Origin of the sequence: Streptomyces poriticola, assembly GCF_036689765.1 — a bacterium.
GTDB lineage: Bacteria > Actinomycetota > Actinomycetes > Streptomycetales > Streptomycetaceae > Streptomyces > Streptomyces poriticola.
In genome coordinates this window covers 1-57,671 of record NZ_JBAGKH010000034.1, presented here as the reverse complement: position 1 = coordinate 57,671, position 57,671 = coordinate 1, and the positions used below count along the sequence as shown (strand labels likewise).

General features: G+C 73.1%; 45 protein-coding genes and 2 tRNA genes (1 of these 47 running past the window's edge). 37 read left to right on the top strand and 10 right to left on the bottom strand.

All coding sequences use genetic code 11. The annotated features are described in order from the left end of the window. Positions 1-594, bottom strand: partial view of a bifunctional glycosyltransferase/CDP-glycerol:glycerophosphate glycerophosphotransferase gene (locus V5O46_RS27905; protein ID WP_332887483.1) — the 5' end (the start) only. 1,638 nt of this gene lie to the left of the window's left edge; only the first 594 of its 2,232 coding nucleotides appear in the window; it begins with the start codon at positions 592-594; its stop codon lies beyond the left edge, outside the window. Positions 595-859: 265 nt separating this feature from the next. Here V5O46_RS27905 and galE point away from each other — a divergent pair, with 265 nt between their 5' ends. Then, positions 860-1,831 carry a UDP-glucose 4-epimerase GalE gene (galE, locus tag V5O46_RS27900; protein ID WP_332887482.1) on the top strand — a complete coding sequence of 324 codons (972 nt, stop codon included), beginning with the start codon at positions 860-862 and terminating at the stop codon, positions 1,829-1,831. Between the two features lie 232 nt (positions 1,832-2,063). On the opposite strand, the gene V5O46_RS27895 is transcribed toward galE, so the two are convergent. Next, positions 2,064-4,097 (bottom strand): hypothetical protein, encoded by a 2,034-nt coding sequence (locus tag V5O46_RS27895; RefSeq protein WP_332887481.1) that lies wholly within the window; start codon positions 4,095-4,097, stop codon positions 2,064-2,066. A gap of 445 nt (positions 4,098-4,542) precedes the next feature. Here V5O46_RS27895 and proB point away from each other — a divergent pair, with 445 nt between their 5' ends. The 5 genes from proB (at position 4,543) to V5O46_RS27870 (ending at position 9,730) form a co-directional block, all read left to right on the top strand. Further along, on the top strand, positions 4,543-5,670 hold the full coding sequence (gene proB / locus V5O46_RS27890; protein WP_332887480.1) for a glutamate 5-kinase: 1,128 nt from the start codon (positions 4,543-4,545) through the stop codon (positions 5,668-5,670). Positions 5,671-5,806: 136 nt separating this feature from the next. Then, a complete protein-coding gene (locus tag V5O46_RS27885) occupies positions 5,807-6,388 on the top strand; it encodes a hypothetical protein (RefSeq protein WP_408649073.1) in 582 nt (193 codons plus the stop codon). A gap of 267 nt (positions 6,389-6,655) precedes the next feature. Next, positions 6,656-7,942 carry a glutamate-5-semialdehyde dehydrogenase gene (locus tag V5O46_RS27880; RefSeq protein WP_332887478.1) on the top strand — a complete coding sequence of 429 codons (1,287 nt, stop codon included), beginning with the start codon at positions 6,656-6,658 and terminating at the stop codon, positions 7,940-7,942. Between the two features lie 75 nt (positions 7,943-8,017). Beyond that, positions 8,018-8,587: an SCO2584 family spore wall biosynthesis protein gene (locus tag V5O46_RS27875; protein ID WP_456300728.1), complete on the top strand. Its 570-nt coding sequence runs from the start codon at positions 8,018-8,020 to the stop codon at positions 8,585-8,587. Positions 8,588-8,662: 75 nt separating this feature from the next. Further along, entirely contained in the window at positions 8,663-9,730 is a 1,068-nt protein-coding gene (locus V5O46_RS27870; protein ID WP_332887476.1) for an SCO2583 family membrane protein, read from the top strand. 40 nt (positions 9,731-9,770) lie between these two features. Here the strand turns inward: V5O46_RS27870 and V5O46_RS27865 are convergent, their stop codons facing one another. Next, positions 9,771-10,925, bottom strand: coding sequence for a M48 family metallopeptidase (locus V5O46_RS27865; protein ID WP_332887475.1), 1,155 nt, complete (start codon positions 10,923-10,925; stop codon positions 9,771-9,773). A gap of 357 nt (positions 10,926-11,282) precedes the next feature. Between V5O46_RS27865 and V5O46_RS27860 the strand changes: the two genes are divergently transcribed. The 9 genes from V5O46_RS27860 to V5O46_RS27820 all read left to right on the top strand — a co-directional run bounded on the left by V5O46_RS27860 (position 11,283) and on the right by V5O46_RS27820 (position 16,188). Further along, a complete protein-coding gene (locus V5O46_RS27860) occupies positions 11,283-11,450 on the top strand; it encodes a hypothetical protein (RefSeq protein ID WP_332887474.1) in 168 nt (55 codons plus the stop codon). A 70-nt stretch (positions 11,451-11,520) separates the two neighbouring features. Beyond that, a complete protein-coding gene (nadD, locus tag V5O46_RS27855; protein WP_332887473.1) occupies positions 11,521-12,159 on the top strand; it encodes a nicotinate-nucleotide adenylyltransferase in 639 nt (212 codons plus the stop codon). Between the two features lie 16 nt (positions 12,160-12,175). Continuing rightward, complete coding sequence (locus V5O46_RS27850; RefSeq protein ID WP_332887472.1) at positions 12,176-14,014, top strand: LytR C-terminal domain-containing protein; 1,839 nt, start codon at positions 12,176-12,178, stop codon at positions 14,012-14,014. A gap of 78 nt (positions 14,015-14,092) precedes the next feature. Beyond that, positions 14,093-14,539: a ribosome silencing factor gene (rsfS, locus tag V5O46_RS27845; protein ID WP_332887471.1), complete on the top strand. Its 447-nt coding sequence runs from the start codon at positions 14,093-14,095 to the stop codon at positions 14,537-14,539. Then, a complete protein-coding gene (locus tag V5O46_RS27840; protein ID WP_332887470.1) occupies positions 14,536-15,207 on the top strand; it encodes a histidine phosphatase family protein in 672 nt (223 codons plus the stop codon). Before rsfS ends, V5O46_RS27840 begins: the two co-directional genes overlap by 4 nt. 98 nt (positions 15,208-15,305) lie before the next feature. Continuing rightward, positions 15,306-15,378: transfer RNA gene (locus tag V5O46_RS27835), tRNA-Ala, on the top strand. Between the two features lie 203 nt (positions 15,379-15,581). Next, a complete protein-coding gene (locus V5O46_RS27830) occupies positions 15,582-15,755 on the top strand; it encodes a hypothetical protein (RefSeq protein ID WP_332887469.1) in 174 nt (57 codons plus the stop codon). Positions 15,756-15,758: 3 nt separating this feature from the next. Beyond that, a complete protein-coding gene (locus tag V5O46_RS27825; RefSeq protein WP_004988233.1) occupies positions 15,759-15,992 on the top strand; it encodes a hypothetical protein in 234 nt (77 codons plus the stop codon). A gap of 123 nt (positions 15,993-16,115) precedes the next feature. After that, positions 16,116-16,188: transfer RNA gene (locus V5O46_RS27820), tRNA-Ala, on the top strand. A gap of 172 nt (positions 16,189-16,360) precedes the next feature. Here V5O46_RS27820 and V5O46_RS27815 read toward each other — a convergent pair. Both V5O46_RS27815 and V5O46_RS27810 read right to left on the bottom strand, forming a co-directional pair. Then, the gene (locus tag V5O46_RS27815; protein ID WP_332887468.1) at positions 16,361-17,974 is read right to left on the bottom strand and encodes an NADH-ubiquinone oxidoreductase-F iron-sulfur binding region domain-containing protein; all 1,614 of its coding nucleotides are present in this window, start codon (positions 17,972-17,974) and stop codon (positions 16,361-16,363) included. Then, positions 17,971-19,326 carry a ferric reductase-like transmembrane domain-containing protein gene (locus V5O46_RS27810; RefSeq protein WP_332887467.1) on the bottom strand — a complete coding sequence of 452 codons (1,356 nt, stop codon included), beginning with the start codon at positions 19,324-19,326 and terminating at the stop codon, positions 17,971-17,973. The genes V5O46_RS27815 and V5O46_RS27810 overlap by 4 nt, the downstream gene beginning before the upstream one ends. 485 nt (positions 19,327-19,811) lie before the next feature. Here V5O46_RS27810 and leuS point away from each other — a divergent pair, with 485 nt between their 5' ends. The 9 genes from leuS (at position 19,812) to V5O46_RS27765 (ending at position 32,673) form a co-directional block, all read left to right on the top strand. After that, entirely contained in the window at positions 19,812-22,691 is a 2,880-nt protein-coding gene (gene leuS, locus V5O46_RS27805; RefSeq protein ID WP_332887466.1) for a leucine--tRNA ligase, read from the top strand. A 172-nt stretch (positions 22,692-22,863) separates the two neighbouring features. Then, on the top strand, positions 22,864-23,598 hold the full coding sequence (locus V5O46_RS27800) for a hypothetical protein (protein ID WP_332887465.1): 735 nt from the start codon (positions 22,864-22,866) through the stop codon (positions 23,596-23,598). A 70-nt stretch (positions 23,599-23,668) separates the two neighbouring features. After that, entirely contained in the window at positions 23,669-24,514 is an 846-nt protein-coding gene (locus V5O46_RS27795; RefSeq protein ID WP_332887464.1) for a DegV family protein, read from the top strand. Between the two features lie 859 nt (positions 24,515-25,373). After that, positions 25,374-26,489, top strand: a complete 1,116-nt coding sequence (locus V5O46_RS27790) for a helix-hairpin-helix domain-containing protein (protein WP_408649072.1) — start codon at positions 25,374-25,376, stop codon at positions 26,487-26,489. A gap of 491 nt (positions 26,490-26,980) precedes the next feature. Continuing rightward, positions 26,981-29,647 carry a ComEC/Rec2 family competence protein gene (locus V5O46_RS27785; RefSeq protein WP_332887463.1) on the top strand — a complete coding sequence of 889 codons (2,667 nt, stop codon included), beginning with the start codon at positions 26,981-26,983 and terminating at the stop codon, positions 29,645-29,647. A 110-nt stretch (positions 29,648-29,757) separates the two neighbouring features. Then, positions 29,758-30,597, top strand: a complete 840-nt coding sequence (locus V5O46_RS27780) for an arylamine N-acetyltransferase family protein (RefSeq protein WP_332887462.1) — start codon at positions 29,758-29,760, stop codon at positions 30,595-30,597. A 48-nt stretch (positions 30,598-30,645) separates the two neighbouring features. Next, on the top strand, positions 30,646-30,891 hold the full coding sequence (locus V5O46_RS27775) for a hypothetical protein (protein WP_332887461.1): 246 nt from the start codon (positions 30,646-30,648) through the stop codon (positions 30,889-30,891). A gap of 93 nt (positions 30,892-30,984) precedes the next feature. After that, complete coding sequence (holA, locus tag V5O46_RS27770; RefSeq protein WP_332887460.1) at positions 30,985-31,974, top strand: DNA polymerase III subunit delta; 990 nt, start codon at positions 30,985-30,987, stop codon at positions 31,972-31,974. A gap of 300 nt (positions 31,975-32,274) precedes the next feature. Then, entirely contained in the window at positions 32,275-32,673 is a 399-nt protein-coding gene (locus tag V5O46_RS27765; RefSeq protein WP_332887459.1) for a nuclear transport factor 2 family protein, read from the top strand. 213 nt (positions 32,674-32,886) lie between these two features. Here the strand turns inward: V5O46_RS27765 and rpsT are convergent, their stop codons facing one another. Beyond that, positions 32,887-33,153 (bottom strand): 30S ribosomal protein S20, encoded by a 267-nt coding sequence (rpsT, locus tag V5O46_RS27760; RefSeq protein ID WP_332887458.1) that lies wholly within the window; start codon positions 33,151-33,153, stop codon positions 32,887-32,889. 262 nt (positions 33,154-33,415) lie between these two features. Here rpsT and lepA point away from each other — a divergent pair, with 262 nt between their 5' ends. From lepA to hemW, 4 genes are all read left to right on the top strand, one after another. Next, positions 33,416-35,284 carry a translation elongation factor 4 gene (lepA, locus tag V5O46_RS27755; protein ID WP_332887457.1) on the top strand — a complete coding sequence of 623 codons (1,869 nt, stop codon included), beginning with the start codon at positions 33,416-33,418 and terminating at the stop codon, positions 35,282-35,284. A 320-nt stretch (positions 35,285-35,604) separates the two neighbouring features. Continuing rightward, positions 35,605-37,482 (top strand): AMP-dependent synthetase/ligase, encoded by a 1,878-nt coding sequence (locus V5O46_RS27750; RefSeq protein ID WP_332887456.1) that lies wholly within the window; start codon positions 35,605-35,607, stop codon positions 37,480-37,482. 258 nt (positions 37,483-37,740) lie between these two features. Continuing rightward, entirely contained in the window at positions 37,741-39,885 is a 2,145-nt protein-coding gene (locus V5O46_RS27745; protein WP_332887455.1) for a SpoIIE family protein phosphatase, read from the top strand. A gap of 27 nt (positions 39,886-39,912) precedes the next feature. Then, the gene (gene hemW / locus V5O46_RS27740; RefSeq protein ID WP_332887454.1) at positions 39,913-41,145 is read left to right on the top strand and encodes a radical SAM family heme chaperone HemW; all 1,233 of its coding nucleotides are present in this window, start codon (positions 39,913-39,915) and stop codon (positions 41,143-41,145) included. Positions 41,146-41,271: 126 nt separating this feature from the next. Here the strand turns inward: hemW and V5O46_RS27735 are convergent, their stop codons facing one another. Together V5O46_RS27735 and V5O46_RS27730 are read right to left on the bottom strand one after the other, a co-directional pair. Continuing rightward, positions 41,272-42,075, bottom strand: a complete 804-nt coding sequence (locus V5O46_RS27735; RefSeq protein ID WP_332887453.1) for a DUF3097 domain-containing protein — start codon at positions 42,073-42,075, stop codon at positions 41,272-41,274. 34 nt (positions 42,076-42,109) lie between these two features. Then, positions 42,110-42,841, bottom strand: coding sequence for an MBL fold metallo-hydrolase (locus V5O46_RS27730; protein ID WP_332887452.1), 732 nt, complete (start codon positions 42,839-42,841; stop codon positions 42,110-42,112). Positions 42,842-43,003: 162 nt separating this feature from the next. Here V5O46_RS27730 and hrcA point away from each other — a divergent pair, with 162 nt between their 5' ends. The 8 genes from hrcA to V5O46_RS27690 all read left to right on the top strand — a co-directional run bounded on the left by hrcA (position 43,004) and on the right by V5O46_RS27690 (position 53,601). Further along, a complete protein-coding gene (gene hrcA / locus V5O46_RS27725; protein WP_332887451.1) occupies positions 43,004-44,020 on the top strand; it encodes a heat-inducible transcriptional repressor HrcA in 1,017 nt (338 codons plus the stop codon). After that, positions 44,021-45,160: a molecular chaperone DnaJ gene (gene dnaJ / locus V5O46_RS27720; RefSeq protein ID WP_332887450.1), complete on the top strand. Its 1,140-nt coding sequence runs from the start codon at positions 44,021-44,023 to the stop codon at positions 45,158-45,160. 451 nt (positions 45,161-45,611) lie between these two features. Further along, positions 45,612-46,697, top strand: coding sequence for a nitronate monooxygenase (locus tag V5O46_RS27715; RefSeq protein WP_332887449.1), 1,086 nt, complete (start codon positions 45,612-45,614; stop codon positions 46,695-46,697). After that, positions 46,694-47,443 carry a 16S rRNA (uracil(1498)-N(3))-methyltransferase gene (locus tag V5O46_RS27710; RefSeq protein ID WP_332887448.1) on the top strand — a complete coding sequence of 250 codons (750 nt, stop codon included), beginning with the start codon at positions 46,694-46,696 and terminating at the stop codon, positions 47,441-47,443. The genes V5O46_RS27715 and V5O46_RS27710 overlap by 4 nt, the downstream gene beginning before the upstream one ends. A gap of 537 nt (positions 47,444-47,980) precedes the next feature. Beyond that, positions 47,981-51,175 (top strand): S41 family peptidase, encoded by a 3,195-nt coding sequence (locus tag V5O46_RS27705; protein ID WP_332887447.1) that lies wholly within the window; start codon positions 47,981-47,983, stop codon positions 51,173-51,175. 147 nt (positions 51,176-51,322) lie between these two features. Further along, positions 51,323-51,676 carry a histidine triad nucleotide-binding protein gene (locus V5O46_RS27700; protein ID WP_332887446.1) on the top strand — a complete coding sequence of 118 codons (354 nt, stop codon included), beginning with the start codon at positions 51,323-51,325 and terminating at the stop codon, positions 51,674-51,676. A gap of 6 nt (positions 51,677-51,682) precedes the next feature. Beyond that, the gene (locus V5O46_RS27695) at positions 51,683-52,588 is read left to right on the top strand and encodes a ribonuclease Z (protein WP_332887445.1); all 906 of its coding nucleotides are present in this window, start codon (positions 51,683-51,685) and stop codon (positions 52,586-52,588) included. Positions 52,589-52,608: 20 nt separating this feature from the next. After that, a complete protein-coding gene (locus V5O46_RS27690; protein WP_332887444.1) occupies positions 52,609-53,601 on the top strand; it encodes an adenosine deaminase in 993 nt (330 codons plus the stop codon). Positions 53,602-53,641: 40 nt separating this feature from the next. On the opposite strand, the gene V5O46_RS27685 is transcribed toward V5O46_RS27690, so the two are convergent. Then, entirely contained in the window at positions 53,642-55,009 is a 1,368-nt protein-coding gene (locus V5O46_RS27685) for an MFS transporter (protein ID WP_332887443.1), read from the bottom strand. 303 nt (positions 55,010-55,312) lie between these two features. Here V5O46_RS27685 and V5O46_RS27680 point away from each other — a divergent pair, with 303 nt between their 5' ends. Next, a complete protein-coding gene (locus V5O46_RS27680) occupies positions 55,313-56,500 on the top strand; it encodes a carbohydrate kinase family protein (protein WP_408649071.1) in 1,188 nt (395 codons plus the stop codon). 101 nt (positions 56,501-56,601) lie between these two features. Here the strand turns inward: V5O46_RS27680 and era are convergent, their stop codons facing one another. Further along, positions 56,602-57,555 (bottom strand): GTPase Era, encoded by a 954-nt coding sequence (gene era, locus V5O46_RS27675; protein ID WP_332887441.1) that lies wholly within the window; start codon positions 57,553-57,555, stop codon positions 56,602-56,604. Positions 57,556-57,671 lie beyond the last annotated feature (116 nt).

Here is a 57,671-nt window from a genome sequence, read left to right as displayed (position 1 = left end):
CCGCTCCGCGCTGATCAGCGAGCAGTACGTCCAGGGGGCGTCCTCGTAGTACCCGGGCGGGAAAGTGAGCCCGGTGCGGGTGATGAAGTCCCGCCGGTAGGCCTTGTTCCAGACGATCTGCAGCAGGTCGAGCAGCTCGGGGCGCTCGGCGAGGGAGAAGGACCGCGTCCCCGCGTCCCTGAGCAGATCGGCGCGGAGGTTGGGACGGACGCTGCCGTCCCAGTAGGTGCGGGCGTAGTCGTAGACGAGTATCTCGGGGTCGGAGGCAGCTGCCAGCTGCTCGGATATGGCTGCCAGCGCCCCGTCGGACAGTGTGTCGTCGCTGTCCAGGAACAGCACGTACTCGCCCCGGGCTTTCTCCAGTCCGGCGTTCCGTGCACGGCCCAGACCCACGTTCTCCGTGAGGTGAATCACATGCATGCGGGCGTCGCGTGCCGCATAGTCGTCGAGAATGGCCCCTGATCCGTCCGGTGAGCAGTCGTCGACCGCGACGATCTCGAAGTCCGTGTAGTCCTGCCCGAGTATGGAGTCAAGGCACTCGTGCAGATAGCCCTGCACCTTGTACACAGGGACTACGAGAGAGAGTTTGGGCATCCTTGCAACCTGTTCCGAGACTGGGCCACGGGAGTCGAGCGGTGGGCCGGAGCGGGCTCCGGGCGCGGTGGGCCGGGAGCGCGCCGCCGCATCAGCGTAAAGGATTCACGTGAAGTTTCCGTGGGCAAGGTAGCGGGACTCCCTATGTCCGGCCACTGCCCGAATTTGCCGCTCATTCCGGCGATGCGCCCTCTTTGCCCGATTCGATTTTCCGGGATCCGCGGGCAAGTCTGCGCACAGAGACATCGACTTGGGAGGCACAACGATGACGTGGCTGGTCACGGGCGGAGCCGGGTACATCGGCGCACACGTGGTGCGCGCCATGACCGACGGCGGCGAGCGCGTGGTCGTGTACGACGACCTGTCCACCGGCAGCCGGGACCGGCTGCCCGCCGAGGTGCCGCTGGTGGTCGGCAGTGTGCTGGATCCGGCCCTGCTCGCGCGGACGATTCGTGACGAGGCTGTGACAGGTGTGGTGCACATCGCAGCCAAGAAGCAGGTGGGGGAGTCCGTGGAGCGCCCGCTCCACTACTACCGGGAGAACGTGACCGGGCTGCAGACCCTGCTGGAGGCCATGACGGACACCGGCGTCGACCGGCTGGTCTTCTCCTCGTCCGCCGCCGTCTACGGCATGCCGGACGTGGACCTGGTCACGGAGGAGACGTCCTGTGCGCCCATGAGCCCGTACGGCGAGACCAAGCTGATCGGGGAATGGCTGATCAACGCCGCCGCCCGGGCGCACGGCATCCGCGCCGCCTCCCTGCGCTACTTCAACGTGGCGGGGGCGGCCGCGCCGGAACTGTCGGACGCCGGTGTCTTCAATCTCATCCCCATGGTGTTCGAACGCCTGGAGGCCGGCGATGCCCCGCGGATCTTCGGCGACGACTACGCCACCCCCGACGGCACCTGCGTTCGCGACTACATCCATGTCGAGGACATCGCCACCGCCCACCTCGCGGCGGCGCGGCGGCTGCAGGACGCCCCCCGGGGAACCGCGCTCACGGTCAACGTCGGGCGCGGGGAAGGCAGTTCGGTCCGGGAGATGGTCGAGCGCATCCTCAAAGTCACCGGCCGGCAGGACCTGGCCCCTGCGGTGACCGCACGCAGGCCCGGCGACCCGGCGCGCGTCGTCGCCTCCGCCGACCGCGCCCGGGACGAGCTCGGCTGGACCGCCAGGTACGGGCTGGACGACATGGTCGACTCGGCCTGGCGGGGGTGGCGGCACCGGCACGGCTGAGCCGGCTGGGCCCTGCCGCCCCGATCCGCCGGGGGCCGTGGGTGACTCTGCGGCTGCGCCTCCGTCCGGGGCGGCGGGAGGCCTGCTGCCCCGGCCCCGCCCCGGGCTGCCAGTGGCCCTGCCGCCCAGGGCCGGTGCACTGCGTCGGCCCCCGGGCCGGTGCCGTGCCGGCGCCCTCGGAGTCCTGGCGGCGGCCCCTGCGGACCCGCGCCCTGCGGGGACGGCCGCCTCCTCAGGCGCCGGACGGGCCGGACCGGCCGGACGGCTCCGCTGCCGGGGCGATCGGCCGGCGCGGGGCCGGGACGTCCGCCGCCGCGCCGCGTTCCCTCCGGGCCCGGTGTTCCCGTGCGGCGGCCGACAGCGCCCGTACTGCCCCGGCGAACCGCTCCTGGGACGGCGGCTCCGCAGGCCCCAGCAGCTGCCGCGCCAGCGCCGCGCGGGCCTCGGCGAACTCGTCCCGCTCCGGCCTCCGCACCGCCTCCAGCAGCGCCGGCACCCCGGCCGCGTCCGGCGTCAGCACGGTCGCCGCCGTCACGGTGGGGCAGGCCGCGCGGAACGCCTGCTCCGTCAGCCCGCCGGTGTTCGCCACCGCATAGGGCTTGCCGCTCGCCAGGAAGTCACTGATCACGCTGGAGACATCACTGATCAGCAGGTCGGCGCGATTGAAGCAGGAGTACAGCGCGGGCCGGGCATCCGAGACGACCCGGTGCTCCCCGGCCGGCCGGGCCGCCCAGTACGCCTCCTCCCAGGCCGCCGTGGCCCGCGCCACCTGCGCCGCCCGCCCCGGCGGCGGCGCCTGCTGCCGCAGCATCCGCTCCGTCTGGTCGGCCGCGGCCCTGAAGCCCGACGCAGTGAGCCGGTCCAGCTCCGCCGCCCGCCGCTGCAGCTCGGCTGCCGCAGAGGCGTCCGGCCGGGGTCCGCCCCGCTCCCGGGCCGCCGCCCCGATCAGCTCCCGGATGCGAAGATCGGCCGCCCCGGCCCGCGGGTCCACCGACCCCGTCAGCGGATGCGGCTTGTACAGCAGCCGCACCCCCGGGTCCGCCAGCAGCGCCCGGACGAGGTTCTCCCCGGCAGCGACCACCGACGTGTTGCCCGGGTTGCCGTCCCAGCCCTCCCAGGTGGGCGCGTACAGGACGGTGGTGTACTGCCCTGTCGGCGGGCCCGAGTACGGGGCCACCGCCCGCAGTTGCGGTCGGCCGACCTCCACCACCTCCCCGTCCGCCACCCCGACCTCGGCCAGCGCATACCGCTCGCGCGCCGCCGGACCGGCCACCCACACCTCGTCGTACGCCTTCGCATACGGGTTGCAGGAGGACAGCTTGTCGCTCTCCCCGTGGTTGACGAAGGCGTGCTTGATCGTGGGAATGCGCAGCACCTGCGAGGTCTTGCCGGAGTTCGAGGGGTGGAGCAGCACCCGGAGCGTGGAGTGCTCAAGCCGCATCAGCGTCGACACCTTGGGCAGGCACACGATCGGGAGATCGGTCGCCCCGATCTTCTGCACCATGAAGCGCTCGCGCAGCACGATCACCGGTCTGCCGCCGAGCCGGGCCAGCGGCTCCAGCCACATGTTCGCCTGGTACGCCGAGGAGGCGCCGCCGGAGAAGTACAGCCCCACCGTCGGCCGGTACTCCGCCAGCCAGTCCTCGAACCAGGCCAGCGTCTCCTGCTCGCCCGCCGGCCGCCGTCCGGGCAGCAGCCGCAGCAGCAGGGCGGCCAGCCCGGCCAGCGAGAGCAGGAGGGACAGGGCCAGCCCCGCCGCGCCGTACACCGGCGCGTCAAGTGCCGCCGTGGCCAGCAGCCCGGCCGTCGCCGGCAGCCCGAAGAGCGGCAGCCGGTGCCCGGGGCGGCGCAGCAGCACCGGAGGGGCCGGGGACAGCCGCAGTGCCGAGACGTCGATGTTCCGGGTCACCACCGGGAGCGTCCGGGTACGCCGGACCAGCACCGAGACCGCCTGGATCGCGCTGTGCAGCGCATAGAGCGCGAGCAGTCCGGCGACCAGCGGTGCGTACACCGTCTCGCGGTGCTGCTCGCCGATCCGCAGCAGTCCCACCACCAGCAGCAGATCCCGCAGCACATGCCGCACGGTCACGTCCGCGTGCGACTTGGCGAACACCGACACCATGCCGCGCTGCCAGCGGTACAGCACCGCCTCGGCGGCCAGTGACGCGGCGGTCCCCGTCAGCAGCAGCGGCACGTGCGGCAGCAGTGCGCCGGCGGCCTGCGCCGGGTACGCGGCGCCCAGCACGCCCAGAACGGACAGCTTCACGGCGGTCTCGAGGCGCGGCAGCCGGGCCGCGAGCCGCCGACGGGAGGAAGGGGGGCGTCGGCGAAGGGAGGGTAGGGGCACTGCGGTCACTCCAGGGTTGTCGCAGAGGGTGCGTCCGGGTTAACGGATAGTGGCCTGAAGACGACACGTCCCCTGCATGAGCCCTGCGCGCGCCGGCACGACCCGGCAGGTTGTCGGCGTGTCTGCGGTGCGTCTGCGGCGTGTCTGCGGTGCGTCCGCGGCCGGGGTGCGGACGGGCGGCGGTCCGGGGCGTGGCCCGGGGAGGACGGCGGAAGCCCGGGGTGCGGTCCCGGGCGGGCGGCAGCGGACCGCGGTGTGCTCCGGAGGCCACCTGTCCGGGAAGCGAAACCGAAGCGCGCCGAGCCGCTTCCTTCGCGTAGATTGCCGACCGGGGGACCGGACGGACACGAGGGGAACAACGCAGGTGACAGGGGCAAGGCAGGCCGTGGTCGAGGCCCGGAGGATCGTCGTCAAGGTCGGGTCCTCCTCGCTGACGACGGCGGCCGGCGGGCTGGACGCCGACCGGGTCGACGCCCTCGTCGACGTACTGGCCAAGAACCGCAGCGGAGGAGAGCGCGAGATCGTGCTCGTCTCCTCCGGCGCCATCGCCGCCGGACTCGCCCCGCTGGGGCTGCACCGCCGCCCCCGGGACCTGGCCCGCCAGCAGGCCGCCGCCAGCGTCGGACAGGGTCTGCTCGTCGCCCGCTACACCGCCTCCTTCGCCCGCTACGGCGTCCGCGTCGGCCAGGTGCTGCTGACCAGCGACGACATGAGCCGCCGCGCCCACCACCGCAACGCCTCGCGCACCCTGGACAAGCTGCTCGCCATGGGTGCCCTGCCGATCGTCAACGAGAACGACACCGTCGCCACGGACGAGATCCGCTTCGGCGACAACGACCGCCTCGCCGCCCTCGTCGCCCACCTGGTCCGGGCCGATCTGCTGGTGCTGCTCTCCGACGTGGACGGCGTCTACGACGGCGACCCCGCCAGGCCCGGCACCTCCCGGATCGCCGAGGTGCACACCCCGGCCGACCTCGCGGACGTCGAGATCGGCAGCGCGGGCAAGGCCGGCGTCGGCACCGGAGGCATGGTCACCAAGATCGAGGCCGCCCGGATCGCCGCCGCCGCCGGCGTTCCCGTGGTGCTGACCAGCGCGGTGCACTCCGCCGACGCGCTGACCGGGCAGGACACCGGCACCTACTTCCACCCCACCGGCAAGCGATCCGCCGACCGGCTGCTGTGGCTGCAGCACGCCTCCACCCCGCAGGGTGCGCTGACGCTCGACGACGGCGCGGTGCGTGCGGTGGTCGAGGGCCGCAAGTCGCTGCTGCCGGCCGGGATCGCCGCCGTGGAGGGCGAGTTCGGCGCGGGCGATCCGGTCGAGCTGCGGGACCGCACCGGGCGCGCGGTGGCGCGCGGGCTGGTCACCTTCGACGCCAAGGAGATCCCGCGGCTGCTCGGCCGCTCGACCCGGGAGCTGGCGCGCGAACTCGGACCCGCGTACGAACGCGAGGTCGTACACAGGGACGATCTGGTGATCCTGCACCCGTAATGGGTCGAAACGTCCCCGCACCGGTGGTAGACGTTCCGCAAAACCGCCACGGGACGGCGTGCGGCCTGCTCAACTTGGCCCCAGGGACATGCCCGGTGTACCGCCGGGGCGAAGAGCGCGTGTGAAGGAGGCCGTCGTGAGACGAGTGCGCCCGGGCAGGGCGGCCTCCCGCGATGCCGCCGCCCGCGGCGGCGCGTCCGCCGACGGCTCCGGGCCCCGGGGCGGTGCGGGGGCCGGGGGCTCCGGGTCCCGAGGCGGAGCCGGAACCCGCGGTGCCGGTTCCCGCGGCGCACCCGGCTCCCGTCCGGCGGGCGAGGAACGCGCCCTGACCAGTGTCGCGGCCGGCGACCGCTTCACCGGCGAGGAACCCGCGGACACCCCCCGCCTCTGGCACGTCACCCTCAGCGTCTCCGGCGAACGGGCTCCGCTGGGCGAGGTGCGGCGCGCACTGGAGCAGCTCGCCCACGACCATCCCTTCCTGCTGACCAGCCGGTACGCCGCCGACCACGCGGAGATCCGCTACTGGGAGGAGGCCCGCGACCTGCACGACGCCGCCGCCGTCGCACTGCGGCTGTGGGGCGAGCACCGCCGCAGCGCCGGCCTGCCGCCCTGGGAGATCGTCGGCCTCGAGGTCATCGACCGCGCCACGTACCACCAGCGGATCTCCGCGGGCCACGGTCCGGCCCCGGCGACCCCCGTCGGAGTCCACCCGTTCTGATGCCGCCGCGGTGTGGCCCCGGGGACGCGCGGCGGGGCCGGGGTGTTCCCGCGCCGTATTCACCCGGGGTGTCCCCGTGCTGTATTCCGGGTGTCCCGTGCTGTGCCGGGGCGCGTCCCGGGTGTCCCGAGCGCGTGGCGCGGAGCGTGGCGCGTCGCGAGGCGTGTCTCGTGGCGTGTCTCGTGGTGTGTCGAGCGCGTCTCGGGGCGTGTCTCGGGGTGTGGAACGACGGCCGACGGCCGCCGCGCGGCGCACTACCCTTCCCTCATGACCACGCTCTCGCCGTACGACTCGATGTCCCCGGTCACCCGGGCCGGATACCGCGCCAAGGCCGCCGCCGCCGACCTCGCGCCGCTGCCGCGGGCCGCCAAGGACGACGCGCTGCTCGCCGTCGCGGACGCCCTGGAGGTCCGGACGAGCGAGATCGTCGAGGCCAACGCCCAGGACGTGGCCAGGGCCCGCGAGGCCGGCACCTCGGAGGCGATCATCGACCGGCTGACGCTCACCCCGGAGCGGGTGCGGGCCATCGCCTCGGACGTACGGGACGTCGTCGCGCTGCCCGACCCGGTCGGCGAGGTGGTCCGCGGCTCGACCCTGCCCAACGGCATCGACCTGCGGCAGGTGCGTGTCCCGCTCGGGGTGGTCGGCATCATCTACGAGGGCCGGCCCAACGTCACCGTGGACGCCGCCGCCCTGTGTCTGAAGTCCGGCAACGCCGTGCTGCTGCGCGGCTCGTCCTCGGCGTACGGGTCGAACACCGCCCTCGTCCGGGTGATCCGGGACGCCGTGGGCGGGGCGGGGCTGCCCGCCGACGCCGTGCAGCTGGTGCCCGGCGAGAGCCGCGACAGCGTGCGCGAGCTGATGCGCGCCCGCGGTCTGGTCGACGTGCTCATCCCGCGTGGCGGCGCCTCGCTGATCAACACGGTGGTCCAGGAGTCCACCGTCCCGGTCATCGAGACCGGCACCGGCAACTGCCACGTCTACGTCGACGCACACGCCGACCTGGACACCGCCGTGGAGATCCTGATCAACTCCAAGGCCCAGCGGGTCGGCGTCTGCAACGCCGCCGAGACCCTGCTGGTCCACCAGGACATCGCCGCCGAGTTCCTGCCCCGCGCCCTGGACGCCCTCGCCGAGGCCGGGGTCACCGTGCATGCCGACGAGCGGGTCCTGGCCTGTGCCAAGGACTCCCGGGCGACGGTCGTCGAGGCCACTCCGGAGGACTGGGAGACCGAGTACCTGTCGTACGACATCGCCGCCGCCGTCGTCGACTCCCTCGACAAGGCCGTCGAGCACATCCGGCTGTGGACCTCCGGTCACACCGAGGCGATCGTCACCACGTCGCAGCAGGCCGCCCGCCGCTTCACCCAGCTGGTCGACTCCACCACGGTCGCGGTGAACGCCTCCACCCGCTTCACCGACGGCGGCCAGTTCGGCTTCGGCGCCGAGATCGGCATCTCCACGCAGAAGCTGCACGCCCGGGGCCCGATGGGCCTGCCCGAGCTGACCAGCACCAAGTACATCGTCACCGGCGACGGGCACGTGCGGCACTGAGCCCGGTCCCGAACGGCCACGGCAGGATTTCCATACCGTCTGCCCAAAATGACCCCCCAGGTCTACTCTGGATCCGTGCCGGAGGACGTGGGGGGCACGCCGTTCCCTGACGGCTGGGAGCCCGACGACGACCACGACCGCGGGGTGTCGGACGAAGAGTTCGCCTCCGTGGTCTTCGACGAGGCCTTCGTACGCGCGGCAGCGGTGCACGAGCCGACCGCAGTCGAACGCCTCCTGGCCGCAGCCGAGGCCAGAGCCGAGGCGGAGGCGCGCAGAGCCCGCTTCCGCGGCGAGCGGTACGACGACGGGTACGGCGACCGCGAACCCGGCGAGTCCGGCGATCCCGGCTTCGACGACCCCGACGACTGGACCGACCCCCTCGACCGGCCCTACGGCGCCCCCGGGACCTACGGCAGGCAGGTCCGCTGGCACCGCCCGGTGGCCTGGCTGCTCGCCCTGGTGATGGGGATCGGCATGGTCGCGCTGGCCTTCGCCGCGGTCTACCGGGGCGCGGCCTCCGGCCACGACCGGGACCAGGCCCCGCCGCCCGCCTCGACCGGCCCCGAGCAGGGCGGATCCACCACTCCTTCGGCCTCCGCCGACTACTCCCAGCCGGCCGTTCCGGTGCTCCCACCCGGCCCATGATCTTGGTGAGTACCTGTCAAAAATGGTCCTGGGGTGCGGCGTTTACGGGGGCCTTCGCCGACCCACCCATAAGGTATGGGAGGGCCTTCAGACCCGCCTGACGGGGTACCCGAGGGCGCCCCCGGCGGCGGCGAGGACGAGTACCGGTCCGTCGTCTTCGACGAATCGTTCGTCCGGGCTGCCCGGCTCCAGGAGTACTCCGCCCAGGAGCGCATCGGCGACCACACACCCGCCGTGCGCCGCCGACCGCCACTGCGCCACGGCCTGCCCCGGCAGGCGCTGATCCTGGTCCTGCTGGTCGCCCTGGCCTTCGGCACCGCGGTCTACATGGGTCTGCGCAACCCCTCCTCCGGCACCGTCGCCGAGCAGCCCGCCGAGCCGCTGCGCATGACCGTCGTCCCGCTCGCCCCCCAGGGCCCGGTGCCCGGTGCCCCCGACGCCGAGCAGCTGTACGCGAACAGCCCCGCGGCGCAGTTCCGCGTGGGGGCGGAGGGGGTGCCCCTGCCGGCCGCGAGCGACACCGAGCACTTCTCCGACGAGCAGGTCACCAACGCCCTCACCACCGCCCGGAACTACATCGTCCGCTCCGCGCTCGACCGGGACGTGCTCCGCGGCGACGCGGTCCGCTCGGTGCGGGTCCTGCTCGACCCGGACCAGCTGGAGCAGTTCGACGCGAGCTTCGACCGGCCCGCCTCCGACGGCCGGCACGCGCCCACCGGCTGGCTGGTCCGTTTCGACGGCACCCGGGCCGAGATCACCGACGACGACATCCGTGTGCGGGGATCCCTGCGGGCCACGGAGAACGACTCGGCCACCCTGCAGGTCGTCGCCGACCACACCGTCGTCTATCCGCTGCGACCCGCCGGCGACGACCGGGGCGAGGTGTCGCTGTTCACCGTCCGCCGCGAGCTGCACTTCCACTTCGACCAGGAGAACCTGCGGCTGCACCAGGCCCGGCTCGTGCTCTCCTACGTCCAGGCCGGGCCGCTGTCCTGCACGGAGGACTCGGCGTCCCAGCTGCGTCCGCTGCTCGCCGGGCAGACCGCCGGGGACGGTGCCCCCGCCGGTACCGACCCGTACTCCACGGACAGCGCCACCGGTCTGTGCGGCACCCTGGCGTCGAACGCGCAGCCGACGTCCTGACGTGGGCCACCGCCCGGCGGGCGGCTTTCCCGGAGGCTCCTCAGTCGTCGTCGCGGTCGCCGTCGCGCGGGGAGCGGCCGTCCTTCCCACCAGTCCCGCCGCCGGCGGTCCCGTCCGGGCCGTCCGAGCCGTCCGTGCGCGGTGGCCGCGGCTGCGTGCCGGTGAACCCGCCGAAGCCGCGCCGCACCCGCTCCCCGAGGTCCCCGGCGCCGCCTGCGATGTCGTTCACCAGCTTCATCAGCGGGTCCTTGGAACCGCGCACATGGGTGGCGTAACTGGAGGCGGACTCGCGGAACGAGTCCCGGACCGAGGTGTCCGGGTCCTCCTCGCGCCGGGGGTAGTGACCGTCCATGATCCGCTGGTAGTCGCGCGAGGCGGCCCACTTCTTCAGCTCGGCGGCCCGCACCGTGGTGAAGGGGTGGGAGCGGGGCAGCACATTGAGGATCTTCAGCACGGAGTCCCGCAGGTCGCCCCCGGCCTCGTACTCGTCGGCCTGCTCCAGGAACGCGTCCACGTTCATCTCGTGCAGGTGGTTACCGCCCGCGATCTTCATCAGCCCGCGCATGGAGGACTGGAGGTCCTGGCCCACCAGCAGCCCGGCCCGGTCGGCGGACAGCTCCGACTTGCGGAACCACTCGCGCAGCGCGGTCACGATCGCCATGATCGCGACATTGCCCAGCGGGATCCAGGCGACCCGGACGGCCAGCGACGTCAGGAAGAGCAGGATGGTGCGGTACACGGCGTGCCCGGACAGCGCGTGCCCGACCTCGTGCCCGACGACCGCGCGCATCTCCTCCTCGTCGAGCAGCTCGACGAGACCGGTGGTGACCACGATGATCGGCTCGTCCAGGCCGATGCACATCGCGTTCGGCGTCGGGTCCTGGTTGACGTACATCGGGGGGACCTTCTCCAGGTCCAGGATGTAGCAGGCGTCTCGCAGCATGTCGTTCAGGTGGGCGAACTGCCGGTCCGAGACCCGCACCGAGTCCGACAGGAACAGCAGCCGGAGACTGCGCTCGGGCAGCAGCCCGCTCAGCGCCTTGAACACCGTGTCGAAACCGCTCAGCTTGCGCAGGGCCACCAGGGCGCTGCGGTCTGCCGGATGCTCGTACGCACGCGAGGAGATCCCCGGGAAGCGCCTGCGCTGCCTGCTCGGCACGTGCTCGTGCCCGTTGTGCTGGTGGCCGTCGGACATGTCTTCCCCCAGGTGCGTCGGTGTGACAGGTGCGTCTGCGTGGCCCGCTGCGAACGCCTGTGCGGTTCTCTGTCTCTTCTTCGTGCCCCCGAAGCAGTGCCCAGCCTAGGCGGAAGACGCCGGGGACGGGCAGTGCACAGCCCCGTGCGGTCCCTGCGCCGGCCCGTTCGCCGAGGCCGCGGCCCGCGGCGCGCACCGGGGCACCTGCTGCACGGCTACAAGCGGAAGACGACCGAGCCCGTCGGAAGGTTCCCCGCGCCGTCCCCGACGGCGGAGTCGGCGTGATCGCCCGTACCGGGCCCGCATACGATGAGCCGACGTCCTTGTCCCGCCCACACCTGATAGGTCCTGCCGAAGATGATGCTGCACAGCGCCGCCGCCCAGCTGGTCACCGTTGCCTCCGAGAGCGGCGGGGAACACGGCGGCAACCACGAGAGCCTCAACCCCTACGTCACCGGCGTCGGCGCGTTCGTCGTCCTGATGCTCCTGCTGTGGATCACCACCCGCTTCAACCGCGACCGCTGAGCCGCGGACGGCCGGGGGGACGGGTCCTGGCGGCCGGAGCTCCGGGACCGGGCCGGTAGGGTCTGCACGCATGGGAGAGCAGGACATGCCTACCGGCCCCGGCACCGGCCCGTCGCGGCCGGGCAAGCGCCGCCTGGGCGTCATGGGCGGCACCTTCGACCCGATCCACCACGGGCACCTGGTGGCGGCCAGCGAGGTCGCCGCCCAGTTCCACCTGGACGAGGTGGTGTTCGTCCCCACCGGGCAGCCCTGGCAGAAGAGCCACCGCAGGGTCTCCGCGGCCGAGGACCGCTATCTGATGACGGTCATCGCCACCGCCGAGAACCCGCAGTTCTCCGTGAGCCGCATCGACATCGACCGCGGCGGCCCGACGTACACCGTGGACACGCTGCGCGACCTGCGCGCGCTTAACCCCGACACCGATCTCTTCTTCATCACCGGCGCCGACGCCCTCGGTCAGATCCTCACCTGGCGCGACAGCGAGGAGCTGTTCTCCCTCGCGCACTTCATCGGCGTCACCCGGCCCGGCCACCACCTCGACGACTCCGGTCTCCCGGAGGGCGGTGTCTCGCTCATCGAGGTTCCCGCCCTGGCCATCTCCTCCACGGACTGCCGTGCGAGAGTCGCCAAGGGCGACCCCATCTGGTATCTGGTGCCGGACGGAGTCGTGCGCTACATCGACAAGCGCCAGCTGTACCGCGGCGAGTGAGCCGAGAGGGGCACCGGTGAACGACCGATACGACGCGGGCTACGGGGACGGCGCCCCGTACGAGCTCGTCGGCTACGACGAGTACGGCCGGCCTGTGTACCGCCAGGTCCCGGCACAGCCCGCCCAGCAGCAGCCGTACGACCCCTACGCCCAGCAGCAGCCGTACGACCCCTACGCCCAGCAGCAGGGACACGGGTCGGTACCCGCCGCGTACGCACAGGAACCGGGCGCGCACGGTGCGGGCGGACACGGAGCGGGCGGCTACGCGCACGGACAGCAGGATTACGCCCACGACCCGTACGCCACGGGAGACGTCCGGCAGCCCGCGTCGCCGGCATCGCCCGCGTACGACCCCTACGGCTCACCGGACGCACCGGGCTCGTACACGTCCTACACCTCCCACGACACCTACACCTCCCACGGCACCTACGGCACCGCCCAGCAGCCGCAGACCGCCCACGTCCCCCAGCAGGCCGGCCCGCCCGAGGGCCGGGACACCCGTCCGGCCGGATCGGACCCGGCCGCCGACGAGCCCGACCACCACCAGCCCGACCACCACCAGCCCGACCACCACGAGCCCGACCACCGCACCGAGCAGTTCGCCTTCGTCGAGGAGCCGGACGGCGACTCCGAGGACGTCATCGACTGGCTGAAGTTCACCGAGAACCGCACCGAGCGCCGTGAGGAGGCCAAGCGGCGTGCACGCGCGCGGGTGATCGCGCTGGCCGTCGTACTGGCCCTGGTCGCGGCCGGTGGCGTCGGCTACCTCTGGTACGCGGGCAAGCTGCCCGGACTGTCGTCGTCGGACGGGAAGTCCCAGGGCACGACGGCCGCGGGCGCCCAGAAGCGGGACGTGCTCGTGGTCCACCTGCACGACACCAAGGGCGGCGGCACCACCACCGCGCTGCTCGTCGACAACACCACCACCCAGCGCGGCACCACCGTTCTGATTCCCAACTCACTCGCCGTGACCGCCGACGACGGGACCGCAGCCACGCTCGCCGAGTCGGTCGACGAGGCCGGACCGGACGCCACCCGCACCTCGCTGAACTCGGCGCTCGGCACCGACATCGAGGGCACCTGGCGGCTGGACACCCCCTTCCTGCAGATCCTGGTCGACCTGGTCGGCAACATCGAGGTCGACGCCGACGCCGACGTCCCCGACCCGGAGGCCGAGGGCAAGGGCGCCGCCCCGCTCGTCCGCAAGGGCGAGAACCAGACGCTCAGCGGCAAGGCGGCCGTCGCCTACGCCACCCACCGGGGCTCCGGCGAGGCACAGAACGCCCAGCTGGAGCGGTTCGGGCAGGTCCTGCACGGGGTGCTGCGCAAACTCTCGTCCGACCCGGACGCGGCCACGCTGACCGTCCAGACCCTCGGGCAGGTGCTCGACCCGCCGCTGACCGACAAGGACCTCGGCGCCTTCCTGGCCTCGCTCGCCGACCTGGCCAAGGGCGGCGACCACGACACCGCCCTGCTGCCCGTCCAGGACGACGGCACCCTGAGCGCCGAGGCCTCCGCGTCGGTCGTCAAGGACGTGCTCGGCGGCACCGCGAAGAGCCCCGACCCGGACGCCGCGGTCAGCGTCTCGGTGCGCAACGCCACCGGTGACGAGGACAGCACCGGCAAGGCACGGGTGGTCCTCCTCAACGGCGGGTTCACCGTCCTCCAGGGCGGCACCGCCGGCGCGGCCCAGGGCAGCTCCGAGGTCGTCTACGGCGACGAGGGCGCCAAGGAGGACGCGGTCCAGGTGGCCAAGACGCTGGGCCTGCCCGCCGAAGCCGTCGCCCAGGGCGAGGTCCCCGCGAACGCGGACGTCGCCGTGGTCCTCGGACAGGACTACGAGCCGTCGTCGTAGCCGACGGTAATCACGTGGGGCGCGGTCGGCGGTCGTGAGACCCTTGGGGGCAAACGCCCGTCGACCGAAAGCCTCGTAGTGACCGCGACCGACCGCTCTCTGCAACTCATCAACACCGCCGCCCAGGCCGCCGCCGACAAGCTGGCGCACGACGTCATCGCCTACGACGTCAGCGACGTGCTGTCGATCACGGACGCCTTCCTGCTGGCCTCCGCCCCCAACGACCGCCAGGTCAAGGCCATCGTCGACGAGATCGAGGAACGCCTCAGCAAGGAGCTCGGCGCCAAGCCGGTGCGCCGCGAGGGCGACCGCGAGGCCCGCTGGGTGCTGCTCGACTACGTCGACATCGTCGTCCACGTCCAGCACAGCGAGGAGCGGGTGTTCTACGCCCTGGAGCGGCTCTGGAAGGACTGCCCCGAGCTCGAGCTGCCCGCCGACGCCGAGGCCACGCGTGGCAGGGCCGAGGAGCACGCCCGGCAGCAGGCCGCCGAGGAGGCCGCGCAGGCGGACGGGGACTGGCGATGAGCGCCACCGGCGAGGTCGCCGTCGGGCGGCCGGGCCGCGGCCGGCGCATCATCCTGTGGCGGCACGGCCAGACCTCCTGGAACGTGGAGCGCCGCTTCCAGGGCAGCACGGACGTCCCGCTCACCGAGACCGGCCTCGCCCAGGCCCGCCGCGCGGCCCGGCTGCTCGCCGGTCTGCAGCCCGACGCGATCATCGCCTCCGACCTGGAGCGGGCCGCGCACACCGCCGCCGAGCTGGCCGCGCTCACCGCCCTGGAGGTGACCGTCGACGAGTCCCTGCGCGAGACCTACGCCGGCGTCTGGCAGGGCCTGACCCACGACGAGATCATCGCCCGGTACGGCGACGAGTACGCGGCGTGGAAGCGCGGCGAGCCGGTCCGCCGCGGCGGCGGCGAGCTGGAGACCGAAGTCGCCGACCGCGCCGCCCCCGTCGTGCTGCGGCACGCCGAGAAACTTCCCGAGGACGGCACGCTCGTCGTGGCCAGCCACGGCGGCACCATCCGCACCACCATCGGCCGCCTCCTCGGCCTGGATCCGAGCAGCTGGGAGAGCCTGGGCGGGCTGACCAACTGCTGCTGGTCCGTGCTCGGCGAGGGCGCCCGCGGCTGGCGCCTGCTGGAGCACAACGCCGGCACCCTCCCGGAGCCGGTCCTCGGCGACGACGACTGAGCGGCGCGGGCGGGCCGGGCGGCTCGATTTCACTTTCCGGCAGGTCGCAGGCTAAAGTTCTTCTTGTTCGCCCCGCCGAGCGGGAAGAACACCAGCCAGGGGCTATAGCTCAGTTGGTAGAGCGCTTGCATGGCATGCAAGAGGTCAGGAGTTCAATTCTCCTTAGCTCCACGGACGAATCCCGTCCCCCTCAGGGGGCGGGATTTTTCGTTGCTCCCGGTTGAGCAGTCCGCCGTCGGCGGCCGTATCGATCGGTGGGGCTCGGCACGGACGCCGTGGCCTGACTGGTACTGAGGCGTCGCTGACCGTGTCGGTCCGGTCGTGGCAGAATCAAACGGCCGGAAGGGGGCGCGGCCCGATGGGAGGGAGTAGCGATGCCTGCGAGCATCCTCGAGGAGGTCGACGGCCTCCTCGGTGCGGTGATGACACGGAACACGACCACCCGCCTCCGCTGCCCTTCCTGCGGTTCCGCACATGTCGCCCAAGTCCTCGGTGACAACGGCGGAATCTCGTACGTGTGCACCGCCTGCGGGCACAGCTGGAGCTGATCGATGGGTGCACACAGGCGAAAGTGCGACTGGTGCGGCAGCGGTACGCCGATCGTCCGCGACATGGAACCGCTCAATCCCGAGTACCAGTACTGGTGCGAGGAGTGTGCGCGAGCGCTGATCATAAAAGGCGACCCCATCGAGACGTACCGCGAGCTCGAGGGCGAGCCGATCTACGGCCGGCTGCTCGAGGAGCACTGCACGCTCAAGCGGTTCTACTCGTTCGTCACGGCCTGAACCCGTACCGGAGGTGACCGGCGCCGCTCGCAAACCGGACAGAACGGAAACGATTTGGTGTGCGGCCGGGGGGACCGTGTAATGTTGGCGTCGCCGCCAGGGAAACCGGGCGGACCACAGCAAGGGGCTATAGCTCAGTTGGTAGAGCGCTTGCATGGCATGCAAGAGGTCAGGAGTTCAATTCTCCTTAGCTCCACAGAAGCTCCACAGAGAAGATCCCCCGGGTAGCACGACCTGGGGGATCTCTGCGTGTTCCCGGCCTTCGCGATCAGCCGCTCCGCACGTTCGGTCGGCCGCTCGCGTCGGCCGGCCGACCCCTACGGCCGGCCGACCTGTTCCGCACGGGCCGCTCCGCCGGCCCGTTCCGCTCAGCGCCCGAGAGCGCGGCGGCCCCGGCCCTGGGAGAGCACCGGCAGGTTGCTGCGGGAGGGCGCCTGCCCGCGCGTTTCCTCCTCGAGCCGCAGGGCCAGCGCCGGGCAACGGCGCACCGCGCGCAGCGCCTTCGCCTCCGCGTAGCTCGGCACGTCCGCCTGGGCGACCGTCGGGAAGCCGTCGGCGCCCAGCTCGAACACCTCCGGGAGGATGTCCGCGCACAGGCCGTGCCCCCGGCACAGGGTCCAGTCGACGTAGATCTTCTGGCCGCTGGGGCCGTTCTCCCCGGCCGCTCCGCCGCCCGGGATTCCCGTCGGGGCCCTGCCCCCCTCGAAGAGGGGCAGCACGCCGTGGACGGGCCGCCCGCAGCCGTTGCCGAGGACATGGGCGGCCAGGTCGTCGGTGAACGCCTTGACGGTCGACTCCAGGAACATCGCCGAACCGTCCGGGTGCGAGCAGGCCCCGCGCCGTTTGACGTTCTTGGCGACCTGCTTGAGCGCCTCCAGAGCGGCCGGCCCGCCGCCGTTGAGGATGTCCTCCATACCGCGCGCCGCGGCCGGCAGCCCGAGGTAGCAGGGGCCGCACTGGCCCGCGCTCTCCTCCGCCAGCCACTGCGCCACCCGAAGCGACTCGCCCAGCGGGCAGGTGTCCTGACTGATCGGCAGGATCGCGCCCGCGCCGAGCGAAGCGCCCACCGCGTCCAGCGAGTTGCGGGAGACCACCGCGTCGTTGGCGGTCGCCGCGTCGATCCACTTGCCGTGGTAGCCGCCGGTCAGCACACCCTGCGGCATCGGCGGCGCGCCGGCGAGCTGCAGGACGTAGCGCAGCGGCACCCCCGTGGGGACCTCGATCACCATGGGCCGGGTGACCGCGCCCGAGACCGTGAGCATCACGGTGCCCGGCTCGTCGTACAGGCCGGTGTTGCCGTACCGCTCCGGGCCGATCCGGGCGGCGATGGCCAGCTGGGCGAAGGTCTCGGCGTTGGACAGCAGGGTCGGTGCGCCCCCGACGCCGCTCTTCGAGGCGCTGATCTTGCGGCCGGGCGGGATCGCCGGGCCGCCGTCGATGGAGCGGATCAGCGAGGCCGCCGCGCCGGTGACCATGCGCACCGGGTTGCGCTGCACGCGCGCGCGGAGAGCGGACCGGCGGCCGTTGCTCAGCCCGCGTTCGGAGAGCGCGGCCTCCATGGAGCGCTGGGTGGACTCCCGGGTGACCCCCACCACGAGCGTGCGGGCACCCAGGGCCTCGGCGCACAGCAGCGCGCCGTCCAGGATGAGATGCGGGGCGCGGTTGATCAGCACCGTGTCCTTGCGGCAGGCCGGTTCGTCCTCGCTGCCGTTGACCACGACGACCGGCCGTACCCCGCGTTTGATCGCGGACTCGGCGACGGAGCGCAGCTTCTTGTGAAAGGGGAAGCCGGCGCCGCCGCGGCCCCTGAGGTTGATCCGGTCGGCGAGCTGCGCGAGCTGCTCGCCGCCCATCGGTTCCAGTGGCCCGTGCACCTTCAGGTGCATGGGCAGATCCAGTCGTTCGACAAGGTCGAAGCCCGACGTGAGCTGGGGAAGGCCGACCACGCGGACTTCGGGTACGTCGGGCAGGGCCTCGTTCACTTCAAGCCTCCGGAAGGCGTGTTCCAAGGTTCGCCCGAACCCGGCGCGTCGAAGTCGTAGGACGCGCCGGGTGTCGTTTCGGTGGCGGGACCGCTGTTGTACGTGTCGTTCGGGTAGTACGTGTCATACGCCGCGTTCGTCTCACCGGTGTCGTACACATCACTCGACCCGTAGCCGGAGGCTCCCCCGGAGCCGTAGCTGCCCGGGGACCCGTAGGCCGGGATTCCCTGGCCGGTGTCGTTGAGCGGGTCGTAGGCAGGGATCCCCTGGCCGGTGTCGTTGAGCGGGTCGTAGGGCGGGATCGACTGACCCGTGTCGTTGAGCGGGTCGTAGGCCGACGGAGGTGCCTCGCCGACCGGTGGCGGGGACGGGACCGGCCAGCTGCCCGAGGTGCTGCCGCCGCCGTCGATCCGGTCCGTCGGCTCGGTGGGCCGCAGGTCGTTCGGCAGCTCCATACGTGCGGTCTGCTCGGCCGCGAGGGACTGCCGCGCGCGCGTGGGACCGGACACCGCCCGGTAGGCCGCGGCGAAGCCGCCCGCGGGTTGCCCGGGGGCCTGGGGGCGCTCCGACGGCTCGAACCGCGGGCGCGGGGGGGCCGCGGCCCACTGGTTCTCGTAGCCGCCCGGCAGCTGCTCGTAGCCCGGCAGGCCGGCACCGGCCGCGGCGCGGGCCCGGCTCTCCTCCAGCTCCTCGCGGACCTGCCGCTCCCGGCCGCCGGTCAGCTCGCCCAGAGCGTCGGCGACCTTGCGCTTGACCGGGCTGGGTGCGGCGCGCAGCGCCAGGGCCGCCATCACTCCGAGCACGGACAGTCCGTAGAGGATCACGAAGACCGGCGCCGCCGCGCGACCCGCGTAGATTCCGTGCAGGAGGGCGAAACACCAGGCCGGATAGGCCAGCATGTGCATGGCGCGCCAGCGGGAGGCGATCAGCGCCGGGGCGGCGAAGCGGTTGCGCAGGGCTCCGGTGACACCCACGAAGAGCATCATCAGGCTGGCCAGGGTGCCGAAGCCGATGAGCACCTCCCGGCTGGCGAACTCCTCGGAGTCCGTGGCCAGCAGCCCGAAGGGGATCACCGCGGCGACCCACGTGGTGTGCTCCAGGGCCAGCTTGACCCCGATGTGCACCAGGAGGAAGACGATCGAGCCGATCGCCGTGATCCGGTGCACCGCCTGCGCCATGATCCGCCGGCGGGTGTCCAGGAGGATCCGGTCCTGCGCGACGAGCCCCCAGATCACCGAGCAGCTGAGCAGGACGAGCGAGAGGACCCCCGCGCCGAAATTGAGGAACTCCGCGAAGTAGGTGTCCAGGGTGCTGTTGTTCGTCGTCTCCGCAACGCCGTCTGCGGTTGTCACGGCGCACCTCCCCACGTCGTGACGCGGGGTGTGAGCGGTGGGGTACTGCGGGGAGGGTTCATGGGGCGACTCCGAGCGGTTCGGGAAAGCGGTCCCGCTGTCGCACTCTAGGTCGAGCCATACCCATGGGATACGAGGTTTGAGTTATTGCGCTGTTATCAAACGGCAGTGTGGCCGGTGTGATGCCCCTTAGGGGTCGTTACGCGAAGTAACCTTTGAACAACATTCAGGTCTTTCCTGGTGAGCGCGCCGAACAGGGGCCGGGGCGGTCCGCCGGTAGTCCGTCGCCGCCCGCGAGGCGACTGCTGTACCCTGACGCCATGCGTGCCGTACGCCTTCTGCTTAGCGAGCCGCGCTGATCAGTCCCGACCGCCGGCGCTCCGGATGGTCGGAATCGGCGCGGCGTCCCCTCCTGTGCGAGGGGATTTTTCATTTCCGGAAAGTCGCAGCCGCAGGCAGAGACGATCGATGGAGCTTTGAGGATCATGAGCGAGACGAACCCCGCTGCCGCCGCCGGCGTGCCGGCGGATGCCGCGCCGCACCGCTACACGGCTGCGACGGCGGCCGAGATCGAGGCACGCTGGCAGGACTTCTGGGACGCGCACGGCACGTACGCGGCGCCGAACCCGACCGGCGACCTTGCGGGGGACGCCGAGACGGTCGCCAGGCCCGAGAAGTTCATCATGGACATGTTCCCGTACCCCTCGGGCGCGGGCCTGCACGTCGGCCACCCGCTGGGCTACATCGCCACCGACGTCTTCGCCCGCTTCCAGCGGATGACCGGCCACAACGTCCTGCACACCCTGGGCTTCGACGCCTTCGGCCTGCCCGCCGAGCAGTACGCCGTGCAGACCGGCACGCACCCCCGCGTGTCCACCGAGGCCAACATCAAGAACATGCAGACCCAGCTGCGCCGGCTGGGCCTGGGCCACGACAGGCGACGGTCCTTCGCCACGATCGACCCGGACTACTACAAGTGGACCCAGTGGATCTTCCTGCAGATCTTCAACTCCTGGTACGACGAGGAGGCCCGCAAGGCCCGTCCGATCGCCGAGCTGGTCGCCCAGTTCGAGTCCGGTGAGCGCGCCGTGCCCGGCGGGCGCACCTGGACCGAGCTGACCGCGGGCGAGCGCGCCGACGTCCTGGGCGAGCACCGCCTGGCCTACGCCTCCGACGCGCCGGTCAACTGGTGCCCCGGCCTGGGCACCGTGCTGGCCAACGAGGAGGTCACCGCCGAGGGCCGCTCCGAGCGCGGCAACTTCCCGGTCTTCAAGGCCAAGCTGCGCCAGTGGAACATGCGCATCACCGCCTACGCCGACCGGCTGCTGGACGACCTGGAGGAGCTGGACTGGCCCGAGGCGATCAAGCTGCAGCAGCGCAACTGGATCGGCCGCTCCGAGGGCGCCCGGGTCGACTTCCCGATCGACGGCGAGCACATCACGGTCTTCACCACCCGCCAGGACACCCTGTTCGGGGCCACCTACATGGTGCTGGCCCCCGAGCACCCGCTGGTCGAGAAGTTCACCCCGGACGCCTGGCCCGAGGGCACCCACCAGGTGTGGACCGGCGGCCACGCCACCCCGGCCGAGGCCGTCGCCGCCTACCGCGCCCAGGCCGCCGCCAAGTCCGACGTGGAGCGGCAGGCCGAGGCCAAGGACAAGACCGGCGTCTTCACCGGCGCGTACGCCACCAACCCCGTCAACGGCGAGCGGATCCCCGTCTTCATCGCCGACTACGTCCTGACGGGCTACGGCACCGGCGCCATCATGGCCGTCCCGGCGCACGACAGCCGAGACTTCGCCTTCGCCCGCGCCTTCGAACTGCCGGTGCGCTGCGTCGTCGAGCCCACCGACGGGCGTGGCACGGACACCTCCACCTGGGACGACGCCTTCTCGTCGTACGAGGCGAGGATCGTCAACTCTTCCGGCGGCGACGTCAGCCTGGACGGCCTGGGCATCACCGACGCCAAGGCGCGCATCACCGAATGGCTGGAGCGCAAGGGCATCGGCGAGGGCACCGTCAACTTCCGGCTGCGCGACTGGCTGTTCAGCCGGCAGCGCTACTGGGGCGAGCCCTTCCCGATCGTCTACGACGAGGAGGGCATCGCCCACGCCCTGCCCGAGTCGATGCTGCCGCTGGAACTGCCCGAGGTCGAGGACTACTCGCCGCGCACCTTCGACCCGGACGACGCCGACACCCAGCCGGAGACTCCGCTGTCGCGCAACGAGGACTGGGTCGACGTCACCCTGGACCTGGGCGACGGGCCGAAGCGCTACCGCCGCGAGACCAACACCATGCCCAACTGGGCCGGTTCCTGCTGGTACGAGCTGCGCTACCTGGACCCGCACAACTCCGGCAAGCTGGTCGACCCGGAGATCGAGCGGTACTGGATGGGCCCGCGCGAGGGCCGCCCGCACGGCGGTGTCGACCTGTACGTCGGCGGCGCCGAACACGCCGTGCTGCACCTGCTGTACGCGCGGTTCTGGTCCAAGGTCCTGTTCGACCTGGGGCACGTCTCCTCCGCGGAGCCGTTCCACAAGCTGTTCAACCAGGGCATGATCCAGGCCTACGTCTACCGCGACGCCCGGGGCATCGCGGTACCGGCCGCCGAGGTGGAGGAGCGCGACGGCGCCTACTACTACCAGGGCGAGAAGGTCACGCGGCTGCTGGGCAAGATGGGCAAGTCCCTGAAGAACGCGGTCACCCCGGACGAGATCTGCGCCGAGTACGGGGCCGACACGCTGCGCCTGTACGAGATGGCGATGGGCCCGCTGGACGTCTCCCGGCCGTGGGACACACGCGCGGTGGTGGGCCAGTTCCGGCTCCTGCAGCGGCTGTGGCGCAATATCGTCGACGAGGAGACCGGCGAGGTCACCGTCGTCGACGCGGAGCCGGACGAGGCAGCGCTGCGGGCCCTGCACAAGGCGATCGACGGGGTGCGCGGCGACCTGGAGGGCATGCGGTTCAACACCGCCATCGCCAAGGTCACGGAGCTGAACAACCACCTGACCAAGACGGGCCGGCCGGTGCCGCGCCCGGTCGCCGAGGCGCTGGTGCTGATGGTCGCCCCGCTGGCCCCGCACATCGCCGAGGAGCTGTGGCGCAAGCTGGGCCACACCGACTCCGTGGTGCACCAGGACTTCCCGGTCGCCGACCCGGCCTACGTGGTCGACGAGACCGTCACCTGCGTCGTGCAGGTCAAGGGCAAGGTCAAGGCCCGACTGGAGGTCGCCCCGTCCATCTCCGAGGGGGACCTGGAGAAGGCCGCGCTGGCCGACGAGAAGGTCGTGGCCGCGCTGGGCGGGGCCGGGATCCGCAAGGTCATCGTGCGGGCGCCGAAGCTGGTGAACATCGTTCCGGCCTGATCGCCGCCGAGGCCGCGCCGGGTTGCGGGTGGCGGCACCGGAGGCTTCGGGGTAGTCCCCTACGGGCAGGTTCGGGGTCCGGCTGGAACCCCGGACCTGCCCTTTGCGTTTACCGTGGAGGAGCGGCGCGACGGGTGCCGCGCGGCGGCCGGAGTGCCACAGGAGGAGTGCCGTGGAAGCAGTGTTCGCAGTCCTTGCCCTGCTCTTCGTCCTTCTCGTCGCGCTCGGGGCCTACGCCACGGTGAAGGTGATCGGCGCGGCCAAGCGCAGTGCCGACCGCCACATCACCCAGGCCCGCCGCACGGTCGAGGACCACACCCTGCGGGCCAAGTCCCTCGTCCAGCCCGGCCCCGCGGGCGAGCTGGCCCAACTCCGGCTGAAACTGCGCACCTCGATGCGGGCCACGCAGGACGCGCTGCACGCCGGCGTGAGAGAGGACGAGTCCCTCAAGGAGTCCCTCGCCCTCTTCCAGCGCCTCAGCGCCCACGGCCACGAACTCGACGCCGAGCTGCGGCGCCTGGAGTCCGAGCCCGACCAGGCAAGGCTCGCCGAGCGCCTCCCCGGGCTGCGAGAGCGCACAGAGCGCGTCACCGAGGCCGCCGACTCCCTGCGCTGGGCCGCCCGTGACCGGGCCCGCCGCTTCGCGGACGACGACCTGGACACGCTGAGCGCCCAGATCGACATCGAGTCCGGCGCGCTGCGCCACTGGACACGGACGGATTCCGCCACCACCCCGCCGCCCTGGCCCGAGGCCCCCGCCGCCGACGAGGGGAGGGGCCGCCAGACCTGGCCGGAGGGCGAGCAGCCGCACCCCGCGGAGGAGCCGGCCCGCCCCGCCATCACCCCGCCCGACCCGCGCCCCGCCTACCCCTGGCAGAAGCAGGCCCGCCCGGAGAACACGACCTGACCGTGGTGAAGCGGTGCCGGTGACGGGGCCGGGCTGCCGCACGGGCGCTACGGCAGGTAACCTCCAGCTCATGTCCCGCCATGTCGCTATCGTCACCGATTCAACGGCCTACCTTCCGGCCCGGACGATGGAGCGCCATGGCATCACCGCGGTACCGCTGACCGTGGTCCTCGGCGACCGTGCCCTGGAGGAGGGCACCGAGATCTCCACCCGCTCCCTGGCCCAGGCCCTGCAGAAACGGCACCCGGTCACCACCTCCCGCCCCAGCCCCGAGCAGTTCGCCGAGACCTACCGCAGGATCGCCGCGTCCGGCGCCGACGGCATCGTCTCCCTGCACCTCTCCGCCGAGCTGTCGGGCACCTACGACGCCGCCGTGGTCGCCGCGCGCGAGGCGCGGATCCCCGTGCGGGTCGTGGACACCGGGATGATCGCGATGGCGCTGGGCTTCTGCGCGCTCGCCGCGGCCGGAGCGGCGGAGAGCGGCGGCACCATCGATGAGGCCGTCACGGCAGCGGAGAAACGCGCCGCGGGCACCTCGGCCTACTTCTACGTCGACACCCTCGACTATCTGCGCCGCGGCGGCCGGATCGGCGCGGCCCAGGCCCTGCTCGGCTCCGCGCTCGCCGTGAAGCCGCTGCTGCAGCTGAGCGAGGGCCGGATCGAACCTCTGGAGAAGGTACGGACCGCGTCCAAGGCGATCGCGCGCCTGGAGGAGATCGCCGCCGACCGGGCCGGCGGCGCCGAGGTCGACATCGCCGTCCACCACCTTGCCGCCCCCGACCGTGCCTCGGCCCTCGCGGACCGGCTGCGGACCCGGCTGCCCGAGCTGGCCGACCTGCATGTGAGCGAGGTCGGAGCGGTGATCGGGGCCCACACGGGCCCGGGTCTGCTGGGGGTGGTGGTCTCAGCTCGCTGAGACCACGCCGACGCTCGTTCGGGTGACGGAGATATCCACAACCGGCGGGTAGTCCCCGGGAATCCACCAAGATCATCGCGGGTCGCGTCGGATGTCCGATGCTCCCTGCATGGCACTGCGATCACTGACCCGCACCTCCGGCCCGACCAGCGGCCCGGGCCGCGGCCCCGCGTCCGACACCCGCACCCGTCACCGCCGTTGCCGGCCTGCCCGCCCCAGCGGGGGCGCCCGGCAGTCCCGCCGCAGCGCATCCGCGGACGAGCTGCGCCGCCGCGCCGAGACCCTCTTCGCCGAACGGCCCCGGTACCGCCCGGCCGGCTGGGCAGAGCCGGGCACGGGACCACCGGGGGACGAGCGCGACGACAGGACCGTCGCAGGTACGGGGGCCTCGGCCGCGCTGATGCGGGGACCAGCGGCGCCCGGTCCGGTTGGTGCGCGTGGGGCGCCGCCTGGTCCGGTTGGTGCGCGTGGGGCGCTGCTCGGTCCAACTGGCCCAACTGGTGCGACTGGTCGGGGTTCGGCGGCGACCTTCGAGCCTGGCGGGGGCGCGGCGTTGTCCGGCGCGTCTGCTGTGCCCGGCGGGGCCGGCGCGTCCGCGGTGTGCAGTACATCTGCCGCGTCCGCTGTGTCCGGCGCGTCCGGCGCGTCCGGCGCGTCCGGCGGGGACGGCGGGGACGGCGCGTCCCGTGGGGATGCCGGGGAGGGGGCTCCCTCGCTCCGCGAGGCGAGGGCGCCGGCTGTGCTGACAACCCGGCCCGAGGACACGGCGCCGGCCGCGGCACCTGGCCGGGTCGCGGAGGCGCTCGCCGTGCCCGAGCGGGGTTCGGGGACGCATGGTGCGTCTGATCGGGATGCGGGGATGCATGGTGAGCCCGTTCGGGATGCGGGGACGCATGGTGAGCCCGATCGGGACGCGCGGATGCATGGTGAGCCCGTTCGGGATCGGGGGGTGTCTGCTGTGCGGGTTCGGGGCTTGGGGTCGTCTGTGGTGTCTGCCCGGGGCTTCCGGACGTCTGTGTCGCTCGGTGGTGCGGTGGGGGGCCCGGAGACGTCCGCGATGCCTGCCCGCGGCCTGGGGACTTCTGTCGTGTCAGCCCGGGGCTTACGGGCGCCTGTCTCGCCCGGTGGTGTGGATCGGGGTTCCGAAGTGCTCGGTGAGACTGCTCGGCACGTGGGGGCGCCCGCCGAGCCGGCTCCGGACTCGGGGACGGATGGCGAGCCCGCCCGGGGCCCGGGGGCCTGGCGGCAGCGAGCCGGGCTTGCGCTGCGCGAGCGCATGCCGCTGTGGCTGCAGGCGCGGTGCGGGCTCGAGCGGCGCAGCGTCCTCGCACTCGCCGTCCTCCTCGTCGCCGTCGCTGCGTTCGCCGTGCAGCACTTCTGGACCGGCCGTCCTCAACAGGTGCGCGCACCGGAAGTGGTGCGCGCTGCGGCGCCGTACGACCCACCGGGTCACGAGGCCGGAGCAGCGGCCGGGCCGACTGCGGGGGCCGTCGGCCCTCCGCAGCCCACGGCCGCTCCGGGCGCCGAGATCGTGGTCGACGTCGGCGGCAAGGTGCGTTCGCCGGGAGTGCACCGTCTCCCGGCCGGCTCCCGGGTCGAGGACGCCCTGCGTGCCGCCGGCGGAGTGCGCCCCGGCACCGAGACGGACGGTCTCAACCGGGCCCGCTTCCTGGTGGACGGCGAGCAGGTGCTCGTCGGCGTACCCGCCTCCGGTGCGGTGGTCGGCTCCGGGGGAGCGACCGTCGCGGGACCGGGCGGTGCCGTGCCGGGCGCGGCACCCGCCGCCCCGGTCTCGCTGAACACGGCCACGGCCGACCAGCTCGACACGCTGCCCGGCGTCGGTCCGGTGCTGGCCCGCCGCATCGTCGACCACCGCACCCGGCACGGTGGCTTCCGCTCGGTCGAGGAGCTGCGCGAGGTCAACGGCATCGGTGACCGCCGCTTCGCCGACCTGCGCGACCTGGTCCGGCCATGAGGGGACGTGAGGACTTCAGGGTCCCGGACACGGTCCCGCGGTCCTCGATCGTCCCCCGGCCGGCCCCCGGGAGGGTGCTGCCGGTGGAGCCCGGGCCGGACTCTCCCCCGGAACCGGAGTGGGGCACACAACGGGATGCAGGGCTCGACCCGCGCCGGTCTCCCGGACGTGACTGGGAGCCGTCGGGCGCCGGGCGGTGCCCGCGGTCGGACGCGGGGCTGGAATCGACGCCTGCTCCTGGCAGTGACGCGCGGCCGTCCCCTGGGCGAGACGTGGGTCCGGATCCTGGTCGTGACTCGAGGCAGGGCGCCGGTCGTGGCCGACAGCTGGATGCCGGAGGCGGGCGCCGGCCGGATGCCGGAGGCGGGCGGACGGCCGCCCCGGCCGGGCCGTGGGACCACCAGCAGCACGTCGGACGGGACCCGCAGCCGAACCTCCGGCCGGAGTCCCCGCCGGCCCACCGGGATGTCGGTCCGCCCGATCGGTCACCCGTGCACGCGGCCTCCGGGAAGCGGCTCGGTGCCGCCTGCCCACGGCAGGACGGACCGGCGGACCTCCGGCTCGTGCCGCCTGCTCTGGCGGCCTGGGCGAGTGCGGCACTGCTGGTGGGCGCGTCTCCGGCGTGGGCCCTTGCTTCCGCCGCCGTGTGCCTCGCCGGTGCCGCCGTCCTGCTGGTGATGGGGGCTGGGGGACGGGAGCGGGTCCGTCATCGAGCCCGGTCCTCGACCGGCAGTCGACCTGGCCCTCGACCTGCTCCTGGCCCCGTCCTCCGATCCGGTCCATGGCCGTCCGCACCCCCACCCCGGGCCGCGGTCGCCGCCGTGCTCCTCGGCGTGGCGGCTTCCGCCACGTCGGCCGGGCTGCACAGTGCGGACCTGTACCGCGGGCCGGTCCCGGATCTGGCCCGGCGGTACGCCACGGTGACCGCCGAGGTGGAGGTCACCTCCGACCCCCGGCTCACGCGGCCCCGCGTCCGCGGCCCTCGCACGGCCCCGCCCGCGGTGCTGATCCACGCAGACGTCCGGCGAGTCATCCGCACGGACGGGACGGCGGTGACCACCCGGACCCCGGTGCTGCTGATCGTGGACTCGGAAGCCGGCGACGCGCCCGGTGAGTCGCCCGGCGGGCGGTCACCGGACGACGCGCGCGAACCCGGCCGTTCCGTAGCGGGCGAGCCGGACACCGCGCCGCCCTCCGCCCGCGATGCGCACGCCGCGCCCTGGCTCCGGCTGCTGCCGACCACCCGGCTGCGGATCACAGCCCGGACGGCACCGCCGATGCGGGACCGGGACCAGATCGCCGCAGTGCTGCGAGCCCGGGACGGAGCGGCCCCCGACGTGGTGGCCGCCCCGTCGTCGGCGCAGCGCGTGGCGGGACGCCTGCGCGCGGGGCTGCGCGCGGCGACGGACGGCCTGCCCGCCGACGCACGGGCACTGCTGCCGGGCCTGGTCGTCGGGGACACCTCCCGGATCACTTCCGAACTGGAGGAGGCCTTCGAGAAAACGGACTTAGCGCACACTCTTGCTGTATCTGGAGCAAATTTCACGATTCTCCTGGCAGTGCTGCTCGGGCCTCCGGGGCTGGCGATGCGCAGCGAGCGAGGAGGACTCGCACCCCGGCTGGGTCTCTCCCTGCGGACCACGGCCGTACTGGGCGGCGTGATCGGGATCGGATTCGTCGTCGTGTGCCGTCCCGAGCCCAGTGTGCTGCGCGCCGCGGCCTGCGGCGGGATCGCGCTGCTCGCCCTGGCCACAGGGCGGCGCAGATCCCTGCTCCCGGCCCTGGCGACGGCGGTCCTGCTGCTGGTGCTGTACGACCCGTGGCTGGCCCGCAGTTACGGCTTCCTGCTCTCCGTGCTGGCCACCGGCGCCCTGCTCACCCTGGCACCGCGATGGAGTGCCGGACTCCGCCGGCGCGGGGTGCCGCCCCGGCCGGCCGAGGCACTGGCCGCCGCCGCGGCCGCCCAGGCCGTGTGCGCACCGGTCGTCGCCGTGCTGTCGGCGCGGGTGAGCCTGGTGGCGGTGCCGTGCAACCTGCTCGCGGAGTTCGCGGTCGCACCGGCCACAGTGCTGGGATTCGCCGCGCTCGCGACAGCACCCCTGGCGATGCCCTGCGCCAAGGCGCTGGCCTGGTGCGCGAGTTGGCCCACCGAGTGGCTGGCAGGCGTCGCCCGCACCGGAGCGGCACTGCCCGGCGCGGTGGTGGACTGGCCCGGCACCTGGGGCGGCGCGGCACTGCTCACCCTGGCCACGGTGGCCGTGCTGCTCGTCGGCCGGCGGCTGCTGCGCCACCCCTGGTGGTGCGGTGTCTGCGCGGCACTACTGACGCTGGCCGTGGTGCAGCCACCGCCGCTGGGCCGGGTGATCGTCGGCTGGCCGCCGCCGGGCTGGCGGCTGGTGATGTGCGACGTCGGGCAGGGCGACGCCCTGGTGCTCGCGGCGGGGCGGGGCGCGGGAGTGGTGGTGGACGCCGGTCCCGACCCGGAGCTGGTCGATCACTGTCTGCGCTCCCTCGGCATCACCCGAGTCCCGCTCGTCGTGCTGACGCACTTCCATGCCGACCATGTGGCGGGACTGCCCGGGGTGCTGCGCGGGCGCGCCATCGGGGCGATCGAGACGACCAACCTCGAAGAGCCTGCCGGGCAGGCGGATTTCGTCCGGTCCCGCGCGGCGGAACGAGGCATCCCGGTCCGGCATGCGGCAGCCGGGGAAGTGCGGCGGGCCGGGCCGCTGTCCTGGGAGGTGGTGTGGCCGCCGGGCACCGCCGGTCCGCCCCCGGCTCTCGGCGCCGAGGAGCCGAACGACGCGAGCGTCACCCTGCTGGTGCGCACGGCAGGGATGCGCCTGCTGCTCCTCGGCGATCTCGAGCCACCCGCGCAGCGGGCCCTGGCGAGGTCGCCGGCGGCGGAGGCACTGAAGGGCGTCGACGTGGTCAAGGTCGCCCATCACGGCTCGGCCCACCAGGACCCGGGCCTCCTACGCCGGGTCGCCCCGCGGCTGGCGCTGATCTCCTGCGGTGCGGACAACCCGTACGGGCATCCCGCCCCCGGCACACTGGCGGCGCTGCGCGCCCGGGGGGCCGCGGTGCTGCGGACGGACCGGGACGGCGCGGTGGCGGTTACCGGCACCGGCCAGGACCTGCGTGCCGCGGCGGACTGATGCCGCCGGGCCGCAGGGGATCACCTGGGCGCACGGCATGGCACGGCACGGAACAGCGACGAGCCGCACCCGGCGGGCGTGCCCGGGCCCGCCCGCGGGAGACTGGGGGCATGAAGCCCGCACAGGTCGATGCCTATCTCCGTCGGCTGGGGGCCGCGTACCCGGCGTGGCCCACCGTCGAGGTCCTGCGTGAGCTGCACCTGCGCCATCTGCGGACGGTGCCGTTCGAGAACCTGTCCATCCACCTCGGCGAGGAGATCGTGCTGGAGGAGGAGCGGCTGCTGCACAAGCTGCTGGACGACCGGCGAGGCGGGTTCTGCTACGAACTCAACGGCTCCTTCGCGGCGTTGCTCACCGCGCTCGGGTACGAGGTCTCGCTGCTGGCGGCCCGGGTGTACGGGGAGGGGGACCGGCTGGGGATCCCGTACGACCACATGGCGCTGCGGGTGCGGACCGTGGACGGGGGCGACTGGCTGGCCGACGTCGGCTTCGGGGCGCACAGCCACTACCCGCTCGCGTTCGGGGAGCGGGGTGAGCAGACCGACCCCGGCGGGACCTTCCGGATCGCCGAGGCGGGGCCGGACGCGGCCGGGGTGCGCGGCGGAGACGTCTCGGCGCGAGCCGCGGACCTGGACGTACTGCGGGACGGCAGGGCGGTGTACCGCTTGGAGCTGCGCCCGCGGGTGCTGGGCGATTTCGTGGCCGGGGCATGGTGGCACAGCACCTCGCCCCGGTCGCATTTCCGGCGCTCCCTGGTGTGCTCACGGCTCACGGACGACGGCGGCCGGATCACGCTCAGTGGCCGCAGACTGACCCTGACGGCCCCCGGCGGGCAGCGGGAGGAGCGTGAACTGGGCGCGGACGACGAGGTGCTGGAGGTGTACCGGGACCGGTTCGGCCTCGGGCTCGCCCGGGTGCCGGAGGTACGGAAGACCGACGGGAGCGGCTGACGGCCCGCAGCACCGATGCCCGGCCTGCTGTGCGGGACAATGGCGGGCGTGAGTGATGTGAGACACCTGCTCGTGCTGCCCGACCGCGACGCGGCGGAGGAGGCCGCGGGGGCGCTCGGGGAGCGGTTCGCGCTCGCCGAGGAGCCCCGCATCGTCCGGGACGCGCTGGCCGGAGAGGACGACGCCGAGGACGCCCAGTGGCTCGTCGTCCTGCGCGACGAGGGGGAACGGCTGGACCCGGCCGAGCTGGACGAGTTCGCCGCCCGGTGGGACGGCTGGCGCGAGGACCCGTAGCCGGCAGCTCTGCCCCCAGGGGGCACGGCAGCTCTGCCCCAGGGCGTACGGCAGTCGGCGCCGATGTCAGTGCCGCGTGCGATGCTTGTCGCGATGGCCAGGAAGACTGCGAACGACGACCCTCTCGCCCCGGTGACCCTCGCCGTGGGCCAGGAGGACCTCCTGCTCGACCGTGCCGTGCAGGAGGTGGTGGCCGCCGCCCGGGCCGCCGACGCGGACACGGACGTACGCGACCTCACTCCGGACCAGCTGCAGCCCGGCACGCTCGCCGAGCTCACCAGCCCGTCGCTCTTCGCCGAGCGCAAAGTCGTGGTCGTACGCAATGCGCAGGACCTGTCCGCCGACACGGTCAAGGACGTGAAGGCCTACCTGGGCGCTCCGGCCGAGGAGATCACCCTCGTACTGCTGCACGCGGGCGGCGCCAAGGGCAAGGGCCTGCTGGACGCCGCGCGCAAGGCGGGCGCACGCGAGGTGGCGTGTCCCAGGATGACCAAGCCGGCGGACCGGCTGGCCTTCGTCCGGGCCGAGTTCCGCACCACCGGGCGGTCGGCCACACCGGAGGCCTGCCAGGCGCTGGTGGACGCGATCGGCAGCGATCTGCGCGAGCTGGCGGCGGCGGTGTCCCAGCTGACCGCGGATATCGAGGGCACCATCGACGAGGCGGTCGTCGGCAGGTACTACACCGGCCGTGCCGAGGCCTCCAGCTTCACGGTCGCCGACCGGGCGGTCGAGGGCCGGGCGGCGGAAGCCCTGGAGGCGCTGAGATGGTCGCTGGCCACCGGTGTGGCACCAGTGCTGATCACCAGCGCTCTGGCACAGGGGGTCCGGGCGATCGGCAAGCTGTCGTCGGCGCGCGGCGGCCGGCCGGCCGATCTCGCCCGTGAGCTGGGCATGCCCCCGTGGAAGATCGACCGGGTGCGGCAGCAGATGCGCGGCTGGACCCCGGACGGCGTCGCGGTGGCCCTTCGGGCGGTGGCCGAGGCGGACGCCGGAGTGAAGGGCGGGGGCGACGACCCGGAGTACGCGCTGGAGAAGGCGGTCGTCACCATCGCCCGCGCGGCACGGTCGAGAGGCCGGGCCTAGCAGGCTGCCGGACCGGGCAGGCCGGTCGCCGTACCGCGCAGCCCGCCGGACCGGGAAGCCGCCGTACCGTGGCGCCCGCCGGGCCGGGAAGCCACCGGTCACTGAGCCGCCGGGCCGGGCAACCACGGACGACCAGCCCGCCGGACCGGGCAGCCGCCAGGCCACCGACCGGAAGTCGGCCGAGCCGCCGGTCCGAAGCCGGCCGAGCCGTCGGCCCTGAAGGGGAGAAGTCGGGTCCGGAGGAGGAGAATCAGAGGTGTCAGCCGTAGATCGCCCATGAGTGGAGAGGTGGCGAGCACCATGGCTGAACATGCGCACGCGAGGCTCGTCCGCGAGGGCTACGAGGCCTTCTCGCGCGGGGACATGGACACCCTGCGCGGGCTGATGGCGGCGGACGCCACGCATCACGTGCCCGGCAGCGGAGTTCTCTCCGGCGATTTCAAGGGCCAGGACGCGGTCCTGGACATGTACCGGCGGATCGGCGAGGAGACCGGCGGAACGGTCCGGGTCGAGCTTCGGCACGTCCTCGTGGACGGCCGGGGCCACGCATCGACCCTGCACCGCCTTACCGCGGACCGGAAGGGCAAGCACCTGGAGGAGAACGGAGGCATCGTCTTCCGGATCGTCGGCGACAAGATCACCGATCTCGACGAGTGCGTGGAGGACATACAGGCGTCCGACGACTTCTGGGCGGAGTAGCCACGCCCGCACGGCGGGAGTCGGCCGCGCCCTCAAGCCGAGGACCCCGTCCACCACCCTGGGGAAGGGCGGCGGACGGGGTCCTCGGTTCACGCCTGAGGACTCGTACCCGCGTGGCGAACGCAGGCCGCGTACGAGTCCGGGGTGCCGGTCGGGAGCGGATGAGAGAGGGCCCGCCCTGGGTCCTTCCGGCGATCAGACCAGATAAGGGGTTCAGCCCTTGACGGCGGCAACCTTCTGCGCCAGCGCCGACTTCTTGTTGGCGGCCTGGTTCTTGTGGATGACGCCCTTGGAGACGGCCTTGTCGAGCTGACGCGCGGCGACGCGCTGGTACTCGGTGGCCTTCTCGACGTCACCCGCGGCAGCAGCCTCGCGGGCCTTGCGGATCGCGGTCTTCAGAGAGGACTTGACCGCCTTGTTGCGCAGACGCGCCTTCTCGTTGGTCTTGATCCGCTTGATCTGGGACTTGATGTTCGCCACGAAAGAGCCTTCTCAGGTTCTGGCACGGGCCGCCCGGGTGCCGTACGAAAACGGGAGCCCACGAGGCCGTACCGGTGATTTCTTCTTGAACCGTGCCCCGTGCCGAGCGGGCATGAGACACAGCCCCCCACACTACCAGCGGCCCAATCAGTGGCCCAAACCCGTCACCGGTCCCCACGCGTGGGACCATGGAAGCTACGTATCGATCCGATCCGACCCGAGACCGCAGACACTGCGGACGCCTCAAGAATCAGGACCCTGCGTGCCCGCGATCCCTAGCCATGTGCCCGAGCCGAGCCGAACCGACCCGGCTCTGATCCGCAACTTCTGCATCATCGCGCACATCGACCACGGCAAGTCCACCCTCGCCGACCGGATGCTCCAGCTGACCGGGGTGGTCGAGCAGCGGCAGATGCGCGCCCAGTACCTCGACCGCATGGACATCGAGCGCGAGCGCGGCATCACGATCAAGTCCCAGGCGGTGCGACTGCCGTGGGCGCCCACCCACGACCAGGGCAGTACGCACATCCTCAACATGATCGACACCCCGGGTCACGTCGACTTCACCTACGAGGTCTCGCGGTCGCTCGCCGCGTGCGAGGGGACCATCCTCCTGGTCGACGCCGCCCAGGGCATCGAGGCGCAGACCCTCGCCAACCTCTACCTGGCGATGGAGAACGACCTCACGATCATCCCCGTACTGAACAAGATCGACCTGCCCGCCGCGCAGCCCGAGAAGTTCGCCGAGGAGCTGGCCAACCTGGTCGGCTGCGAGCCGGACGACGTCCTCAAGGTCTCCGCCAAGACCGGCCTGGGCGTCGAGGACCTGCTCGACAAGGTCGTCGCCGAGATTCCGCCGCCCGTCGGCGTCAAGGACGCGCCCGCCCGCGCGATGATCTTCGACTCGGTCTACGACTCCTACCGCGGTGTCGTGACGTACGTCCGTGTCATCGACGGCCGGCTCAACAAGCGCGAGCGCATCCGGATGATGTCCACCGGCGCCACGCACGAGCTGCTGGAGATCGGCACCAACTCGCCGGAGATGCTGGCAGCCGACGGCATCGGCGTCGGCGAGGTGGGGTATCTGATCACCGGCGTGAAGGATGTCCGCCAGTCCAAGGTCGGTGACACCGTCACCAGCCAGCACAAGGGCGCCGAGGAGCCGCTGGGCGGCTACAAGGACCCCAAGCCGATGGTGTTCTCCGGCCTCTATCCCCTGGACGGCTCGGACTACCCGGAGCTGCGCGAGGCCCTGGACAAGCTCCAGCTCAACGACGCCGCGCTGGTCTACGAGCCGGAGACCTCGGCCGCCCTCGGCTTCGGCTTCCGCGTCGGCTTCCTCGGCCTGCTGCACCTGGACGTGATCCGGGAGCGGCTCGAGCGCGAGTTCGGCCTCGCCCTGATCGCCACCGCCCCCAACGTGGTCTACCGCGTGATCATGGAGGACGGCACCGAGTACACGGTCACCAACCCGAGCGAGTTCCCCGAGGGCAAGATCGACGAGGTGTTCGAGCCGGTGGTGCGAGCCACCATCCTGGCGCCCACCGAGTTCATCGGCGCGATCATGGAGCTGTGCCAGACCCGGCGCGGCACCCTGCTCGGCATGGACTACCTCTCCGAGGACCGGGTCGAGATCCGCTACACCCTCCCGCTCGCCGAGATCGTCTTCGACTTCTTCGACCAGCTGAAGTCGAAGACCCGCGGCTACGCCTCGCTGGACTACGAGCCCACCGGCGAGCAGACCAGCTCCCTGGTCAAGGTCGACATCCTGTTGCACGGCGACAAGGTGGACGCGTTCTCCGCCATCACCCACAAGGACCAGGCGTACGCGTACGGCGTGCGGCTGGTCGCCAAGCTCAAGGAGCTGATCCCGCGGCAGAGCTTCGAGGTGCCGGTGCAGGCCGCCATCGGCTCCCGGGTGATCGCCCGCGAGACCATCCGTGCCATCCGCAAGGACGTCCTCGCCAAGTGCTACGGCGGTGACATCTCCCGTAAGCGGAAGCTGCTGGAGAAGCAGAAGGAGGGCAAGAAGCGGATGAAGATGGTGGGTTCCGTGGAGGTCCCCCAGGAGGCCTTCATCGCCGTCCTCTCCAGCGACGACGCAGCGGGATCCGGCAAGGGCAAGAAGTAGCCCGCGCGCCGCTGGGCGACCCGCGCCGCTGGGCGACCCCGCCGCAGGGCAATAGGGGGCACAACGGGGCCCGTCGTACGCGAGTACGGCGGGCCCCTTCGCCTGCGACCTGCCCATGTCTGTAGGAAGTGACAGGGAACTGACGGGGTACGGACCCTTACGCCGTGGCCGACCTGCCTCTACTCTGTCCCTGCCCGATGGTTACTCGTGAGTTAAACAACTGTCCGGAAGCCGTACCCCATACGTACCCGAGAGTCACACCCCAGAGACAGACCAGCCCGACCTGAGCCAGCCGCACCGTCGCGGGCCCGGAGGATGTCGTGAGCGACACACAGACACTGATCGAGAACCGTCCGCCCTCCGTGGCGGGCCTCTTCCTGGAGCGCGTGGCGGCCACGCCGGACGCGGAGGCCTACCGGTACCCCGTCCCGCCGGCCTCCGGAGAGGGCCCGGACGACTGGAAGTCGCTGAGCTGGGGACAGGCCGCGGAGCGCGTCTTCGCGATCGCCGCCGGTCTGATCGAGCTCGGGGTGGAGCCGGAGCAGCGGGTGGCGCTCGCCTCGGCGACCAGGATCGAGTGGATCCTGGCCGACCTCGGCATCATGTGCGCGGGCGCGGCGACCACCACCGTCTATCCGCAGACCAACGCCGACGAGTCGGCGTACATCCTCTCCGACTCCCAGAGCCGCGTGCTCGTCGCGGAGGACGCCGAGCAGCTCGCCAAGGCGCGCGAGAAGCGCGGCGAACTGCCGGACCTCACCCATGTGGTGGTGATCGACCCGGAGGGGGCCGACACCGGCGAGGACTGGATCCTGACCCTCGCCGAGCTGGAGTCCCGGGGCGCGGCCCGTCTGGAGAAGGACCCGGAGCTGATCAAGCAGCGGGTCGGCGCGCTCACCAAGGAGCAGCTCGCCACCCTGATCTACACCTCCGGCACCACCGGCCGCCCCAAGGGCGTCCGCCTGCCGCACGACAACTGGTCGTACATGGCGAAGGCGATCGCCGCGACCGGCCTGGTCGGCCCGGACGACGTGCAGTACCTGTGGCTGCCGCTTGCCCACGTCTTCGGCAAGGTGCTCACCTCCGGCCAGATCGAGGTCGGACACGTCACGGCCGTGGACGGCCGGGTCGACAAGATCATCGAGAATCTGCCGGTCGTCCGGCCGACGTACATGGCGGCCGTGCCGCGCATCTTCGAGAAGGTCTACAACGGGGTCGCGACGAAGGCGAAGGCCGGCGGCGGAGCCAAGTACAAGATCTTCCAGTGGGCGGCCGGAGTCGCCCGCGAGTACGCGAAGGTCACCCAGGACAACTTCCGCCGCACCGGCACCGCGAGCGCCCCCTTCGGGCTCAGGAGCAGGCACGGTCTCGCCGACAAGCTCGTCTACGCCAAGATCCGCGAGGCCTTCGGCGGCAACCTGCGCGCCTGTGTCTCCGGCAGCGCCGCCCTGGCGCCCGAGATCGGCTACTTCTTCGCCGGCGCCGGCATCCACATCCTGGAGGGCTACGGCCTCACCGAGTCCTCCGCCGCGTCCTTCGTCAACCCCGGCGAGGCCTACCGCACCGGCACCGTCGGCAAGCCGGTGCCCGGCACCGAGGTGCGCATCGCGGACGACGGCGAGATCCTGCTGCGCGGCCCCGGCATCATGGAGGGCTACCACCAGCTGCCCGAGAAGACCGCCGAGGTGCTGGAGTCCGACGGCTGGTTCCACACCGGCGACATCGGCGAGCTGTCGCCCGACGGCTATCTGCGCATCACCGACCGCAAGAAGGACCTGATCAAGACCTCCGGCGGCAAGTACATCGCGCCCGCCGAGGTCGAGGGCCAGTTCAAGGCGGTGTGCCCGTACGTCTCCAACATCCTGGTGCACGGCGCCGACCGGAACTACTGCACCGCGCTCATCGCCCTCGACGAGATCGCGATCACGGGGTGGGCGAAGGAGAACGGCCTGGAGGGCAGGCCGTACGCCGAGATCGTCGCGGCGCCCGCCACCGTCGAGATGGTGGACGGCTATGTCCGGCAGCTCAACGAGGGTCTGCAGCGCTGGCAGACGATCAAGAAGTTCCGGCTGCTGCCGCGCGACCTCGACGTCGAGCACGGTGAGATCACGCCGAGCCTGAAGCTGAAGCGGCCGGTCGTCGAGCGGGAGTACAAGCACCTCATCGAAGAGATGTACGAGGGGTCGCGCGAGGCGTAGCCCGGCGACGGCGCCGGGACCCGGGACCACCGGGGCCCGCGACCACGACGCCCGTACGGGGGCTGTGCGGCCGACCGCACAGCCCCCGTACCTGTTCGGATCCGGCCGTTCTCGTGACCGGTTCCGATCACCCACCCGGCACGGTTCTCCCCCGTGACGGCCCACTTCGGTAACTCCGTGCTTATATGCCGGTCCGGTCTGTCACTCTGTCGGCAACGACCGCGGCGTCATACGCACGATCTTCCCGGGGAGCCGTCCATGGGGGCCATTCCGACGCAGCGGGAGACCACCTCCCGTGCCAGTGGGGTGCCTGCGCACAGCGCGGAACCGTCCGCGCAGGCGCGCGCGACCCTGCCCGGAAGCTCCCTCGCGCCGGGTGCCGCCCGTGCGCTGCTGCGGCTGGCGCTCACCGACTGGACCGGGCTCCGGCTGCCCGGCACCGAGCAGCTCACCGACCGGCTCACCGAGGACGCCCTCGTGGTGGTCAGCGAACTCGTCACCAACGCCGTCGTCCACGCCGGCACCGACGTCGAGGTCTCCTGCCGACTGGAGGAGGACGGCTCCGTGGTGGTCGAGGCGTGCGACCGGCACCCGTCCCGCGCGCCGGGCGGCGGCGCCCCGGAGCGGCCGTACGACGAGCCCGAGTACGGCCGCGGACTGCGGCTGGTGGCCGCGCTCTGCGAGACCTGGGGCATCACCTACCGTGCGGGCGCCAAGACCGTGTGGGCGCGGCTGTCCCCGCACACCGGCCCGGCCGCCGCCGGGCAGCCCGGGACGCAGCCCGGGACGCAGATCGGGGCAGGCACGCCCGGGCAGGACCTCCGCTTCGCCGGACTGCTGCCGACCCACGAGCCGCAGCACGCGCGGCAGGACCGCTCCGGTGGCAGCGACGGGCCGGTCAAGGGGTCGGCCGAGGGGCCGGTCGAGGGGCCGGTCGAGGGGTCGGTCGACCGGGCGATCGGCGGGCCGGTCGAAGGACCGATCGCCGGCGTCGGGCCGGTCGACCGCGACCGCCTCGGCGAGAGCGGGGCGCCCGACGAGTACGACGGCTTCGGCGACCGCTTCAGCGACGGCTTCGGCGACCGCTTCGGCGACCGCGCCCTCCAGGACCGCGAATGGCTCGGCCGTGGCGCCCTGTCCTTTCTCGCCGAGGCCTCCGACCTGCTCGCCGGACAGCTCGACGAGGATCTGGTCACCTCACTCACCGGCCAGCTGCTCGTGCCCCGCCTCGCCGACTGGTGCGCGGTGTGGCTGGAGGACGAGTCCCCGGGCCGCCCCGGTGCGGGCACCCGGCTCGCCCGTGTCTGGCACAGCAGCGAGAGCCGCATCGAGGAACTGCGCCGGGCCCTGGAGAAGGACCCGCCGCCCCCGCCCAACCCGGCCCACCCCGGCCCGGCCGTCCACCCCTGGCCCGGCGGGGCGCTCGGCCCGCACGGGACCCACGGCGCCGCTCTCAGCTACCGTCTCGTCGCCGGCGGACGCCCCCTGGGCACCCTCGTCATCGGCCGGGCCGGACCGCCCCGCTTCCCCGACGAGATCACCGGCCTCGTCGAGGACCTCAGCCGGCGGGTGGCGCTCGCCGTCGGCGCCGCCCGCCAGTACGCCCGGCAGGCCACCATCAGCGCCGTGCTCCAGCGCGGGCTGCTGCCCGGCGCCGTCGCCGAGATCCCCGGGGTGCGCACCGCCCTCGTCCACGAGCCGTGCGACAAGGGCGGTCCCAGCGGCGACTTCTACGACCTCTTCCCGGCCGGCGACGGCCGCTGGTGCTTCGCCGTCGGCGACGTCCAGGGCAAGGGCCCGGAGGCCGCCGTCGTCATCGGCCTGGCCCGGCCCTGGCTGCGTCTGCTGGCCCGCGAGGGGTACGGCGTCCCCGGCGTCCTGGACCGCCTCAACCAGCTCCTCCTCGACGACGCCACCGAGGCCGCCGACGCCGCCGCACGCGCCCTGGTGGCCGCCGGCGCCCGCCCCGCAACCCCCGGCGACGGCCCGCAGACCCGCTTCCTGTCCCTCCTCTACGGCGAACTGGTCCCCTTCGACGGAGGCATCCGCTGCACCCTCGCCTCCGCCGGACACCCGCTGCCGCTGCTGCTCGGCCCCGACGGCACCGTCCGCACCGCCGCGCAGCCGCAGACCCTGCTCGGCGTGATAGAGGACACGACGTACCTCAGCGACACCGTCGAGCTGCGGCGCGGCGACACCCTGCTGTGCGTCACCGACGGCGTCACCGAGCGCCGCGACGGCTCCCGGCAGCTCGACGACGGCGACGGGCTCGCCGCCGCGCTCGCCGGCTGCGCGGGGCTGGACGCCGGGACGATCGCCGAACACATCCGGCGGCTGGTGCACGACTTCGGCAGCCGCCCGCCGGAGGACGACCTGGCGCTGCTGGTGCTCCAGGCGGAGTAGGGCGCCCGGTACGGGACAATGGAGGGCATGCCCTCCGCACTCCCCGACGGCGAACCCGTCCCCGCCGACGGCGCCCTCCCGGCGACCGCGCTCGCCGGGGCCGCACACCGCCCCCTCGGCTTCTACCTGCACGTGCCGTACTGCGCCACCCGCTGCGGCTACTGCGACTTCAACACCTACACCGCCACCGAGCTGCGCGGCACCGGCGGCGTGCTCGCCTCCCGGGACAACTACGCCGGAATGCTGACCGACGAGATCCGTCTCGCCCGCAAGGTGCTCGGCGACGACCCGCGCGAGGTCCGCACCGTCTTCGTCGGCGGTGGCACGCCCACCCTGCTCGCCGCGGACGACCTCGTACGGATGCTGGGGGCGATCCGCGACGAGTTCGGCCTGGCCCCGGACGCCGAGATCACCACGGAGGCCAACCCCGAGTCGGTCGACCCCGGGTATCTGGCGACCCTCCGCGAGGGCGGCTTCAACCGGATCTCCTTCGGCATGCAGAGCGCGCGGCAGCACGTCCTGCGGATCCTGGACCGCACCCACGCCCCGGGCCGCCCGGAGGCCTGCGTGGCCGAGGCCAGGGCGGCCGGTTTCGGCCATGTCAACCTCGACCTGATCTACGGCACACCGGGCGAGTCCGACGACGACTGGCGGGCCTCCCTGGACGCCGCCCTCGGAGCCGGACCCGACCACGTCTCGGCGTACGCCCTGATCGTCGAGGAGGGCACCCGGCTCGCCCACCGCATCCGGCGCGGTGAGGTCCCCATGACCGACGACGACGTCCACGCGGACCGGTACCTGATCGCCGAGGAACGGCTGTCGGCGGCCGGCTTCGACTGGTACGAGGTGTCCAACTGGGCCCGCTCCGAGGCGGGCCGCTGCCTGCACAACGAGCTGTACTGGCGCGGCGCCGACTGGTGGGGCGCGGGGCCGGGAGCGCACTCGCACGTGGGCGGCGTGCGGTGGTGGAACGTGAAGCACCCCGGGGCGTACGCGGGGGCGCTGGCGGCCGGGAGGTCGCCGGGGGCGGGACGCGAGATCCTGACGGACGAGGACCGGCGGGTGGAGCGGATCCTGCTGGAACTGAGACTCCGGGAGGGTGTCCCGCTCGCGCTGCTGAGGGACGCCGGGCTCGCGGCGTCGCGCCGTGCGCTGTCCGACGGACTCCTCCGGGAGGGGCCGTACGAGGGCGGTCGCGCGGTGCTCACGCTGCGCGGGCGGTTGCTGGCGGATGCCGTGGTGCGGGATCTGGTGGACTGAGCGTCGTTCCCCGCTCCGGCGCGGAGCGGGAACCGTCCGGCCGAGTGGACGAGCCGATCGGCGGACCGGATCCGCAGCGGCGGAGAGCGGCCCACCAGGTCCCCGCCGCCGGCGACGGGACGACGTTCAGGGCTCGGTGACATGGTCGATGAGACGTTCCACACCGCCCAGCAACTCCGGCTCCAGGTCTTTGTACGACCCCACCCGCGCCAGGATCGCCTGCCACACCGCCCCGGTGTTCTCGGCCGGCCACCCCAGCGCCCGGCACACCCCCGTCTTCCAGTCCTGACCGTGCGGCACCCGGGGCCAGCCCTCGATCCCCAGCGACGACGGCTTCACCGCCTCCCAGATGTCGACGTACGGGTGGCCCACGACCAGCGCGTGCTCGCTCGTCACCGCCTCCGCGATGCGCCACTCCTTCGAACCCGGCACCAGATGGTCCACCAGCACCCCCAGCCGCGCGTCCGGCCCCGGAGCGAAGTCGGCGACGATGGAGGGCAGGTCGTCGACACCCTCCAGGTACTCCACCACCACCCCCTCGATGCGCAGGTCGTCGCCCCAGACCTGCTCGACCAGCTCGGCGTCGTGCCGCCCCTCGACGTAGATGCGCCCGGCGCGCGCCACCCGCGCGCGGGCCCCCGGAACCGCCACCGACCCCGACGCCGTACGGGTGGGCCGCACCGGACCGGACGACGGCCGCACCAGCGTCACCACCCGCCCCTCCAGCAGGAAGCCGCGCGGTTCCATCGGGAAGACCCGGTGTTTGCCGAAACGGTCCTCCAGGGTCACCGTGCCCGCCTCGCAGCCGATCACCGCTCCGCAGAACCCGGTGCCGGGCTCCTCGACCACCAGACCGGGATCGGCGGGGACCTCCGGCACCGGCTGCGGCTTCTTCCACGGCGGGGTCAGATCGGCGGAGTACTGGCGCATTCGGCCGACGATACGAGGAATTCCGGCGCAGCGATCAGCACGACACGCCGAAGCGTTCCGCCAGCGCGTCCCGCTGCGCACGCACGAACGCCGCGTCCACCACGGCTCCGTGACCGGGCACATACCACGCGTCCTCGCCGCCGAGCCCGAGGAGCCGGTCCAGGGCGGCGGGCCAGTGCGACGGCACCGCGTCCGGGCCCGCCTGCGGCTGCCCGGACTCCTCGACCAGGTCACCGCAGAACACCACCTCCGGGTCGCCCGGCACCAGCACCGCCAGATCGTGCGCCGTGTGTGCCGGACCCAGGTTGGCCAGCAGCACCTGCCGGCCGCCGCCCAGGTCGAGCGTCCACTCGCCGCACACCCGGTGCCGGACCGGCGCCAGCGCGTCCACGGCCTCCTCGGCCCGGAGCGCGTCCAGACCGTGGGACACCGCATCCGCCCGCAGCTCGTCCCGTCCGGAGCCGGATCCGAGCACGGTGTCCACGCCCACCGCGCCGTACACCTCCGCGCCCGCGAACGCCCCCGCGCCGAGCACATGATCGAAATGTGGATGGGTCAGCGCGAGATGCGTCACACGATGACCGGCGAGCGCCTGCGCCTCGGCACGCAACCGGGCGCCCTCGCCCAGGCTCGCCCCCGCGTCGATCAGCAGCGCCGCGCCCCGGCCCACGACGAGCCCCGCCGTGCAGTCCCACACCGGCAGCCGGCACCGCCCCACACCGGCCGCCACCCTCTCCCATCCCAGCTCTTCCCAAGTCACCGTCATACCGCGACGCTAACGGGGACGGCCGGTCCGGGCACGACGGCGCAGGCCGGGCCTTGCCCGAGGCGTACCCCACGGCCGTACACTGGCCGGGGAAGTCTGGCACTCGCACGCGCCGAGTGCCAGGAGGGGAAGCCGGGCCGACGACTTCGGGAGGTGTGCGCGATGCTCAGCGAACGCAGGCTGGAGGTACTGCGCGCCATCGTCCAGGACTACGTCGGCACCGAGGAGCCCGTCGGCTCCAAGGCCCTCACCGAACGGCACAACCTCGGCGTCTCCCCGGCCACCGTGCGCAACGACATGGCGGCCCTGGAGGAGGAGGGGTTCATCGCCCAGCCGCACACCAGCGCCGGGCGCATCCCCACCGACAAGGGCTACCGGCTCTTCGTCGACCGGCTCGCCGCCGTCAAGCCCATGACCGCGCCGGAGCGCCGCGCCATCCAGAACTTCCTGGAGGGCGCCGTCGACCTCGACGACGTGGTGGCCCGGACGGTGCGGCTGCTGGCGCAGCTCACCCGGCAGGTCGCCGTCGTGCAGTACCCGTCGCTGACCCGCTCGACCGTGCGGCACGTGGAGCTGCTCTCGCTCGCGCCCGCGCGTCTGATGCTCGTGCTGATCACGGACACCGGGCGGGTGGAGCAGCGGATGGTGGACTGTCCGGCGCCGTTCGGCGAGACGTCGCTGGCGGACCTGCGCGCGCGGCTCAACAGCCGGGTCGCGGGCCGCCGCTTCACGGATGTGCCGACGCTGGTGGAGGATCTGCCGGAGGCCTTCGACCGGGAGGACCGCGGTACGGTCTCCACCGTGCTCTCCACTCTCCTGGAGACACTGGTCGAGGAGAACGAGGAGCGGCTGATGATCGGCGGCACCGCCAATCTCACCCGCTTCGGGCATGACTTCCCCCTCATGATCCGGCCGGTGCTGGAGGCACTGGAGGAGCAGATGGTGCTCCTCAAGCTGCTCGGCGAGGCGAAGGATCCGGGCGTGACCGTCCGTATCGGTCATGAGAACGCCCACGAAGGACTCAACTCCACGTCCGTCGTGTCGGTGGGCTACGGTTCGGGCGGCGAGGCGGTTGCCAAGCTCGGCGTGGTCGGACCGACCCGCATGGACTACCCGGGAACGATGGGAGCGGTACGCGCAGTGGCACGGTACGTCGGACAGATCCTGGCGGAGTCGTAGGTGGCCACGGACTACTACGCCGTTCTCGGCGTGCGCCGCGACGCGTCGCAGGATGAGATCAAGAAGGCCTTCCGGCGGCTCGCACGCGAGCTGCACCCGGACGTGAATCCGGATCCGAAGACCCAGGAGCGGTTCAAGGAGATCAACGCCGCCTACGAGGTGCTGTCGGACCCGCAGAAGAAGCAGGTCTACGACCTCGGTGGGGACCCGCTCTCGCAGGCGGGCGCGGGCGGCGGGGCCGGTGGCTTCGGCGCCGGCGGCTTCGGGAACTTCTCCGACATCATGGACGCGTTCTTCGGCACGGCGTCGCAGCGCGGACCGCGCTCGCGCACCCGCCGTGGCCAGGACGCCATGATCCGCATCGAGGTCGAGCTGGACGAGGCCGCGTTCGGCACGACCAAGGACATCCAGGTCGACACGGCCGTCGTCTGCACCACCTGCAGCGGCGAGGGCGCGGCGCCCGGCACCTCGGCGCAGACGTGCGACATGTGCCGCGGCCGGGGGGAGGTCTCCCAGGTCACCCGGTCCTTCCTGGGCCAGGTCATGACCTCCCGCCCCTGCCCCCAGTGCCAGGGCTTCGGCACGGTCGTCCCGACCCCCTGCCCGGAGTGCGCCGGCGACGGCCGCATCCGCTCCCGCCGCACCCTGACGGTGAAGATCCCGGCCGGTGTCGACAACGGCACCCGGATCCAGCTGGCCGGCGAGGGCGAGGTCGGCCCCGGCGGCGGTCCCGCGGGCGACCTGTACGTCGAGATCCACGAGCTCCCGCACGCGGTGTTCCAGCGCCGCGGCGACGACCTGCACTGCACGGTCACCATCCCGATGACGGCGGCGGCCCTCGGCACCAAGGTGCCGCTGGAGACGCTGGACGGCATGGAGGAGGTCGACATCCGGCCCGGCACCCAGTCCGGCCAGTCCATCCCGCTGCACGGCCGGGGCGTCACCCATCTGCGCGGCGGCGGCCGGGGCGACCTCATCGTCCACGTCGAGGTCCAGACGCCGTCCAAGCTCGACCCCGAGCAGGAGCGGCTGCTGCGCGAACTGGCCAAGCTCCGCGGCGAGGAACGCCCCACGGGCCAGTTCCAACCGGGTCAGCAAGGTCTGTTCTCGCGGTTGAAGGACGCGTTCAACGGCCGGTGAGGCCGGGGTGGTTCTCGTCGCGGCGGTCGGTGGCGGGGTGCTGGGGCGGGAGTGGGTCTGGTCGGTCTGTTGTCGTCGGCCGGGGGGCTGCCGGGGGTCCGGGGGTCGTCCCCCGGGCAGATTCAGCCAACCGGGTCAGCAAGGTCTGTTCTCGCGGTTGAAGGACGCGTTCAACGGCCGGTGAGGCCGGGTGGACCTCGTCGCGGCGGTCGGGGCAACGGCCGCCGACGACGGGGTGGCCGCGGGCGGTGGGTTCGCCCCTGCCACTCCTGCCCGGCCCCGGCCGTCCCCGGGGGCTGTCGCCCCCGGCCCTCCACTCCAGCCCTCCACCCCGGCCCGAACGCCCTCCTCCTCGAGCGCCGGACGGGGCGCGATTTCCGCGGATGCTCCTGGCGTATGCCAACGGAAGGCCGGATTCGGACCTGATCGGAGGACGTGGCAACATGCCGTCATGTCCTCCGCACTGACCGATCACTTCCCCTGTCCGATCGTGCAGGCTCCGATGGCGGGCGGCGTCTCCGTGCCGCGGCTCGCCGCCGCCGTCTGCGAGGCCGGGGGGCTCGGTTTCCTGGCGGCCGGCTACAAGACCGCCGACGGGATGTACCAGGAGATCAAGCAGCTGCGCGGACTGACCTCCCGCCCCTTCGGCGTCAACCTCTTCATGCCGCAGCCGGAGACCGCGGACCCCGCCGCCGTCGACGCCTACGCCCACCAGCTCGCCGGTGAGGCCGGCTGGTACGAGACCGAGCTCGGCGACCGGGACAGCGGCCGGGACGACGGCTACGACACCAAGCTCGCCGTCCTCCTCGACAACCCGGTGCCGGTGGTCTCCTTCCACTTCGGCGTCCCGAGCCGGGAGACCATCGACTCCCTGCACCGCGTCGGCACCTTCACCCTGGTCACCGCGACCACCGCGGAGGAGGCACGCGCCGTGGAGCGGTCCGGCGCCGACGCGGTGATCGCCCAGGGTGTGGAGGCCGGCGGCCACCAGGGCACCCACCGGGACCTGCCGGAGGCCGACGGCTCCGGGATCGGCCTGCTGTCGCTGGTCACCCAGGTCCGCGAGGCGGTGAGCCTGCCGGTCATCGCCGCCGGCGGCATCATGCGCGGCGCCCAGATCGCCGCGGCGCTCGCGGCCGGCGCCGACGCGGCCCAGCTCGGCACCGCTTTCCTCGCCACCTCCGAGTCCGGTGCGCACACCCTGCACAAGCAGGCGCTGACCAACCCGCTGTTCGTCCGCACCGAGCTGACCCGCGCCTTCTCCGGGCGCCCGGCCCGCGGCCTGGTCAACCGCTTCCTGCGCGAGCACGGCCCGTACGCGCCCGCCGCCTACCCGGAGGTGCACCACCTCACCAGCCCGCTGCGCAAGGCCGCGGCCAAGGCCGGTGACGCCCAGGGCATGGCACTGTGGGCGGGACAGGGCCATCGGATGGCCCGGGAGCTGCCCGCCGGGCAGCTCGTGGAGGTGCTGATGGCCGAACTCGCCGCCGCCGGGACAGCGTTGTCGGGCCGCGTCGCGGGAGGGGCGGGCCGATGACGGCACCGGTGTTCGTGGTCGACTCCCTCGGTCCGTCCGACCTGCCCGGCGGGGAGTACGTCCTCGACGGCCCCGAGGGACGGCACGCCGTCTCCGTCAAACGGCTCCGGCCGGGCGAGGGGGTCGTCCTCACCGACGGGCGCGGGCGCTGGTCCGAGGGCGTGGTCACGGCGGCCGAGGGCAAGGACCGCCTGGTGGTCGGGAACCTCGCCGAGGTCCACGAGGAACCCCCCGAGCAGCCCCGCATCACCGTCGTACAGGCGCTCCCCAAGGGCGACCGCGGCGAACTCGCGGTCGAGACCATGACCGAGGTCGGCGTCGACGCCGTCGTACCGTGGGCGGCGTCCCGCTGCATCACCCAGTGGAAGGGCGACCGGGGACTGAAGGCCCTCGCCAAGTGGCGTGCGACGGCCCGTGAATCGGGCAAGCAGTCCCGCCGGACCCGCTTCCCCGAGATCGCCGACCTGGCCACCACCAAGCAGGTCGCGGCTCTCCTCGCCGACGCCGACCTCGCCGCCGTGCTCCACGAGACCGGCGACGAGCCCCTGGCCACCGCCGAACTCCCCACCACCGGCGACATCGTGCTCGTCGTGGGCCCCGAGGGAGGCGTCTCCCCGGAGGAGTTGGCCCTCTTCGCCCGGTCCGGTGCCAGGCCCTGCGTCCTGGGCCGCACCGTCCTGCGCACCTCCACCGCCGGCACGGCGGCGACGGCCCTGCTGCTGGGCCGCACCGGCCGCTGGGGCTGATCTCCGCACCCCCGCCGGGGTCCCGAGGAGTGGCCGTATGCACTCCACCGGTGCGGCGGGCACGGTGGCAGGCTGCCCTCCACGGGCGGGCCCGAGGGGATGTGGCCCGCGGCGCACGGGCGGTGGATGGTGCCGGTGGCCGCGACCGCCCTGACCGTCCGGCTCCCCGTCGCGTGGGGCGGGGGCCGGTGAGCCCGGCGGGCTGGGCTGAGCTGGGGCCGGTGAGCCCGGCGGGCTGAGCTGGGGCCCGTGGGCCCGGCGGGCTGAGCTCCGCCTCCGTCGCCCACCCCACCGGTGTGACCGGGACCCGGGACCTGGCGCGGCGCGACGCCGGGGTGCGCCGGCACGGCTGCCGCGCGTCGTCCGGGGACTGCCGGAACGGCGATCCGGGGCGGAGCGGGCCCCGGTCCACCGCCGCCGTGACCGTCACCAGGACCGTCCGGTGCCGGGAACACCCCGGCTGCCGGCCCGGGGGCAAGCGATCCGAACTGATCCAAACCCCTGTCCGGCCGCGCCCCCGCTGCATAGGGTGAGGGCGTGACACAGTCCGCAGCGCCTGCCTACCTCCGGTTTCCGCACCCGCACGGCGAGTCGGTCGCCTTCACCGCCGAGGACGACGTCTGGCTCGCCCCGCTCGACGGTGGCCGGGCCTGGCGGGTCAGCGCCGACAACGTGCCGGTGACCCAGCCCCGCATCTCGCCCGACGGCACCACCGTCGCCTGGACCTCCACCCGCGACGGCGCCCCCGAGGTGCACATCGCGCCCGTCGACGGCGGACCCGCCACCCGCCTCACCCACTGGGGGAGCATCAGGACCCAGGTGCGCGGCTGGACCCCCGACGGGCGCGTCCTGGCCATCAGCACCCACGGCCAGGCCAGCCTGCGCCGCACCTGGGCCCGCGCCGTCCCGCTGGACGGCGGACCGGCCGCCGCCCTGCCCTACGGACCGGTCGGCGACGTCGCCTACGGGCCGCACACCGTGCTGCTGTCCGCCGGGGGCCGCGAGGCCGCCTGGTGGAAGCGGTACCGGGGCGGCACCGCGGGCCGGCTGTGGATCGACCCCGACGGCAGTGGGGAGTTCGTGCGGCTGCACGAAGGGCTCGACGGCAACATCGAGTACCCGCTGTGGGTGGGGGAGCGCGTCGCGTTCCTCTGCGACCACGAGGGCACCGGCGCGCTGTACTCCTCCCTCGCCGACGGCTCCGACCTGCGCCGGCACACCGCTCTCGACGGGTTCTACGCCCGGCACGCCGCCACCGACGGCCGCCGCGTCGTGTACTCCAGCGCCGGTGAGCTGTGGGTGCTGGACGACCTCGACGGCGCCGAGCCGCGCCGCCTCGACGTCCGGCTCGGCGGTTCGCGCGTCGACCTGCAGCCCTACCCGGTGAACGTCACGCGTTTCTTCGGCTCCGCCGCTCCCGACCACACCGCCCGCGGCAGCGCCGTCGCCGTCCGCGGCGGCGTGCACTGGGTCACCCACCGCTCCGGTCCCGCCCGCGCGCTGGCGGCGACCCCCGGTGTCCGCGCCCGGCTGCCGCGCACCTTCCGCGCCGAGGGCGAGGAGTGGGTGGTGTGGGTGACCGACGCCGAGGGCGACGACGCGCTGGAGTTCGCTCCCGCCACCGGCCTGCTGCCCGGCGCCACCCCGCGCCGGCTTGCCGCCGGACATCTGGGCCGGGTGCTGGAACTGGCCATGGCGCCCGACGGCAGCCGCGCCGCCGTCGCCTCCCACGACGGGCGCGTCCTGCTCGTCGAACGCGAGACCGGCGAGGTCCGCGAGGTCGACCGCAGCGCGGACGGCGACGTGTCCGGGCTGGTCTTCTCACCCGACTCGGCCTGGCTCGCCTGGTCCCACCCCGGCCCGCGCCCGCTGTCCCAGCTCAGGCTCGCCGACACCACCGACCTGACGGTCACCGAGGCCACCCCGCTGCGTTTCCAGGACTACGCGCCCGCCTTCACCCTCGACGGCAAGCACCTCGCGTTCCTGTCCGCCCGCGCCTTCGACCCGGTCTACGACGAGCACGTCTTCGACCTCGCGTTCGTCGAGGGCGCCCGCCCCTACCTGATCACGCTCGCCGCGACCACCCCGTCGCCGTTCGGCCCGCAGCGGCACGGCCGCCCCTTCGAGGCACCCGACAAGGACGAGACCCCCGACAGCGAGGGCACCCCCGCCACCCGCGTCGACCTGGAGGGACTCGCCGACCGGATCGTGCCGTTCCCCGTGGAGGCCGCCCGCTACACCGACCTGCGCGCCGCCAAGGACGGCGTGCTCTGGCTGCGGCACCCCGTCACCGGCGTGCTCGGTGCCTCCCGCGCCACCCCCGAGGACCCCGACCCCAAGAGCGATCTGGAGCGCTACGACCTCGCCCAGCAGCGCATCGAGCATCTCGCCGCCGACGCCGACCACTTCGAGGTCAGCGGCGACGGCAAGCGGGTGCTGCTGTGGACCGACGGCCGGCTGAAGGTCGTCCCCAGCGACCGCCGCGCCTCCAACGACGAGGACAGCGACACCAACATCACCGTCGACCTCTCCCGGGTACGCCAGACCATCGACCCGGCGGTCGAGTGGCGGCAGATGTACGAGGAGACCGGCCGCATCATGCGGGACAACTTCTGGCGGCCCGACATGAGCGGCGTCGACTGGGACGGCGTGCTGGACCGCTACCGTCCCGTCCTCGACCGGCTCGCCACCCACGACGACCTGGTCGACCTGCTGTGGGAGGTGCAGGGCGAACTCGGCACCTCGCACGCCTACGTCATCCCCCGCGGCGGTCACGGCTCCGGCGCCCGCCAGGGCCTGCTCGGCGCCGACCTCTCCCGCCACGAGGACGGCGCCTGGCGCATCGACCGCGTGCTTCCCTCGGAGACCTCCGACCCCGACGCCCGCTCCCCGCTCGCCGCGCCCGGCGTCGCCGTCCGTGCGGGCGACACGATCGTCGCGGTCGCCGGGCAGCCCGTCGACCCGGTCGCCGGCCCCGGGCCGCTGCTGGTCGGCACGGCGGGCAAGCCGGTGGAGCTGACGATCCTCCCGTCCGGCGGCGGCGAACCGCGGCACGCCGTGGTGATCCCGCTCGCCGACGAGGAACCCCTGCGCTACCACGCCTGGGTCGCCGACCGGCGTGCCTACGTCCACGAGCACTCCGGCGGCCGGCTCGGCTACCTCCACGTACCCGACATGCAGGCGCCCGGCTGGGCGCAGATCCACCGCGACCTGCGCGTCGAGGTCGCCCGCGAGGGACTGGTCGTGGACGTCCGGGAGAACCGCGGCGGCCACACCTCCCAGCTGGTCGTCGAGAAACTGGCCCGCCGGATCGTCGGCTGGGACCTGCCGCGTGGCATGCGTGCCGAGAGCTACCCGCGGGACGCGCCGCGCGGCCCGGTGGTCGCCGTCGCCAACGAGTTCTCCGGCTCCGACGGCGACATCGTCAACGCCGCGATCAAGGCACTCGGGCTCGGCCCGGTGGTCGGCACGCGGACCTGGGGCGGAGTCGTCGGTATCGACAGCCGCTACCGGCTGGTCGACGGCACGCTGGTCACCCAGCCCAAGTACGCCTTCTGGCTGGAGGGGTACGGGTGGGGCGTGGAGAACCACGGCGTCGACCCGGACGTCGAGGTACCGCACCGCCCGCAGGACCACGCCGCCGGCCGCGACCCCCAGCTCGACGAGGCCGTCCGACTCGCCCTCGCGGCCCTGGAGCGGACCCCCGCGAAGACGCCCCCGGGCCTGCCCTAGCGCCGGCGAGCGGGCCGGAGCACCTCCCCGGTGCCGCGAGGCCCGGGAGGTGCCCAGGGACGCCACGGGTGGGCACAGGCGGGAACGACTGCCCGCGCAGGGTGGATACGATGCCCTTGGAAGAGATCACCGGCGTGAGGAGGTCCCATGGCTGGGGAACCGCAGGACGACTGTCTGTTCTGCAAGATCGTCGCGGGGCAGATCCCGGCGACGATCGTCCGGGAGACGGACACCACCGTCGCCTTCCGCGACATCAACCCGCAGGCTCCCACGCACATCCTGGTGATCCCCAAGGCCCACCACCGGGACGCCGCCGCGCTGGCCACCGCCGAGCCCGCCCTCGCCGCGGACGTGCTGCGCGAGACGCAGGCGGTCGCCGACGAGGAGAAGCTGGAGAGCTACCGCGTCGTCTTCAACACCGGCAGCGGCGCCGGCCAGACCGTGTGGCACGCCCACGCGCACGTGCTGGGCGGCCGCGGCATGGAATGGCCCCCCGGGTAGGCACAGTTGTCCGTACGTGAACTGGTGGTCCTGGGCACTGCCAGCCAGGTCCCGACCCGGCACCGCAACCACAACGGCTACCTGCTGCGCTGGGACGGCGAAGGCATCCTGTTCGACCCCGGCGAGGGCACCCAGCGCCAGATGCTGCGCGCCGGGGTCGCCGCGCACGACCTGAACCGGATCTGCGTCACCCACTTCCACGGCGACCACAGCCTCGGCCTGGCCGGGGTGATCCAGCGCATCAACCTCGACCGGGTGCCGCACGGGATCACCGCCCACTACCCGCGCTCCGGCCAGCGCTTCTTCGACCGGCTCCGGTACGCCACCGCCTACCGCGAGACCGTCGACCTCACCGAGGCCCCGGTCGACATCGACGGCACCGTCGCGGTCACCCCCGCCTACACCCTGCGGGCCCACCGGCTCTCCCACCCCGTGGAGTCCTTCGGTTACCGGCTCACCGAGCCCGACGGCCGCCGTATGCTGCCCGACCGGCTCGCCGCGCACGGCATCAAGGGCCCCGACGTGGGCCGCATCCAACGCGCGGGCGAACTGAACGGCGTACGCCTGGAGGACGTCAGCGAGGTGCGGCGCGGCCAGCGGTTCGCGTTCATCATGGACACCCGGCTGTGCGAGGGCGTGCACGCGCTCGCCGAGGGCTGCGACCTGCTGGTGATCGAGTCGACGTTCCTCGACGACGACGAGGAACTCGCCGTGGAGCACGGTCATCTGACCGCCGGCCAGGCGGCCCGCGCGGCCCGGGACGCGGGCGTACGGCACCTGGTCCTCACCCACTTCAGCCAGCGCTACACCGACCCGGAGGAGTTCGAGCGGCAGGCGCGGGCCGCCGGATACGCCGGCGAGCTGACCGTGGCCCATGATCTGCTGCGGGTGGCGGTACCGAAACGCCGGTGACACCCTCGTACGATGCTCTGATGCCTCTGCCCAAAGCCGAACTGCACCTGCATATCGAAGGTACCCTGGAGCCTGAGCTGGCCTTCGAGCTGGCCGGGCGCAACGGTGTGCCGCTGCCCTACGCCGGCACGGACGCCCTCCGCGAGGCCTACCGCTTCACCGACCTGCAGTCCTTCCTGAACCTGTACTACGAGCTGATGGCGGTCCTGCGCACCGAGCAGGACTTCGCGGACCTCGCCGACGCCTATCTGGCCCGCGCCGCCGCGCAGGGCGTGCGGCACGCGGAGATCTTCTTCGACCCGCAGGCGCATCTCGCCCGCGGAGTCGGCATGGACACGGTCGTCGAGGGGCTGTGGCGGGCGCTGGGCCGCAGCGAGGAGAAGCACGGCGTCTCCACCCGGCTGATCATGTGCTTCCTGCGGGACGAGACCGCCGAGTCGGCGATGCGTACGCTGCGGGCCGCTCAGCCGTACCTCGGCCGGATCACGGGCGTCGGCCTGGACTCCGCCGAGACGGGTCATCCGCCGGCGAAGTTCCGCGAGGTGTACGAGGCCGCGACCGCCCTCGGGCTGCGCCGGGTCGCGCACGCGGGTGAGGAGGGCCCGCCGGAGTACATCACCGAGGCCCTGGACGTGCTCGGCGTCGAGCGCGTCGACCACGGGCTGCGCTGCACCGAGGACCCGGAGCTGGTGGAGCGGCTGGTGCGGGACCGGGTCCCGCTCACCCTGTGCCCGCTGTCCAACGTCCGGCTGCGCACCGTCGACGCCCTCGCCGACCACCCGCTTCCCGCCATGCTGGACGCCGGCCTGATGTGCACCGTCAACTCCGACGACCCGGCCTACTTCGGTGGCTACGCCGGGGACAACTTCGACGCCGTCCGCGACACCCTCGGCCTGTCCGAGGAGCGGCTGCGCGACCTGGCCCGGAACTCCTTCCACGCCGCCTTCCTGGACGACGACGAGGAGCGCCGGGCCCGCTGCCTAGCGGAGGTGGAGGCGTACACCTTCGGGTAGGGCCTGGCGCGTTCGGCAGGGCCCGGCCGTCCTGCGGCGCTCAGTCCGTGCCGGACCCGGGTGCGGTCGCCGAGTGCCGCGGCCCCGCGGTGCCGTAGTCCCGCTGGACCGGGACGGCCGGGGCGTCCACCGGGATCTCCACCACCGGCTGCTCCGGAGCACCGACCTCCGGCACCGCGCCGCTCGGCGTGCCGGTGGCCGCGGCGACCACGGCCGCCGGGTGGCCGCCCCGGCGGCGCACTGCGCCGGGCAGCAGCGGGCGCCCGCCGGTGTGCAGCGCCACGGCGGTCATCGGCACCGCGGCCAGCAGCAGTGCGGCGCCCAGCACCACGCCCATCACCGGGAACCCGGCCTGAGCGGAGAGCACCCCGCCGGCCAGCGGTCCGGCCGCGGTGCCCAGCGAGGCCGCAGACCCGACCAGCACCGCCCACCGGCCACGGGAGTCCAGTGAGGCGGCGAGCCCGATCAGGTACGACAGCACCACCGGGTAGAGCGTGTTCCAGGCGATCTGCCCGGCGGTGAACGCCGCGGGCCCGGTCGCGGACGCGGTCACAGCGACGCAGGCGGCGATCAGCACCGTCCCCGCGCCGATCGGCACCGCGCGCCCCAGCCGTGCCCCGAGCACCCCGGCCGTCAGCACCCCGACCAGCCCCGCGCCCAGCGCCACGGCGAACACCGCGCCCAGCGCGGCCTCTCCCAGATGCGCCTGCTCCAGGCCGATCCGGCCGCTGACGCCCCACAGGGAGTTCTGCGCGAGCGCCCAGCACGCCATGGCGGCGGCGAGCACCAGCCCCGAACGGCGCCGGGGGAGCGGGGAGCTGCCCCGGCCGGCCCCGGCCCGAGGGACACGGCCCTCGTCGCCGTCGTGCGCCGCGCCGGGCAGCCGGCCGGTCAGCGGCCACACGGCCAGCGCCGCCAGCGCGATCGCCGCCATCGGAACTCCGTGGCCGGGGCCGAGCCGCGGAACCGTCAGATAGACCGCGCCGGCCAGCGCGGACACGGTGAGCAGACCCAGCGTGGACGCCCGGTGCGGATCCCGTTCGTCGGCGATCCGGCCGGCGGCGACGGTCATGGCCGTACCGGAGCCGAACCCGCCGACGACCGCACCGGCGACGACGGCCGGGACCGCGGTGGTGAGCGCGGCGGCGCCGTAGCCGAGAGCGGCCAGGGAGAGCCCGAACCGGGCCAGCGTCCGCGCCCCGGTGCGCTCCACCCGGGAGGCGAGCAGGAAACCCGCCGAGGCCGAACTCAGCAGCAGCGCGCTGCCGACGGCGCCGGCCTGAGTGGCGGTCAGCGGCAGTCCGGTGTCCAGCCTGCCGACGGTGGTGGGCAGCAGATACGGGGCGAGGTACCCGGCTGTGAAGAGGGCGACCAGGGGCCACGGGGTGGTGGGGCGAGGGGCGAACACGGGCGTTCCCAGGGCATGCGAAGGGAAGGGGTGCGACAGCGGGGAGGCCGCGACAGCGAGGGGCCGTGGCAGCGGGAGGGAGCGACGACCGTCGACGGACAGGAACGCGCGGGCAATTTGTATCAAGCGCGGGGAGCGGCGAGCGAAGCCGAGAGACGTGATCTAGATCACACTTGGTTTAGTGCTCGGACCTCTGGGTATTCGCATGCGCCGTCGACGGATGCGCGGCCCGGTGGGCCGCAGGGGTGAGCGGGACAAGAGCGGGCTGTCAGAGGCTTGGTGCACACTGGCCTGATCCGCACCATGCCACTCCGTGTCAGGGAGCGCACCGTGACAGCGTCCACCGTGTCCACCCCGCCCGCGGTCGCCACCGGGTCCGGCGGCCACGCCGACGGCCGGTCGCACCGCCACCCGCAGGTCGACCCCCTGGCCGCCGTGCGCGCCCCCGCCGATCCGCCCTGCGACGTGTATCTCACCGGGACCGTCTTCCTCGACATCGTCTTCACCGGGCTCGACTCCGCCCCGGTGCGCGGCACCGAGTCCTGGGCCCGCGGTATGGGGTCGAGCCCCGGCGGGGTGGCCAACATGGCGACCGCGCTGGCCCGCCTCGGCCTGCACACCTCCCTCGCCGCCGCCTTCGGTGACGATCACTACGGCGACTACTGCTGGGACGCCCTGGCCCAGGGCGAGGGCATCGACCTGGCGCTCTCACGCACCGTGCCCGGATGGCACTCCCCGGTGACGGTCTCCATGGCCTACGAGGGGGAGCGCACGATGATCTCCCACGGCCACGAACCCCCGCCGGAGGAACCGGCCCCCGACTGCCCGCCGCGCGCGCGGGCCGCCGTCGCCTCGCTCACTCCCGGCCACCGCGCTCGGTGGATCACCCAGGCCGCGGCGAAGGGCACCCGCATCTTCGCCGACGTCGGCTGGGACGACACCGGGGCCTGGGACCTGGCGAGCCTGCCCGATCTCGCCCACTGCGAGGCGTTCCTGCCCAACGCCGAGGAGGCCATGCGCTACACCCGCACCGACTGCCCGCGCGCCGCCGCCCACGCCCTGACCCGGCATGTTCCCGTCGCGGTCGTCACCCTCGGCGCCGACGGCGCCTACGCGGTCGACCGGCGTACGGGGGAGACCGCCGACGTCCCCGCCATCGAGGTCGAGGCGCTGGACCCGACCGGCGCCGGGGACGTGTTCGTCGCCGGTTTCGTCACCGGCACGCTGGCCGACTGGCCACTGGCCGACCGGCTCGCCTTCGCCGGGCTGACCGCCGCCCTGTCCGTCCAGGAGTTCGGGGGCTCGCTGTCGGCGCCCGGCTGGTGCGAGATCGCGGCGTGGTGGCGCACGGTGCAGTCGGTCGAGGTGCAGGACCCGTCACCGCTGCGCCGGTACGCGTTCCTCGCCGACCTGGTCCCGGAAGACCTGATCCGGCCCTGGCCCCTGCGCAGAGCGGTCCCGACGATCGGCTTCCGCCCACCGTCGCGCTGAGCCCGCGCGTGACGACGGGCCCGGAGGGCCTGCCGGCGACGACGGGTCCAGAGGTCCCGCCAGCGACGACGGGTCCACAGGTCCCGCCGGCGACGACGGGCTCAGAAGCCGAGGCGCCGGAGCTGTTTGGGGTCGCGCTGCCAGTCCTTGGCCACCTTCACATGCAGGTCCAAGAAGACCGGCGTGCCCAGCAGCGCCTCGATGTGCTTGCGGGACTTGATCCCGACCTCCTTCAGGCGCCTGCCCTTGGGGCCGATGATGATGCCCTTCTGGCTGGACCGCTCGATGAAGACGTTCGCGTGGATGTCGAGCAGCGGCTTGTCGGCGGGGCGGTCCTCGCGCGGGAGCATCTCCTCGACGACCACGGCGATGGAGTGCGGCAACTCGTCCCGTACGCCCTCGAGCGCGGCCTCCCGGATCAGCTCGGCGACCATGACCTGCTCCGGCTCGTCGGTGAGGTCACCCTCCGGGTAGAGGGCGGGACCCTCCGGCAGCAGCGGGACCAGCAGGTCGGCCAGCAGATCCACCTGCTTGCCCGCGGTGGCCGACACCGGCACGATCTCCGCCCAGGTGATCCCCAGCTCCTTGCCGAGCCGGTCGATCGCGATCAGCTGCTCGGCCAGGGTCTTGGAGTCCACCAGGTCGGTCTTGGTGACGATCGCGATCTTCGGGGTCTTCCGGATTCCCGCCAGCTCCTTGGCGATGAACCGGTCACCGGGCCCGATCTTCTCGTTCGCCGGCAGACAGAAGCCGATCACGTCGACCTCCGCCCAGGTGGTGCGGACCACGTCGTTCAGCCGCTCGCCGAGCAGTGTGCGCGGCTTGTGCAGCCCCGGGGTGTCCACCAGGATCAGCTGGGAGTCCGGCCGGTGCACGATGCCCCGCACGGTGTGCCGGGTGGTCTGCGGGCGGTTCGAGGTGATCGCCACCTTCTGCCCGACCAGAGCGTTCGTGAGGGTGGACTTGCCCGCGTTGGGGCGGCCCACGAAGCAGGCGAAGCCGGCCCGGTGGACGACCTCGGCCGGCTCTTCGGATGTCTGGGTACGAACGCTCATGGCGCCCATTCTCCCTGATCCCCGGACCCGCGCCGTACCAGCCGCGGCCCGGCGCCCGCCCCGTGCCCGGGGATCGCGAGCGGAACGGCCGGGGCCCGGCCCCCGCACGAGCGGGG

Coding starts and splice junctions, on each gene's coding strand:
- galE (WP_332887482.1), top strand. CDS start 860: ATGACGTGGCTGGTCACGGGCGGAGCCGGGTACATCGGCGCACACGTG.
- V5O46_RS27880 (WP_332887478.1), top strand. CDS start 6,656: ATGACCACGCTCTCGCCGTACGACTCGATGTCCCCGGTCACCCGGGCC.
- V5O46_RS27870 (WP_332887476.1), top strand. CDS start 8,663: ATGGGAGGGCCTTCAGACCCGCCTGACGGGGTACCCGAGGGCGCCCCC.
- V5O46_RS27865 (WP_332887475.1), bottom strand. CDS start 10,925: ATGTCCGACGGCCACCAGCACAACGGGCACGAGCACGTGCCGAGCAGG.
- V5O46_RS27860 (WP_332887474.1), top strand. CDS start 11,283: ATGATGCTGCACAGCGCCGCCGCCCAGCTGGTCACCGTTGCCTCCGAG.
- nadD (WP_332887473.1), top strand. CDS start 11,521: ATGGGAGAGCAGGACATGCCTACCGGCCCCGGCACCGGCCCGTCGCGG.
- V5O46_RS27840 (WP_332887470.1), top strand. CDS start 14,536: ATGAGCGCCACCGGCGAGGTCGCCGTCGGGCGGCCGGGCCGCGGCCGG.
- V5O46_RS27830 (WP_332887469.1), top strand. CDS start 15,582: ATGCCTGCGAGCATCCTCGAGGAGGTCGACGGCCTCCTCGGTGCGGTG.
- V5O46_RS27825 (WP_004988233.1), top strand. CDS start 15,759: ATGGGTGCACACAGGCGAAAGTGCGACTGGTGCGGCAGCGGTACGCCG.
- leuS (WP_332887466.1), top strand. CDS start 19,812: ATGAGCGAGACGAACCCCGCTGCCGCCGCCGGCGTGCCGGCGGATGCC.
- V5O46_RS27795 (WP_332887464.1), top strand. CDS start 23,669: ATGTCCCGCCATGTCGCTATCGTCACCGATTCAACGGCCTACCTTCCG.
- V5O46_RS27790 (WP_408649072.1), top strand. CDS start 25,374: ATGCATGGTGAGCCCGTTCGGGATGCGGGGACGCATGGTGAGCCCGAT.
- V5O46_RS27780 (WP_332887462.1), top strand. CDS start 29,758: ATGAAGCCCGCACAGGTCGATGCCTATCTCCGTCGGCTGGGGGCCGCG.
- holA (WP_332887460.1), top strand. CDS start 30,985: ATGGCCAGGAAGACTGCGAACGACGACCCTCTCGCCCCGGTGACCCTC.
- V5O46_RS27765 (WP_332887459.1), top strand. CDS start 32,275: ATGGCTGAACATGCGCACGCGAGGCTCGTCCGCGAGGGCTACGAGGCC.
- V5O46_RS27745 (WP_332887455.1), top strand. CDS start 37,741: ATGGGGGCCATTCCGACGCAGCGGGAGACCACCTCCCGTGCCAGTGGG.
- hemW (WP_332887454.1), top strand. CDS start 39,913: ATGCCCTCCGCACTCCCCGACGGCGAACCCGTCCCCGCCGACGGCGCC.
- V5O46_RS27735 (WP_332887453.1), bottom strand. CDS start 42,075: ATGCGCCAGTACTCCGCCGATCTGACCCCGCCGTGGAAGAAGCCGCAG.
- V5O46_RS27730 (WP_332887452.1), bottom strand. CDS start 42,841: ATGACGGTGACTTGGGAAGAGCTGGGATGGGAGAGGGTGGCGGCCGGT.
- hrcA (WP_332887451.1), top strand. CDS start 43,004: ATGCTCAGCGAACGCAGGCTGGAGGTACTGCGCGCCATCGTCCAGGAC.
- V5O46_RS27715 (WP_332887449.1), top strand. CDS start 45,612: ATGTCCTCCGCACTGACCGATCACTTCCCCTGTCCGATCGTGCAGGCT.
- V5O46_RS27710 (WP_332887448.1), top strand. CDS start 46,694: ATGACGGCACCGGTGTTCGTGGTCGACTCCCTCGGTCCGTCCGACCTG.
- V5O46_RS27700 (WP_332887446.1), top strand. CDS start 51,323: ATGGCTGGGGAACCGCAGGACGACTGTCTGTTCTGCAAGATCGTCGCG.
- V5O46_RS27690 (WP_332887444.1), top strand. CDS start 52,609: ATGCCTCTGCCCAAAGCCGAACTGCACCTGCATATCGAAGGTACCCTG.
- V5O46_RS27680 (WP_408649071.1), top strand. CDS start 55,313: ATGCCACTCCGTGTCAGGGAGCGCACCGTGACAGCGTCCACCGTGTCC.
- era (WP_332887441.1), bottom strand. CDS start 57,555: ATGAGCGTTCGTACCCAGACATCCGAAGAGCCGGCCGAGGTCGTCCAC.